Origin of the sequence: Paraburkholderia sp. NMBU_R16 (assembly GCF_013282575.1) — a bacterium.
GTDB lineage: Bacteria > Pseudomonadota > Gammaproteobacteria > Burkholderiales > Burkholderiaceae > Trinickia.
The window spans coordinates 1-54,141 of sequence record NZ_JAAAYE010000041.1; the positions used below are offsets into that span (position 1 = coordinate 1).

Consider the following 54,141-nt stretch of genomic DNA (forward strand, 5'->3'; position numbering starts at 1 on the left):
GACATGCCGGGTTCCAACGTCTCTCTGATCACCTGCTGCTTGAATTCTTGCGCGTACGTGCGATGGGGATGGGCTCGGCCCCCTGCGTTCGACATGGCTGACTGGCTCCGTCAATCTAAACGCGCCCATCATGCGTTGGAAAAATCAGCATCGGGAAACGGTCTGACCGAGCCGCTTACGAATCAGCCATCCGATGGCCGACAAGTCGGATGACCGGGTTGGGTCGACAACCGACCCGCCCTGTCCCGACGGATCGGCGAGAAAGTCTGGGTCAGGCCGCCTGCTCGGTAGGCATGTCCGTGCAGTGAAGTCGCTCTGCGGCCACACCGTAGTACACGTCATTCGCTTCACAGCCGACCCAATGAAGCCCTGTCTCTTTCGCAGCAACGAGAAACGTGCCCGACCCTGCGAACGGATCACAAACGATCCCGCCTTCTGGCACCAGTCGCACCACCTCCCGCGCTAGCTCGAGTGGCTTTTCCGTCAGATGCTTTTTAGGCAACTTGAGGGCGCACGGGAAAACCCCCGGCAAGTAGACGTCGTTCGTCCGCATCGCCCCTTTGCTTGCCCACACGATAAACTCGGCCTGTTGCTTGAATCCGCCGCGACGCGGTCGTGAACGCGCCATCGTCTTGTCCCATACGGCGATCCCGCGATGGATGAAGCCGGCCGCCTGCACGACGTCGGTCAACGCCGGCAACTGACGCCAGTCGATGAAGCACACAACGAGTCCCCCAGGCATCAGCGCACGATAGGCTTCAGACAGCCATGCGTGACACCAGAAGGTCCACGAACGTTGGTCCATGTTGTCCGATCCGAAATCCTCGTATTTCGTCTTTGTTCCGCCGTTGATGTACTTCTGCGAAGTGCTCATCGCACGCGTCGCCGCATGGAGTCCGCCCGAAGAGTACGGCGGGTCGGTGAACAACATGTCGATAGACTGCTCCGGCAAGCGACTCAGGAAATGAAGCGCATCTTCGCGATGCAGACGGTTTAGAAGTGGCGCAATAGCGCCCGCGGCGATAAGCTCGGTCATCATGATTAGAGTGCGAAAGTGAGGGGACGCCGATTGTCCCGTCGCGTCGAGGCCTGTCGCACGCCTCACAGAATGTAGACGACGGCGGCACTTACATCATCGCTCGCAACGAGCGTAAGCAGTCGGCAACATGTCCGTCATGGACGCAAACGAAATCCAACGCATCATTCGCAACTTGATCCGCAAGGGGCGAATTACTGACCTCGACCTGTCCGCCAAGCCGCCGACGTGCCGCGCCACTGTCGGCGAATCGGGCGACAACAGTCTGCAGACGAACTGGATTCCTTGGATCACGTTCGCCGCGGGTACGACACGCGATTGGTTACCGCCGACAAAAGGTGAGCAGGTGGTGCTGCTGAGTCCCATGGGCGACCCGGCGCAGGGCGTCGCGTTGCGAGGTCTGTTGTCTGAAGATGCGCCGGCGCCGGATGACTCGCCGAATGCGCACACGCGTGTCTACCCGGACGGCGCGCGCCTGCAGTACAACCACGCCACGCATAGTCTGACGGCCGAGTTGCCTACCGGCTCAACCATGCTCGTCATCGCGCCCAGCTCAGTTATCGTGAAGACAAAGGATGCGACCGTACAAGCCGACGCCATTCGGCTCGACGGTGATGTCACGGTCACGAAGTCGATGACCGTGAAAGGGCCATTCGCATTCGAATCCGGCATGACGGGCAAGAGCGACGCGGGCGGCGCCACCATGGAAATCGATGGTCGAGCCGACTTCACCGGAGAGGTGACGTCAAAGGGCAAAAGCCTCCCCCACCATTCGCACCGCGAACAAGGCGATGGCCAGCTCGTGGGCGAGCCGCAATGAGAGGCATGAACGCCAGCACGGGCCGAGCAATTAGCGGGTTCGGCCACCTCTGTCAGTCGATTGGAAAGATCGTCTCGACGCCGCTTGCGTCGTGCGTGAAGCGCCGCACCTTCGGGTCCGAGCTACCCGATCTCATTGACGCGCCCAGCAACGGCGCAGTGCGCACGCGTTTGTACGCAGCGGTAGCAACCGCACTCATGCGATGGGAGCCGCGGTTGATGCTCGATCGAGTGATGCTCACAGCCGACGGCAGGCATGCAGCCGAGGGCGTGCTGTATCTTGACATCGAAGGCTGGGCGACCGAGTCAGGCGATGCCGTATCGACGCGCGTGTCGGTCGGAACCGGGATCCGGGCATGAGGGCGACACCGATCGACCTGTCGCAACTGCCGCCGCCCGAAATCGTCGAGGCACTCGACTACGAAACACTGCTCGCGGAACGTAAGGCTCGACTCGTCTCCCTTTATCCCGAAGGCGAGCGGGCGGAAATCGCCGCGACGCTCGAATTGGAATCGGAGCCGCTCGTCCGCTTGCTGCAGGAAAACGCCTACCGCGAACTGCTGTTGCGCCAGATCATCAACGACAAAGCGCGTGCGACTCTCCTTGCCTATGCGCGCGGCAAAACGTTGGAACATATCGCGGCCCTATTCGATGTCGAGCGTCTCGTTGCACCTGGCGATCCAGCGAAGGGAATCGATCCGGTCTACGAAGACGACGACAGCTTACGCGAACGCGTGCAGCTCGCGCCCCGTGGCTTTTCGGTGGCCGGGCCCGTCGACGCCTACATCTTTCATGCGCGTTCGGCGGACTACCGTGTGTTGTCGGCAACGGCGTACAGCCCGGAACCGTGCGTGATGATTGTCACGCTCCTCTCCCGCGAAGGGGACGGTACCGCGAGTGCCGAGCTGATCGAAATCGTCAAAGAGGCCTTGGAAAGTAAAAGGCCGCAAGCCGACGAAGTGATCGTGCGCAGCGCGGCAATCGTGCCGTATGAAGTGCGCGCGACGCTCCGCTTCTTCCGGGGACCCGATCGACGTGTCGCTCTCGACGAAGCAACCAAGCGAACAGGCAGCTTCACGACGCGTATGCATCGGATTGGGACGGAAGTGACGCTCGACGGGCTCTATGCGGCGATGCGCGTAATCGGCGTGCAGAAGGTGTTGCTGAACTCTCCCATCGAGGGAGTTCAAGTTACGCGCGACGAAGCGCCATATTGCACACGAATCGATTTGATTGATGGCGGGCTCGTGGATGAGTGACCTTCTGCCGCCCAATGCGACGCTGCTCGAACGCCGGGTCGGGACGACGAACGCGAGGATTTCCAGCATTCCGATCGATATGAGCACGCTGATCGACCCGGATCAGATCCCGCTTCCGTTTCTGCCTTGGCTCGCTTGGCACCTTAGCGTCACCTCTTGGAACGATGCCTGGCCCGAGCAGACGAAGCGTGTTTGCGTGAAGGAAGCGATTCGCATCGCCCGGATCCGGGGAACGGCCACGGCCGTCCGCCAAGTATGCGCATTGTTTGGGTCGAACGTCGTCATGCGCGAGTGGTTCGAAATGGCGCCGCGCGGCAAACCTGGCACCTTCGAAATCGTCATGACCGTCGGTGCCGACAACGGCGCGCCGGCCACGGCCGAATGCGTCGCCGACGTCATCGCGGAGGTAAATCGGGTCAAACGTGGGACCGCGCACTACTGGTTCACGCAAGGCCTCTCCATGCGCGCAAGGCAACGCGTCGGTGCGGCCGCACGTGTCGCCGTGTATCACCGCGTGAATCTGTCCGATAACTGAACGCAGATGGAAACGCTCATCACCATCACTGACGCAGGCCGCGAAGCGTTCGTCGCTCCCACCAACGACGGCACCAGCGCCCAATCGATCGTCGAGATCGGATTGGCAACCGCCCCGTTCGTAGCCGATAAGGAACTGAGGGCGCTGCCGAGCGAACTCAAACGCATCACGACTTTCGGCGGCACGGATGTAGCGCCGGACACGATCCACGTCACGATGCAGGACGATACAGCTGACCAGTATTCTCTGTATGGGTTCGGCCTCTATCTCGAGAACGGTGTGCTCCTCGCCGTCTATTGCCAGCCAACGCCGATCATGGAGAAGTCGTCAGCCGCCATGCTGCTGCTCGCGACGGACTTGCAGTTCGCGACGATCGACTCCGCGCAGCTCGTGTTCGGCGACGCTTCGTTTTTAAATCCACCCGCGTCGACCGATCGACCTGGAGTCATCGAACTGGCGACCCAAAGCGAGGTCGATACCGGGACCGACGATACTCGGGCTCTCACCCCCAGGACCGCCGCAAAGCGCTACGCAGCGCTGTCGGGCGCAACGTTTTCTGGGCCAGTCGCCGTCCCGACTCCTCCGACCGGCGACAACTCCGATCTGGCCGCCTCGACCGCTTTCGTGGTCACAGCGCTTCTTCACGCGCAGGTGGGGCAAATTGCGTTCGAGCCTCGCTCGTCTGTTCGCGCCGGCTATCTGAAATGCAACGGCGCACTCGTCAACCGCGCCGACTACCCGGCGCTCTGGGCCTACGCCCAGGCGAGCGGCGCGCTCGTGTCCGAAGAGGAGTGGCAAAACGGTCATTGGGGCTGCTTTTCGGTAGGCGACGAAGACACAAACTTCCGCGTGCCAGAGCTGCGCGGAGAGTTCATCCGGTGCTGGGCGGACGGACGCGACGACATCGATCCGAGCCGAGGCCTCGGCTCACATCAGGGAAGCCAAAACCTGTCACACGGGCATAGCTCCTCGTGCAGTGAGGTGGGGGATCACGGCCACCGTGCCTGGACCGACGAGCAGGGCTTGCACGGTCACCACGGATGGACAGCAGGCGGAGGCCACCACAATCACAACAACGGAGCGTTTAGTCGCCTTCTGCGGCCACCTTACGGCGGATCGCTCACCGGGTCCGATAGTTCGGGCAGCGGCTCCGAGCAGGCAGTCGGCCCGCCAGACTCGGCCGACATAGTGGCCTCCGGCCATCACAACCACGAGTTCCAGACGGAAGGCGGAGGCCTTCACGCTCACAACGTCGGGATGGACGGCGCCGGCGCACACACGCATGGAGTCACGATCAGTCCTGACGGCGCTCACGAATCCCGCCCGCGCAACGTGGCGCTACTCGCCATGATTCGCGCGCACTAACTCAGACGCGACGAAACGATGCTGATTCATCACTACAACCCGACAACCGGCGAATACTTGAGCAGTGGCCAGCCCGACGGCGACCCAAGGAACGAGGGTCGTTGGCTGGTTCCCGCATCCGGTACATTCGATGTCCCGCCGCCGCGCACGCCGACGACCTGGCCGTTTTATCGCGACGGCGCGTGGGGCCTCCTCCCCGATTTCCGCGGCCGAATCTGCTACCGCACGGATTCCGGTGAGCCGGTCGAAATTTCCGTAGCGGGCCGCACCCCTGCTGAACTCGGCCTAACCACCCAGCCGCGGCCATCGGCGCGCCATTCCTGGATCGATGGTACGTGGACGGTCCCGGACGAGCTAATCGCGCGCGAGAAGCACGACGCGGCGATGGCTGAGTTTTCGCGCTTGATGACAGTGGCTCGCCGGCAGACCGCCGGTAAAGCAGACGCATATGCCGCCGGCTTGCTCGACGAGGAGCAGATATACGGCTTCAAGGCTTGGTCGGCATATCAAATGGCACTCGTTTCCGCGATCGAGCAAGAAGCGTTTCCCGATTCGGTCGAATGGCCGCCGACGCCGGAACCGTATAAACCAACTGCTCGCGAGGCAAGCGGAGATGAGGCGGATCCGCCAAGTGAACCGGAAGAAGCAGCCAGCGGCGTTAGCACCGATTCCGAGTGACGCACCTCCCTCCTCGCCCCGAATTTACTCACCACTGGAACTGCATACCATGCCGCAGGACTATCACCACGGGGTACGCGTCCTCGAAATCAACGAGGGGACGCGACCTATCCGCACGGTCTCGACAGCTGTCGTCGGGCTCATCTGTACAGGCGAAGACGCTGACACTTCCGCGTTCCCGCTCGATACGCCCGTGCTATTGACCAATGTCGTGGCTGCGCTCGGCAAGGCGGGCACAAAAGGCACGCTTTACCGCACCCTCGATGCGATCGGTCGACAGACGAAACCTGTCACGATTGTCGTGCGCGTGGCGGATGGAAAAGACACCGCAGAGACGACGTCGAATGTGATCGGCTCCGTCACCGCGGAAGGAACATATACCGGAATGAAGGCCCTGCTGAGAGCCCAGTCGCGCTTCGGCGTGAGGCCTCGTATTCTCGCCGCACCCGGCCTCGATACTCAGCCGGTCGCCGCTGCCTTTGTAACGATCGCGCAGTCACTACGCGCCTTCGCCTACGTGTCGGCCCACGGCTGCAAGACCAAGGAGGAAGCTACCGCCTATCGCCGGCAGTTCGGTCAACGCGAAATCATGGTGATCTGGCCGGACTTCCTCGCTTGGGACGATGTCAGTAATGCAACCGTTGTCATGCCGGCACCCGCCTATGCCGCAGGCCTGCGCGCGAAGATCGACAACGATATCGGCTGGCATAGGACGCTATCAAATGTCGCCGTCAACGGTGTGAAAGGCATCAGCGCAGACGTTTCGTGGGACTTGCAAGACCCGGCGACGGACGCCGGATATCTCAACGAGCAAGAGGTGACGACGCTCGTGAACCGCAATGGTTTCCGCTTTTGGGGCTCCCGCACCTGCTCCGACGATCCGCTTTTTGCGTTCGAGAACTACACGCGCACTGCGCACGTCATTTCGGATTCGATCGCGGAAGCGCAGATGGCGATCGTCGACGGCCCGCTGAACCCATCGCTGCCTCGCGACATCATCGAAACCATCAACGGCAAGTTTCGCGAGTGGACGTCGCTGGGTTACCTGATCGGGGGCTCGTCGTGGTTCGACCCGGAGCCAAACACCACCGACGTTTTGAACTCGGGCAAGGCCTACCTCGACTACGACTACACGCCCGTGCCGCCCCTCGAGAACCTGATGCTGCGCCAACGCATCACGGATCGCTACCTCGCCGATTTTGCCGCGCGGGTAAGCGCGTAACGCTCGACATTACCAGGAGTCAATGCACATGGGAATGCCCCGGAAGCTCAAAGGGTTCAATCTGTTCCAGAACGGCGAAAACTTCGTCGGTCAGGTTGCCGAAGTCACCCTGCCGAAGCTCACACGCAAGATGGAGGACTATCAAGGCGGCGGCATGAGTGGACCCATCAAGGTCGATTTCGGTCAGGAAGCGATCCAGCTCGAATGGACATGCGGCGGCTTCATGAAGTCCGTTCTTCAGCAGTACGGCATCACCAAGCACGATGGCGTACTACTGCGCTTTGCCGGTGGATATCAGGCGGAAGATTCGACAGGCGTCGATGCAATCGAGATCGTCATCAAAGGCCGACACTCCGAGATCGACCCGGGCACCGCCAAGGTCAAAGAAGACACCGCCTTCAAGGTCACGACAGCCGCGAGCTACTACAAGTTGACCGTAAACGGTGAGGAAGTGATCGAGCTCGACTTCATCAACATGATCGAAAAAATCAACGGCAACGACCTACTCGCCTCGCTGCGCAACGCACTCGGCCTGTAACGATCTCCCGGCCCGTGGAATGATCGCGGACAGCATCCAATTTTGAATTGTCAACAAGCAAACCATGACCGAACACAACTCGTCGCAACAGCATATCGAGTCCGCAACCGCTGACTCATCGTCCGCAGCCGAAGATCCGAACTCGCACGTCCTGGACTCGCCGCTGACGCGCGGCTCGCAGACGATTACGAAGGTGACGCTGCGCAAGCCGAAGTCCGGCGAATTGCGTGGCGTGTCGCTTTCCGATCTGGTCAACCTCGACGTTTCCGCGCTCTCGAAGGTCCTACCCCGCATCAGCTCACCGACACTGACTGAGCAGGATGTCGCGAGTATCGACCCTGCCGACCTCGTGATGTTGGGAGGCATCTTCGTTGGTTTTTTGATGCCGAAGGCCGTCAAGTCGAAGCAGGACTTCCAGACCGCGTAGAGGATCCGATGGCCGATATCGCGACGGTGTTCGGCTGGCCACCGTCGGCGATGGATGAATTCAGCGTGGCGGAACTGATGGACTGGCGCGAGCGAGCGCGGCAACGAAGCGGAAGCGAATAGCGATGGACAACGCCTTGAAACTGCGCGTGATGTTCGACATGGTCGATAACATGACGAAGCCGCTGAAAAACGTGCTGGCGGGAAGCAAGGGCCTTGCGCATTCGCTGAAGCAGCCCCGGCGCGAGCTGGCGGAAATGAGCAAAAAGCAGAAGGACATCGCCGAGTTTCGGGAACTACGCCAGGGGCTCGCGTCGACAACATCTCAGCTTCGGGCCGCGCAGGCTCGGGTAACGGACCTCGCGGGCGCAATGCGTGCCGTCGGTCCGCCGGCGCGCAGCATGGTCAAGCAGTTCGAGAGCTCCAAGCGAGTGGCCGCAGGTCTGACGGCGGAGCACGAACGGCAATCCGCACGCGTTCAGCGCCTGCGGGAGCAACTGTCAGCCGCAGGCATCAGTACCCGCAATCTCGCCGAACACCAGCGCAACCTTTCCGCACAGGCGCGTACCGCAACGCGCACCTTGCGTGAGCAGGAAGACGTTCTGACGCGTGTGAGCCGCCAACAGCAAAAATTGCATGCTGCGCGAGCGCAACTGAACAGCGCCAAGCAAACCGCGGGAAGCGTTGCAGCCGCGTCGGCGGCCGGTGGAGCAATCGGCGGTGGCATTCTCTTCGGCGCCAAGCGGTTACTCTCGTCTGGCTACGAATTCGACGCCGCCATGTCACGGGTGCAAGCACTGGCCCGGATCGAAAAGGAGTCGGCCGAGCTGTCCGCGCTTCGTCTGCAGGCTCGAAAGCTCGGTGCGACGACGAGCTTCACTGCCGGAGAAGCCGCGAGCGGCCAAGGCTTCCTGGCGATGGCCGGCTTCACCCCCGATCAAATTTTGCAGGCCATGCCCGGCGTGCTTTCGATGGCGAAAGCCGGCGACACCGACCTCGCGCGGACAGCCGATATCTCTTCCAACATCCTGACCGGATTCGGCCTCAAGGCCGACGAGATGAACAGGATCGCGGACGTGCTGACCATGACTTTCACGACGTCCAATACGACGCTGGAAATGCTCGGCGGCACGATGAAGTACGTGGGACCCGTGGCACGCGCCGCGGGGATGTCGCTGGAACAAGCCGCCGCCACGGCGGGACTGCTGGGCAATGCGGGCATTCAGGCAACCCAAGCCGGTACGACATTGCGCTCGATGCTGCTGCGGTTGTCCGCACCTACTTCCGGGGCATCCGCCGCGTTGAAGGAGCTTGGCGTACGTGCGCTCGATGCGCGAGGAAACGTTCGAGACATCCCATCGATTTTGCGCGACGTGGCAAAAGCAACGGAAAAGCTCGGCTCCGGCACTCGCCTCGATTACCTGAAGCAAATCTTCGGCGAAGAGCCCGCGGCCGGCATGTCCGAACTAATTGCGCAACAGGGTGCGCAGGGCATCGAGAAGTATGTGTCGATCCTTCGGAACGCGAGTGGCACCGCGCAGGGCGTCGCATCGGTGATGGCGGACAACTTGAAGGGCGACCTCCTCACCACCCAATCAGCCTTTGCGGACCTGGGCGTATCGATCTCCGACGCGGTCAACCCGGCCCTGCGCGCGTTCATGCAAAGCGTCACAGGCTATCTTGGCCGAGCCAGCCGATGGGTGCAGGAAAACCCGCGGCTCGCGCGTACATTGGGCACGATCACGCTCGCGCTCGGCGGCATCCTCGCCGCCCTCAGCGCGCTGGCGCTGATGCTCGCCACGATGATCGGCCCCCTCGCGCTGCTGCGCTTCGGGCTGACAACGCTGGGCATTCAAGGCGGCATCCTTACGCGCGCCCTCACATTCGGCACGGCCGCGTGGCGAATGTTCAGTGCTGCTGCATTGGTGGCCGGGCGGGCGCTGTTGGCGAACCCGATCGGCATCGCAGTCGCTGCCCTCGCAGCCGCCGCATTCCTGATCTATCGGCACTGGGCGCCGATCAAGGCGTTTTTCTCCGACCTGTGGCAGGCGGTACAGGCAGCATTCAACGGTGGCATCGCTAATATCGCGTCGCTCTTGACCAAGTGGTCGCCGCTCACCGCCTTGTGGCAGGCATTGGTCACTGCGGTCGCGTCTCTCGGCGCCCAACTACCGGCTAAGTTTGTGACTCTCGGGGAAAACCTCGTTGCGGGGCTCGTCAAGGGTCTCACGGCGGGCCTCGGTGCGGTGAAGACCGCGATCACGAACCTCGCAACCTCGAGCATCTCCTGGTTCAAAGCAAAGCTTGGCATCCACAGTCCGAGTCGGGTGTTCGGCGAGCTGGGCGGCTTCATCAGCCGGGGCGCCGCAAACGGAATTGAGGATCAACAAACGCGAGTTGCGCGGGCTTCGCTCGGGCTCGCTACGGCAGCCGCGGCTGCGTTCGGCTTGCCGGCGATCGCGACTGGGGCTCAACTTACGAAAACGGCCGCAGTGCCGTTGGTACGGCCGAGCGTACCCATCGGCACCCGGCAACCACTGGCTTCGGCACCAGCCGCCGCGAAGGCGGCCGCAGCGCCGTCAAGCGTCACCGTTAATGTCTATCCGCCACCTGGTGTGGACGCCGCCGAAATTGCTCGCATGGTTCGCGCCGAACTCGAGCGTGCTGAGCGAGCAAAGCAATCGCGCATCGCCTCCCGCCTGACCGACTAACCCGGAGAATCCTACCGACATGATGATGTCGCTCGATCAGTTCGTCTTCTCGCTCGCGACCGCCCCCTACCGGGAACTGCAGCGTCAACGAAGCTGGAAGCACCGCACCAGCTCGCGGGTGGGCGCACGCGACGCCAGCCAATTCACCGGCGCCGGTGATGACACCATCACACTCAACGGCATGGTGGCACCTGAGAACGGCATTGGTGCCAGAGTGTCGCTCGACAGACTCGCCGCGATGGGCGATGCGGGTGACGCCTACGTCCTCGTCGATGGCATCGGAAACGTCTACGGAGCCTTCGTCATCGGGACCCTGAACGAGACCGCCACCTATCACACCCCGGACGGCGTGCCACGGAAGATCGAGTTCAGCCTGACGCTCAAACGCGTCGACGACACTGTGCTGTCAACGATGCGGCAGTCCGAGTCGTGAGCGAGACCAGCTCGCGAGGCCGCGCGGATCGAATCGATCGAAAGCAACCGCAGGCCGACTACCGCGTAACGCTCGACGAGCGCGACCTCTCTCGCCACATTGCCCCACACCTCATCAGCCTCACACTGTCCGAATCGCGTGCCGAACAAGCGGATATGCTCGACATCGTGCTGGACGACTCGCAAAACACCTTCGCAATACCAAAGCGAGGCGTGCGCATTCGACTATCGATCGGCTGGGTCGGTGAGCCGTTGGTGGACAAAGGTGAATTCACGGTGGACGAAACCGAACACAGTGGCGCGCCGGACATCATTACCATCCGCGCTCGCTCGGCATCGATGACCAACGCGATGAGCGAGCGTCGCGAAAGAAGCTGGCACGGCCAGACGATCGGCTCTATCGTGCAGACGATCGCAAACCTTCATTCTCTAAAAGCAGCTATCGCCGAGAAGCTCGCCAGCACGCTGATCCAGCACATCGATCAGACGCACGAGTCCGACATGTCGTTCCTCACACGGCTTGCCAAACGCTACGACGCCGTGATGAACGTGAAGGATCGCAATCTGTTGTTCATGCCGATTGGAACGGGCAAGACTGCAAGCGGTAAGCTGCTCGACGCAGTCCATATCACTCGCGCGAGCGGCGATCAGCATCGCTACCACGTCGCGCAGCGCGAAACCTATTCAGCCGTGCGCGCGCACTGGCACTCCAACGGCAAGGCAGCGCGTAAATCGGTCGTCGTCGGGGCGGAAGGTAACCGGAGCATCAAGGTGCTACCAGAGGACTATGCAACAGAGGCCGAGGCACGCGCCGCCGCCGAAGCGGAGTTCGCGCGCGTGCTGCGCTCACAAGCGACGATGTCCTACACGCTTGCACTCGGTAGGCCCGAGCTTTTTCCTGAATTGCCCGTCACCGTGTCGGGCTTCAAGCCGGAAATTGATGCAACACCATGGCTAGTTGAAAAGGTGACCCACAGCATTGGCGAAGGAGGATTTACATCGTCACTCGAACTCGAAGTGCGCAACGATCCGACCAGCGGTCGGCACCGTTCGCGCTTCGCGCGCGGCGACGAAAAACGGCCGCATGGGCGGCCGTTTTCAGTCGAATCGATATGATGATCCGTATTCAGCGATTACTCAGATTGCCGCCTTTTCAAGGGTCGGCGGTCGAGAATCGTCCGCACCGCATACAGGCTCGACATTGCTGACGTTACCAATCCAGACAGAGTCTCGACCTCGCCTGGGGTGAACCCCAAGGGCGCCGCCCCGTCGTCCACTGATCGGGCTGCCACTGCGCCATTCGACTTCCGGGCCTTGCCCGCCTTCTTTCGCGCCTCATTGCTTTCTCTCGTAGCATTAGACGCATCACGCTTCGTATATTGATACTGCCTTTTCACTGCTTCTCCTTCTTACTGGGATCGCACTTCGCCCTCGTCAGGCAACCCGCATTAACGCAGATATGGCCGAAATTGGGAACGAAGGAAATAACCTTCCTCCCCGTAGGTTTGCCCCTAACAAAAATCGAGATGGCGGAGTGCAATAGGAATATTCCGAAACTTTGCTGTCGGGCGTGGGAAAAGGTGGTCGCAATGGCTAGCAGGCCGAATCGGCTCAACTGGAATCTGTTACGGGCGTTCGCTGGGATCGCAGAGCATCGAACGCTGGCCGACGCTGCACGCGCTGCCGGCGTGCAGCGGCCGACAATCAGCGAAAAAGTTGCTGCGCTCGAGGCCGTGCTCGGCCTCCGGCTTATGGACAGACAACCCGGAAATGACAGGTTCCGGCTTACAGCGGACGGCAGGCGTTTGCGGCGCCTGCTGACCAACTTCAACAGCGAGCTCAGCGTGTTATGTGATCCGAGCGGCGAACACGCTCCCGATGACGGGGCCACCCAGATTTTGCGAGATGTCGAGGAGGCACTGTCAGCCCTTGAGCGAGCGAAGAAGGCATTGACCCGCTCGTAGCGCGCGGCGCGCGCTGTCAGGGCTTTTGTTTGCCGGTGCGGGATTTGGCCGGCGAACGGCGAAGCGCTTGTTCGCCCAATGCACGGCGTGTATGTGCCGCCGTCTCAGAGTTCATGGCAGCGGCGCGGTCCTGCGCAAGCGCTCGGACGCTCTTCGTGGGCTTTCCGGACTTCGTATAGACGCCCGCAAACAGGTAGCCATTCATGAGCGCCTCGACGGCGCCCTTCCCCGCCTCAGACAGCTTTCGGTACTTCCGAAGGATCTCCCGCTCGTCTTCGTCAAGGATGACAGCGGCGCTGTCGGTGACCACGCGTCTTCCGGTCAGCACATAGACAATGTCCACGCCCGCTGACTCGAGCGCAAGCAAGTAGCTGGCATCCGGCGAGCGTGTCCCCGACTCGTAGTTCAACTGGGCCTGCTTGCGCAGCCCGCCCACGGCAGCAAGGTCGTCCTGACTCAGCCCGATACGTGTGCGCTCCTCACGAAGGCGATCACCGACAGTTTCCATTCGCGTCCCAAGTTAACTTGCGGTTTCCTTTTGCATACATTATATTTCGCTTACAGTGAAACACAAACGGTTCGAGTATACCTGCCATGAACAACACAAAAGGTCCTAGCCGCGCCCCAATCGGCGTGGTCACCGGCAAACCGATATCGATGCGACTGTTGCCTGACGAGCGACACGCCCTGATGCGACTGTCGAAAGACGAAAACCGCTCGATGGCGAGTATGGCTCGCCGCGCCTATCTCGCGGGCTTGCCGCTCGTTGCTCGCATACCCGCAAAAGCTCGCTCTGGCCAAAATTCACAAACCGCTAAGAAAGAACTGCTCTGACGATGCGCCAAACAAGCGCCGATGTAGATATTTCGGACATTGAGCGAAACGTGCTCGAGCGCGTTTGCATCCGACACGGCTTGACGACTGTTGAGCACGCGGCCGAGTGGCTCGCCGAGCGTCGGATACGGCGAGCCGTGCAGCATCCGACTTGCCGCCACCGGGCACTATTCGTTGTGGAAAGGAAGAAGCGATGAGGATACTGAATCGTTGCCCGCACTGCCGCACGCGGGCCACCGCTCGCAGCAGCCGCGATATGTCGCTGACCTTCCGTGAGGTGACCTTCATGTGCAACAACCCCGAATGCGGTCACACGTACGTCGTCAATATGGAGTTTGCACGAACGTTGTCCCCGTCCGCGACCCCCGATCTGTCGCTGAGTCTTCCGTTTTCGCCGCGCGTCCGTGAAAGGCTCGCGCAGCAGTTAGACCTACCAATCTAGCGCCCCAATCCATTTGTTTCCTCCCTCGCATCGTGCCTCATCGGCGCGAGGGCTTCGGCTTGCCTCGAAAAAGGAGCTGTCTCAATGAAAGCTGCAAAGAAGGCCCAATCTACTTGGGAAGACATCGCCTCACTTGAAACCACCCAGCTTCTCAACCCGCCGCAACTCGGTCATCTCGATGCCGAAGAGAGGCGGGAATACCTTCGCCGACTCTTTTTCATGGACGTGAGGCTCCTCACGTTTGTGGTGACCGCTCGAAGCCTTGGATTTGGCGTCACGTGCCACTGGAACCATGAAACGTCCATGCCGCACCTGGTCTGGTTGCATTGATCAGGGAAGCGGCCCATGTGCATGAAGCCTGATGACCGGGAGCTCCGCGCTGCGTGGCGACGGCTTCGCATGGTCGGCGACTTCGACACGTCGATGCGCAATCGCGCTGTGCGCGTTGCCGTGGAAGCTGCCGCACGCGCGTTGCGAGATCGAAGTTCTCTGACGAAGCGCCCCCGCGACGCCAAGCTCCGAGCTGCAAATGACACCGGCAACTGACCCACATGCGCCAGCCGGCGCAATGATAAGGAACCGCATCATGAAACCCTACGTTTTTGGCATCAGCGTCATGCTGATGCTTTCATCGTCGATGACCGGCATGACCTGGATTGCATCGATCGGCCTACGGCGCACGTCCAAGCGGTTCGGCCCGGTCTCCGCAGTTGCAGCGGGCACGCTCGCACTCTCGTTCCTGATCGCCGCGCTCGCGTGGTCGGCTCCCGGGCGGGAGGCCGTATGAAGCGCGCCCCCCTGTATCAGCACCCGACGTCCTACGAAGCGATTGTCGCGCACGAGTGTCACCGGCATGAGCGTCGCCTGCGCATCTTGCAGCGGCAGTGTGCGATCGGTCTCTTTGTAACCGCCCTCTGCGATCGCCTCGCGCTCGCCTTCCCCCTAACGGCTGAGGCGCTCAAGCGAGACGTTTTCAGCCCGTCGACGAGTGGTAATCCAACCGAAACGCCGTCGGACCAACCAGAGCAACGCGCCTGACGATGGCCACGATTGACGAACTAAAACGGCGCATCGACCTGCACGATCTCGCGGGCCGTCTCGGCCTCAAGCGCGGCCGAGGCGGCGATAAAGCGCTCTATCACTCGCCGCATCACGAGGACGCCAGCCCCTCACTCTCGATTTATATCGACCACCCGAAGCATGGCACCGGTTGGCGCGATCACAGCGCGAACATCGGCGGCTCGTGCATCGACCTCGTGATATACGTGAACGGCGGCAGCGTCAGTGATGCCGTCCGCTACCTGCACGAAATCTACGGCATCCCATTCGACCAGCCGGCGTCGGCCGACCGTCGTGAGAAATCGACCGTCGAATACATCGCTGACCGATGTCTGTCGGAGCGCGAACGCGTACGCGAATACCTGCACGGCCGAGGGATATCAGATGCGGCGATCAACGCAGCTGTTTCCGCGCGCACGCTGGGCTTCAACGCGTGGACAAGTCCTAAGATTGCTGCGGGCGATGTCGGCCACGGCGGGCCTGCTGCAGCGTTCATCGTGCACTCCCCCGCAGATGGCCGGGTCGTCGCGGTCGACATGCGGTACCTCGATCCCGCGCTCAATGGCGGAGTGAAAACGCAGACGCAAGGCGACAAGCTGGGAGTCTTTTGGACAGCGGACCCGCGCCGACTTCGGTCTGCTCGGCGCGTCTATGCGGTCGAAAGCGCTATTAATGCACTGTCGATCGATACCTGCGCCATGCCCGGCACGGCAGCGTTCGCGTTGCGCGGTGTCCAGAACGCCGAGCACATCGATTTGACGTTTCTGCGCGACAAGCACGTCTTCATTTGCCTGGACAACGACGAGCCTTTCCCCGAAGGTCACCCTCGCGCTGGCCAGCGACCCGGCCCCGAGGCCGAGTGGGCGCTTTACGAACGGCTCACGAGCCTCAATATCGCGGCCGTGCTCGTCGATCACACCGATTGGCTCGCCGACTTGGAGGACGGTGAGACGACGCAAAAGCCGATCAACGACGTCAACGAATACTTGCAGTTACGTGGCGTAGCCCAGCTGGCAAGAGCGCTTGAGCACTATGAGCCGTGGCTGATTGCGGGCCTCCCTGGCGACGCATCGCGTCGCGGCCGACCTCGCATTTTCTTGCCGTCGCACGACTTCGCGCAGTACTGGCGCTTTCGCGTGCGGCCCGACTTTACAAGCCACATCACAAAGATGGAACGCAACGACGAGGCTGGGACCGAGACACCGGTCATGGCGGATCTGTGTGGCTTCCGCATTGCTGCAATAAGTCGAGTGTCGGTCGCGAGCGCCACGTCTACGATGACGGGCGACGCAGACCAAGCCCCAACTGTCTATTTCGCTGTCTCGGTGCAGGCGCCACGGCACGGCGCGCAATTGATCCGCCGTGTGATGCTCGATGACCAATTGCACAACCTCGATCAGTGGGCCAAGTTCGGGCCGATCTGGGCGCCGTCGCCGTTCAAGCGCATGGTCAATATCCTTGAGCGCGGCGCCGATCTCGGAGCGCGGCAGGCGGCCAATTTTGTTGGGCTCGCTTGGCGCGACGGCCGCATGATCGTCAACGAGGGGCCGGACTGCTATTTCACCGAAGCAGAAAAACAATGCCCGTATCACAACCTGACCTTCCCGACCGGCCCCGTCAGTGCTGCGCGCCGCGTGATCACGGCCTACCAGGCCACCTTCAAACAGAACGCGGCGACCATCCCACTGGTATGGGCGCTCGGGGGTCATTTGAAGGCGCTGCTGGGCTTCTGGCCGCACATGACCATCCAGGCGAACAAGGGCGCGGGGAAGTCGACCCTGATCAAGCGGCTTGAGCGCTCGCTCGCATTCACGATGTTTTCGGGTCAATCGCTGCAGACGGAGTTCCGACTGCTGACGAGCATCAGCCATACGAGTCACCCGGTCGGATGGGAAGAGCTTTCCGCGCGGCGGCAGGACGTAATCGACAAAGCGGTCGGGCTGCTGCAGGAGAACTACCAGTACACGGTGACTCGCCGAGGCACCGACATGACCGAATACCTGCTGTGCGCGCCCGTCATGCTGGCCGGTGAAGACGTACCAGTGCGCAGCCTGCTCGGCAAACTCGTGCGCACCACGTTAACCGGCAAGCGAGGCCCGCTGCTGCCCGACGATTTGCCGCGCTTCCCCGTTCGGCGGTGGCTCGAATTCCTCGCCGACCTGGATAAGCGCGCCGTGCTGGACCAGTACGCGACCCTCAACGCGAACGCGCTTGGAAACTGCCGCGCGAGCGGTGCGGACGATGGCGCAAAGCGCATGGCGGGCAACTACGCTGCCGTCGCGCTCGCGTGGCGCTACCTCTGTGAGTTCGCCGGCATGGACCCAAGCGAAGGCGACTTTCCACGTGATCTGCTGGCCGAAATGAACGGCCACATCGCCGAAACGAGCGCCGATCGCGAGCCGTGGGTTTGGATCATGGAAACAGTGTTGTCGGAGATCGACGGCGGCAACTACAAGCACCCGTACACGTTCGATACCGTCGACGGCGAGTTCTCCCTCCTGCTTCGCACAGGTCACGTAATGGACCACCTCGCGCATACGAGCGCGCTGCGTGACAAGTGGAACGCTCTGCCAGTCAAATCCGACCGCATCTTCAAGAGCCAGCTCAAGCATGCCAGCGTCATCGTGGGCGAGAAGGAAGTCGAGCGGCGCATTTTCAGCCGCCGTGTGCCATACCTCACGCCCATCTCACTGCAGCGGCTCGCCGCGTTCGGGCTGCACGTCGCGGTGCGCGACGACCTGGTTACCGATGCGCTCCAGGGAGGCCACGCATGACGCCAGCTCAACCTGTGCGCCGGCCCTGCCATCTCGACGCGAGCGCCATCTGGAAGCGCCAACCGCCCGCGAGACGAAACGGCCCGGAAACGACCGGAGCCGCCTGGCGGCACGGCCGCACTAGCCCAATTTTTTGCGGGGAAGGGGCAAGCAGCGCAAATAACCCGTGGTTTTCCCGTGCGCTCGCTCGTAAGTCATTGATTGTTGAGAGGACTAGCGCCACGAGTCACCGTGCGTTTGCCATCAATCACGAGTTTTTCGCCATGAGTCTGCTTTTTGCGTCGGGCGCTGCCACCTCCCTATCTCTTCTCCCTATTTCATTGAAAAAGAAGAAGAAAGAAAACGAGGAAGGTAGAGGGATCTGCGGAAAAGCAATGCCACGAGTCAGGGCTGTTTTGCCATTAGTTGTGGGCGCTGCACATTTTTTGGGCCACGAGTCTTCTGACGCTGCCACGAATGAATGATGGCAAGTGATGACACATAGAATCTTTAAAAATCAGGATGTTATTGACGTGCCTCACGCAAACCATCATTCCACTATTTGCGCTACGTGTGCCTCTACCGCAACGTGCGGTGAAACCCCGCGCCTGAACACGGTCGACTTGATCGGAGCCGCGGAGATGCTCGGCGCACACCCTGAAACCGTGCGATTGAAAGCGAAGGCCGGCGAGCTACCCGGCCGGAAAGTTGGCAAGCGCTGGATGTTTTCAACGGTTGCCCTACAGCGCTACCTCGCCGGAGAATGGAGCCCGCGAGTTGTGCAGGGCGATCAGCAGGAGGAAGTTAAACAATGTCGCTCTATAAACGCACCAACAGCCCCAACTGGTATTACCGGCTCACTCCACCCGGCGGCGGTCCGATCGTACAAGGCAGCACTGGCACCAGCAACAAAACCCAGGCCAAAGAGTTCTACGATCGGCTAAAAGTCGAACTGTGGAACCAAACAAAGCTCGGCCACAAGCCGCGTTACACCTGGAACGACGCGGTTGTTCGGTATACGGGCGACCGCGAGGAGCTGTCGAGTTTGGAAACGTCGAAGATTCACCTCCGCTGGCTGGATCAACACCTACGGGACCTCCCGTTGGCGGAGATCGATCGCGACCGCGTGGATGCCATCGCCCGCGCGAAACGCGCGGAACCGCGTGTCGTGCGGACGCGCCGCGGACCGAAGCCGATCGGTGGCACCGTCAGCGAAGGCACGGTAAGGAGAGTCCTCGGTGTGCTTATGGCGGTGCTGCATGCTGCAGTCGAATGGGAGTGGCTTGACCGAGCGCCGGTCCTGACGAGACGGAAAACGACACCAAAGCGAGTTCGGTGGATCACGACGGCACAGGCCGAACGGTTGCTGGGCCAGTTGCCTGGCCACCTCGCGGAGATGGCGCGTTTCAGTCTTGAGACAGGACTGCGCCGATCGAATGTCACCGGCTTGCAATGGTCGCAAGTCGACCTATCTCGACGCGTCGCCTGGATCCACCCGGACCAAGCCAAGGCGCGCAAGGCAATCACCGTACCGCTGTCGGAGACGGCCGTCGAGGTGCTGCGTCGGCAATTGGGAAAACAACGAAAAGCGGAGCATGTCGAAATGGTGTTCGTCTACCGTGGCACGGCAGTTGGACAAGCCAATACGGCCGCGTGGCGAAAGGCGTTGAAGCGGGCGGGCATCCGAGATTTCCGGTGGCACGACCTGAGACACACCTGGGCGAGTTGGCACGTGCAGCGAGGCACGCCTTTGCAGGTGCTGAAAGAACTCGGCGGGTGGGAAACGCTTGAAATGGTGCAGCGCTACGCGCACCTTTCGGCGGACCACTTGGCTCAGTGGGTACAGCCACACCTGCAAGTTTCCGAGTCTCCCGTGCTACCAACCGCAACGTCGCCGGGAGCAGCAGAAGCGCCGATGGTCGCCGTCGCCGCACTGTAATTTCACTGTAGAGGGAGAAAACGATGAAGTAGCGAAATCGCCGAAAGCCTTGTCAGCTATGGCGCGCCCGGCTGGGATCGAACCAGCAACCCCTGCCTTCGGAGGGCAGTACTCTATCCATTGAGCTACGGGCGCTTCGCTTGAACACGAAGGCGCCGCGACCGGGAGGGCGCAGCGCCGAGCGAGACCGAGAGGATACCCGGTTTCACGCGACACGTCCACCGCACGCACCCGCGCGGGTCCCTCCCCGCTAAGAGCCCCCGCCCGAAAAACGCTCCTTCCCACCCCAATTGCGGGTAAACGCCGCCGGCAGCATTCCTGCACGCGTCTGGCCGCCGCGAAAACCTTCCGTCTATAATCGCCGTGTTTGACTGAATGAATTAAGTTGTTGCCGTCAAGCCGTTGCCGTCACGCTGTACCGCTCACCAACAATACCCACCGGGAGACGAGTCAAGCATGAGCGAAGCACCACACGGAGCCCCGATCAAAACCCCCGGGCAACTGATTGCAGCAGTCATCGCCGCATTCGCCATCCCCATCGTCGTCATCTGGCTCCTGGCCTACAACGTCAACCAGACGGTGCGCACCGGCGCCGGCACCGACGAAGCCAACGATGCCGCCGTCGCAAAACGCATCGCACCACTCGCGCAGGTCACCGTCCGGGACGCCAACGCGCCCCACGTCTACAAGACCGGCGAAGAAGTCTTCAAGGCCGTCTGCTCGACCTGTCACGCCACCGGTGCCGCAGGCGCACCGAAGTTCGGCGACAGCAGCGCCTGGGCGCCCCGTATTGCGCAAGGCTTCGACACCCTGCTGCATACCGCCCTGACCGGCAAAGGCGCCATGCCCGCGCGCGGCGGCACGACTCCGGACGATTACAGCGATTACGAAATCGCGCGCGCAGTCGTCTATATGGCCGATCACGGCGGCGCGAACTTCCCTGAGCCACCGGCACCCGCTCAAGGCGCAAGCTCGAGCGCAGCCGCAACGGCCGCCGCGCCGGCGAGCGCCGCCACAGCAGAAACGGCCAATCCGACGGCAGCCGCCAGCGAACAGACCGCGGCCACAGCCGCCTCGATGCCCACCGCTCAAACGGGCGGGGTCCCCGCTTCCGCATCGACGAACGCCACGGCTCCCGCCGCCGCGCCAGCCGCGGCCACGGCAAGCGCGGACACCGCGCAGGCCGGCAAGGCGCTCTACGAAAAGGTTTGCCAGGCATGCCACGCCGCCGGCGTGCTCAATGCACCGAAGTTCGGCGACAAGGCGGCATGGGCGCCGCGCCTGAAAGATCCGATGGACACGATCTACAACTACGCACTGCACGGCAAAGGCGCGATGCCCCCGAAGGGCGGCTCGAACGCACCCGATGCCGAGGTCAAAGCGGCCGTCGACTATATGGTCAACGCCGCCAAGTAGCCCGGTTATCAAGTAGGAAACGAGAGGGAATCAAGCGCATCGGTCGAAGCGAAATCGATCGATGCGCGCGCGAAGCCTGCCGCACAGGTTCGCGCGCGTCACCCCTTCTGCAGCAGCGCCTTGAGGCTGGCAAGCCTATCCTTCGGCGACATCGGCGCCTCCTCGGGGGTCGGTGGCGGCGCCTCGTCGAGCCCCATCTCGGCGATGAATCGCGACAACTCGCACACCACGGTCTCTCTCGCGCGCTTGCGCTTCTTGCACCAATTCAAATGCAGGCTGCGCTGCGCACGCGTGATGGCGACATACATGAGCCGCCGTTCTTCCTCGATGCGCGCGTCATCGATCTCATCGTCCTCGGCATTGCCGCGGTGGGGCATGATGCCTTCCTCGACTCCGACGAGAAACACGTGCGGATACTCGAGCCCCTTCGACGCATGCACGGTCGACAAGCGCACCGCATCGGGGTCTTCCTCCTTGCCGTCCAGCATCGACATCAGCGCGACGGTTTGAATCAAACCCAGCAGGTTCTTGCCAGTATCGGCAAGGCCATCGGCATTATCGTAGCCGGTCGCATCGCCGTCTTCCGGTTCCTCGACCTCCGGCTTCGTTCCCTTGCGCTTGAGCCACTCGAGAAACTCGAGCACGTTTTGCCATTTCGATTGCGCCTGACGCTCGTCGAACGTGTCGTAGAGATACGCCTCGTAATGGATCGCCTCCATGAGGTCGTCGAGCAGCGTCGTGGCGGCATCGTGGGTCGCGCGCTCCGCGATGCGCTGCATGAAATCGCAAAAAACGCGCAACGGCTCGACTTGCCGTGCCGATAAGCGCGCCTCGATTCCGCCCATATAAACGGCCTCGAACAACGACACCTTCGCCTGTCCGGCAAACGAGCCCAGCGCTTCCAACGTGGTATTGCCGATCCCGCGCCGCGGCGTCGTCACGGCGCGAATGAAGGCGGGGTCGTCGTCGGGATTGGCGATCAAGCGCAAATAGGCGCAAATGTCCTTGATCTCGGCCTTGTCGAAAAACGATTGCCCGCCCGAGAGGACATAGGGAATCCGCTCGCGCCGTAAAACCTGTTCGAAGATGCGCGCCTGGAAATTGCCGCGATAAAGAATGGCGTAATCGCGAAACTGCGCGCGCCGCTCGAACTTGTGGGCCGACAGCCGGAAGACGACCGATTCGGCCTCATGCTCTTCATCGTTGCAAGCCGTCACGGTGATGGAATCGCCCATGCCGTGTTCGGACCAGAGCTTCTTCTCGAAGAGCTTCGGATTGTTGGCAATGACGTTGTTCGCCGCGGTCAGAATGCGCACCGTCGAACGATAGTTCTGCTCGAGCTTGATGACATGCAGCTTCGGGAAATCCTTGCCGAGCTGCGCGAGGTTCTCGAGCGTGGCGCCGCGCCAGCCGTAGATCGCCTGATCGTCGTCGCCCACGGCCGTGAACGCCGCGCGCGGGCCGGCCAGCAACTTCAGCAGTTCGTACTGACAGGCGTTGGTGTCCTGGTACTCGTCGATGAGCAGGTAACGCAGCTTGTTCTGCCAACGCTCGCGCACGGCCTCGTTCTTCGCAAAGAGCTCGGCCGGCAGGCGAATCAGGTCGTCGAAATCGACGGCCTGGTACGCATGCAGCGTCGCGACATAGTTGCGATACACGATCGCGGCCTGATGCTCGTCTTCGTTCGACGCCGTAGCCATCGCCTCTTCCGGCATCACGAGACCGTTTTTCCAGAGCGAGACGATCGTCTGGACTTTGCGAATGAAGCCTTTGTCGGTCGAGCCCACCTGCTCTTGAATCATCGCGAAACAATCGTCCGCATCCATGATCGAGAACTGCGGCTTCAGGCCGAGATGCTCGGCTTCCTGCCGAAGGATCTGCACGCCGAGCGAGTGAAACGTGCAAACGGTCAACTGGTTCACGGGCACCTTGCGCCCTTCCTTGCCCGGTGCCGTGAGCGTCTTGCCTTCGAGCAGCTTGCCGACGCGCTCGCGCATCTCCGCAGCCGCCTTGTTCGTGAACGTGACGGCGGCGATATGGCGCGGCTCGAAGCCCTTCGCCTCGATCAGGTGCGCGATCTTTTGCGTGATGACGCGGGTCTTCCCGCTACCGGCGCCGGCCAGCACGAGACACGGGCCGTCGAGATAGCGGACCGCCTCGCTTTGGGCGGGATTCAATCCTGCGGACATTTCTGGTGGATCTTACAGTTTGGCGGCTCGCGCGAAGGCGCACACGCGTGCGCTCCGGACGATGCCATCGAGGGCGAGTGCGCGATGTTAACACGAGCAGCACACGATCGCTTTGGCCCCAAGACGCTTGCGCACATGCACTTGCAAAGCCGCAGGCGACGCGTGCCACAATGCACGCTTCATCGACCCGAATTCCACGCGCCGCATGCAGCCTGTTGCGATGCCCGCGACGCGCACGGGCATCCACGACAAACGAGAGGTCCCTACGATGACGACATCCGTAAAGATCGGCTTGATGGGATACGGCTTCGCCGGCGCGACGTTCCACGCACCGGTCATCGAGCACTGCGGCGCGCCCGCGGAGCGGGCGAACGAACCCTACGCCTGCCTCGCCGCCATCGCCACGAGCCAGCCCGCAAAGGCGCTCGCCGACTATCCGAAAGCGCGGGCCGTCCCGGACCTGGACGCGCTGCTCGCACTCGACGACATCGAATGTGTCGTCATCGCCACGCCCAACGATACGCACTTCGATATGGCGGCGAAGGTCCTTCGCGCGGGCAAGCATGTGGTCGTCGATAAACCCGTGACGCTGAGCGCCGCGGAGGCGGTCACGCTCGCCCGCCTCGCGCACGAGCGCAATCTCGTCTTTGCGCCTTTCCATAATCGCCGCTGGGACGGCGATTTCCTTACCGTGCGTCAACTACTGGCGAAGGGCACACTGGGCCGCGTCGCGCACTACGAATCGCATTTCGACCGGTTTCGCCCGCAGGTGCGCGAACGCTGGCGCGAACAGGCGTCGCGCGGCGGCGGGCTGCTCTTCGATCTCGGTCCGCATCTGATCGATCAGGCGCTCGTGCTGTTCGGGCCGCCTGAAACGGTTTATGCCACGGTCAAGGTGCATCGCGATGGCGCAGGCGCGGCCGATTACGTGCATCTGCTGCTCAGCTATCCGGACAAGGAAGCGGTCTTGCACGCCAGCGCGCTTTGCGCGATCGAGCCGCCGCGGTTCGCCATTCACGGCACGCTCGGCAGCTACGTGAAGTACGGCCTCGACACGCAGGAAGACCAACTGAAAGCGGGCCTACGCGCCGGCGATGCGGGCTTCGGCGCCGACAATCGGCCGGGCACGCTGCGCGTACTCGAAGGCGAACGTGAAACCGAGCGGCAATGGCCGACGCTCACCGGGGCGTACCCGGACTTCTATCGCGCGCTGGCCGCCTCCATTCGCCACCGCGAGCATTTTCCGGTCTCGCCGCAAGACGCCATCGACGTCATGACGATCATCGAACTGGCCGAGCGAAGCGCGCGCGAGGGGCGACGCCTGCCGTTCGAACGAATCGAGCCGTAATACGAGCGCGCGGATCGTTGTCATCGTATCCGGCATCTGGAGCGTTTAATCCCCGTGGAACACACGAACCGCAGATTCCCTGCAGTGCAAACCTCGAGGACCTTGTCGATGAAAAAAACGATTTGCGCGCTTGCCTCCGGCGTCCTGCTCGCTTCACTCGGCGCGTGCGTCGTCAACCCGCCGCCGCCGCGCCAGGTCGTTGCGCCCGCACCGCGTCCGAACCCGTACGATGTCGCGCGCGAGCGTTTCGGCCAGATCAACGGCCGCATCGACAACCTTGGCCGCCGTATCGATTGGCACGTCAATGCGGGCTACTATCCGCCGCCTCACGGTGGCGCGCTGCATCACCGGCTCGATGTGATCCGTCAGGAAGCGCGCGATATGGCCGCTCAGCACGGCGGTGGACTCTCCGAGGAAGAGCAGCGCGTGCTCAATCACGAGCTCGATGGAGCGGCGCGCGCAATCGGCGAATAACGCCGTCGCAAAACGCCCTCGCTCACACTCGAGCGATGCTAGCCGTCTTCGTTGTGCGCGAGCGCAGTCAGCTCGCGCCGCCAGCGTTCGAATCTTCCGCTGCTCGCCGCTTGCGACGGATAGACGAGGAAGTAGGAAGCGCCGTTTCGCGCGACGTCCCCAAGAGCGTCTTAGGGAAAAATGGGGAAACAAGCACATGCCTGTCGATTTCGGGGCAACTCGTTCGTCGTCGATGAGGAGGGGGCCGATGCCGCGGCAAGATCGCCGCGGCCGGCGCCTGTCCCCATATCGTTCGGCACTCCTCGGGAGACGCTCCATGAGTCAAGCAGACACATCCTCGCCCACACTGAAACCCGCGGCACTCCTTGCGCAGTCGAAGTACCGCTTTCCCGGCGAAAGCCCGGCCTACCGCCAGGCGCGCAACGCGCTACTCGAGCAGGAAATCGAATTGCGGCGCCAGATCGAGCGCGTCGCGGCCCTGCGCCGCGCGTTGCCGCTCGGCGGCCCAGTGCCTGAGGACTATCGGTTCGAAGGCGAACACGGCGCGACCACGCTTTCGGCCGTATTCGGCAAACACGATACGCTCGTCGTGTACAACTGGATGTTCGGTCCGAGGCGCGAGCGCCCCTGTCCGATGTGCACCTCGTTTCTGAGCGCGCTCGATGGCGAGGCGCGCGATATCGAACAGCGCGTAGCATTGGCCGTCGTTGCACGATCGCCCATCGATCGCCTCGTCGCGTTCAAACAGGAAAGAGGCTGGCGTCACTTGCGGCTGTTTTCGTCGGGCCGCAATAAGTTCAACGTCGACTACGCCCATGAAGACCCTGAAACGGGCGATAACCCGGCAATCAATGTGTTCGTCCGGCGCGACGGCGCCATCCATCATTTCTACGGGGGCGAGATGGGCCCCGAGACGGCCGATCCTGGGCAGGACGCGCGCGGTGCGCCGGACCTGATGCCGCTTTGGACCATCTTCGATCTGACGCCGTCCGGGCGCGGCACGGATTGGTATCCGAAACTCGATTATCCGGACACGAATCGGGCGACGCGCACGTGAGGATCGCGCCGGGTGGGCCGCGGCGCTGCCCGGCCGCCCGGCGGGACGTCACTCATCGAGCCACAGCGCGTTGGACGCTTGCGTACGCTGCTTTTCTTCGGGCAGCGACTCGATTGCGGCCTGCAACTTTGCAATGGTCTCGCCGCTCTCGTCCGTTAAAAAGCGGAAGTTCAGCGCCAAGCTCGTGACAATGTGCGCATAGTCGGCGGCGTTGATCACGTTGCCCTTGCCCTGCGCCTCGTTGCTCTGCTCCCACAGTTTCATGGCCGCTTGCAATATGGTTCGATACCCTTCGGTCCGTCGGGGTTCCAACAATGAAGAGGCGCACTCCGCCATATCGGCTAACGGTTCGACCCGGTGACGCTTGAACTCAACGTTGCCAATCCCGCCCAACGCGAGCGAAAAAGCCTCGTCGCGCTGCTCCGCTGGGAACTCCTCATCGGCTATTCGCTCCGCCAATCGGCAAAGCGGCTTTGGGCGATCGACCAGTAGGAGTTGCGGACCGCCGATGAGGCGCGATGCCAACTTGAGCGTTTGATCAGTCAGCGGCGGCGGCCCCCCAACTCCGGGTTGCGCCACTACGGCTCGTACGTCGTCCAGATCGCTTACGCGGGCGGCGTAGCTGCTTAGCTTTGCGCTTTGTTCGTATGCGGGCCGGATCGAGCTGTCGAGCAGCAATGCAACTCGCTCCGGCAACACTGATGACCGGTCGGCCGCGATCGAAACGGCCAGCTCGGCGGCAGCCCGTTCCGCTTCCGGCATCGCTTGAATACGACCGCGAAGACCGGCCAGCAAGTAGTCTTTCGCGTCGTTGGGCAGCTGGTCGACGAGCGGCGGTGGGCCAGAAAAATCGCTGTATCCGAGCAACGGTTGCAAATCCGAGAATCGCTCGATGCTCGCGACGCGCGCATCCAATGAAGGTTGGAGTTCAGCGAGCGAGCGGTCCGCAAGCGATGCGCTCGGGCCCGTCGCCACGCCTGCTTCAGAACCCGCAACGAGACCACCGAGTCGAGAGTCGACACGTCCTGCTTTCGTGGGACCAGGCGCAGGCGGCGAAGCGTCTTTTGCCGCTTCTCCAACGCCCTCGTCGCCTGTTTCCCCATCGATGCGGCGTGGCGGCAATCCGTCGCTTCCCGCTGGACCATTGATCATATCGGCGCACCTCTCTCGCTGCTGGCTTCGAACACGCACGAAGTCTAGAGCGGCGAGGCGCGCCCTACCGCCTCGATCCGAAGCGGCACGCCATCAAACGCAATTTTCGAGCGGCTCGCGTAGAGCGGCTCGAGCCTTCAGCGCCGAGCTTCCGCCGCCATCCTGACAGCGAGACCTGCCAACACCGTGCCCATCAGCCATCGTTGCGCGATGAGCCAGACAGGCCGTCCGGCCAAAAAGCCCGCGATGGTGCCAGCCGTCATGGCAACGACCGAGTTCACCGTGAGACTGGCCACGATCTGCAAGGAGCCGAGCGTAAGCGATTGCGCGAGGACATTGCCGTGTTGTGGATCGATGAATTGCGGCAGCAGCGAAAGGTAGAGCACCGCGATCTTCGGATTGAGCATATTGGTCAGAAAGCCCATGACGAAGAGCTTGCGCGGGCTGTCGACCGGCAGATCCCGCACTTGAAACGGCGAGCGGCCACCCGGCTTGAGCGCCTGCCAGGCCAGATAGGCGAGGTAGAGCGCGCCGCCGAGCCGCAGCACGTCGTAAGCAAGCGGCACAGCCATCAACAAGGCCGTGATACCGCACGCCGTGGCGACCATATAAAAGACGAAGCCGAGCGCGACGCCGCCCAGCGAAATCAAACCGGCCGCGCGGCCCTGACAGATGGAACGCGAGACGAGATAGACCATGTTGGGGCCGGGCGTCAGCGCCATGCCGAGCGCGACGAGGCCAAAAGCGAGCAACGAATTGGACGTGGGCACTGCATCACTCCTCGAAAAGGAAAGCAGGACGATGCCCAGGCGCGCGGCACAGCACCCGGCAGACGGGCGCTATCCGCGTTTCCCGATGGTTGTCCATCTCGAGGCGCCAGTCGCGCGGACCTGGCGATTATTTCACGGTCAGGCGGTCCTTGCTTGCACGCCAGCGTGACCGGCGATGCGTGCCTCGATGCGGCCGATGATCCCCTCCGCCCACGCGTTCAATGCTCGTGTCGACACCACGGTCACGAGCGACCTCGCGATGATGCCGTACACGCGCGAACGCGGGACCTTGGAGACGCAGGCCGGGTCGAGCCACCGGTCGTTCTCGACAAGCAGCAACAGCGTCTCGAGGCCGATCATAATCGGCCAGATGCACGCCAAACGTAAGCGGATCGACCTCGCGGGAATCGCGAAGGTATAGGCCAGCGCATCGCGATAAAGCGCGAGTGTCTTGCCGACGAGCTCGAACATGAGCGGCCGGGCACGCAAAGAAGCGCCCGCTTCGAGCAAGGCTTGCGGCGCTAATGCGAAACGTTCGAGCATCCGCTGAGGCAGGTAACAGCGCCCGATGCGCAGATCCTTGCCGCAATCGCGCAGGACGTTCGTCATCTGCAATGCCTTGCCGAATCGGATACCGCGCCCGATCATCGTCCCGGCCGCCTCTTCGAGCGTGCCGGGCAGATGAGCGTAGGTCATTTTCGTCCAGAACTCTCCGACGCAGCCCGCCACCAGATACGTATAGCGATCGAGGTCGTCGAACGTCGCGAGCGAGCCGAGCTCGCCCGAGCGCTCGTCGGGAAACGTGCGCAGATCGAACTCCATGCCCATCGTCAGCGTAGTCACGATCTCGCGCACCGCGTCCCGGTCGGCCGGGTCCAACTGAGCCAGAACGTCAAACGCGCCACCGAGCGATTCGAGCAGCAGCTTTTCGTCGGCCTGTCCTTGTTGAGCCGCGACTTCGTCACCGAGCCTGCGCACGAGCGATCCATCGTCCGGCGCGCCATTCACGCGCGCGCGTAACGCAAGCAATAGCTCGAGCCGTTGCGCCGGGGCAATCAGCGACGTGTCGGCGATCGTGTCGGCCGCGCGGGCGAGCAGATAGGCGAGCGCGACGGGGTCGCGCACGCCGGTCGGCAAAATGCGCAGCGTCAGGTAGAACGAGCGCGAAACGCTCTTCAATAGCGGGCCGAGTAAAAAGGCCCGGACGGATTCGGACATGAGTGGAATCGGGTGGGTTCGGATCGATGCAATGCTGCCGCATTGTATCCGGCAAGCCGATTTCACCCGTGCGTCCTGTATCGCGCCGGGCCATGAGCCGCTTAGTTGTGCCGCTCTCCGACCATGGCGCCCAGTGCACTGCGCGACTTTTTCTTACTGCGCAGCGTCAAGGCCAACCCGCCGAGAATCAAGACCATGCCGGCGGCATCCCTCGGCTGCAGCACATGTCCGAAGAACAGATAGTCCATCAGCGCCGTGATGACGGGCACGAGATAGAAAAGGCTCGTCACATTGACGAGATTGCCGCGACGCACGAGCCGATAGAACAACAGCTGTGCAAGCACCGAAATGACGATACCCAGCCAGAACACCGAGACAACGAGTGGCGCATCGAGGCGCAATGCCTTCCATCCGGCAGGCGCGAGCGTCAGCGAAAGCAGCAGTCCAACGAAGTTCTGCAACGGCAGCACGTCCATCGGTTCCTGCACGATCCGCTTTTGCATGATCGCACCCGCCGTAATGCACGCCAGCGCGGCCAGTGCCAGCGCCAGCCCCTCACGCGTCGAAGGACTCACCGCCGACGCGTCGCGAAACACGATCGACGCGAGCCCCAGCATCGCCATCAGAAGACCACCGACGCGCGCGGCCGAGAAGCGCCGCTCAGTCGCAAGGAGCGTGGCAATCGGTTGGGCGCCGAGGATGACGGCCAGTAGCCCAGGCGTCAATCCGCGCTCGAGCGAGAGAAAGTAGCAAATCGAATAGCCGCCTATCATCAGCGCGCCGGTGGCGGCCACGTGGATGCGCGTGCCGCGCGCCGGCAACCAGCGGCGACGCCACGCGCCGATCAGCGCTAGCACGACTGTCGCGAGCGCGAAGCGCATCGCCAGGAACACCGATGCGCCCGCATGCGTGACGCCGGTTTCCGCAAAGATCGCGCCACTGCTCCAGAGAAGAACGAAGAGCGCAGTCGCGCCATAGGCCGCCAAAGCGGTTTTGAACCAAGCCATGAGTTCACCTGCCTGTCGAATTCGTTGGACTGGCAGACGCGGCGGACTTCGACGCATGCACGAGCGCATCGGTATGCACGCACTCGTGCAGCCGCACGGACGCCCTTGACGCGTCACGCGGATCGAATGACCGGTCTGCTGGAGGAAACGAGGTGTCGGCGCTTAGCCAAGCGCCGCCGCGTGCGGCGGCGCAAGCGCTGCGACGACCCGCGCGAACGGCGGCGACGCGACAGGGGGAGGAGATGCGATGAGACCGCAGCCGCGCACGGCATCGAGCGATGTGTCGATACTGCCGACGGCAAAACGCGAACGGGCTGCGCTCTTCATGGAGAAAAAGGTTTCGAAGCTCTAGTTGAATGGAACAGGTCCGTTGGAAGCCTACTCGCAATGGCCTTTGCGTGCAATCGGGCAGTGGCGGGAATGCGCTGGACTAAGCGGCGGTTCGGTGGTTGTTGTCGGCGACATCGGTTGATATTATGACTAATTAGTCATAATATGTAGTGGAAGCGGCCACGATCGATGCAGCATTCTCAGGCTTCGATGCGCCTCATCCAGCGGCGCTTTCCGCATTATTCGCCCGTCCCTCAGCGATAGGACGCTCGCTGCATGACGACAATTTATTGACCAATCATTCATAAATAAGCGACTCACCGAACCGGAGGCATCGCATGAGCTCATTGACCGACGCACAACCCTGGACGTCGGGCGCGCATCAAGCCGTCTTCGCAATACGATCGGGCCATCTGAAAGCCGTCGATTACGTGACGGCCCTTCTTGCGCGCGCCGAATCCTACAGCTCGCTTCATGCGTTCATCACACTCGAAACCGACAGCGCCCTAGCTGCCGCTTCGCGAATCGACGCCCTCACCGACAACGAGCGCGCCCGCTATCCGCTCGCAGGGTTGCCGATCGCAGTGAAAGCCAACATCAACGTCGCGGGCACGCGGACTTGCGCGGGCACCCCGGCGCTCGCCGGTTTCATCGCGTCGACCACCGCGCCCACGGTGACGCGGCTCGTCGATGCCGGCGCCATCGTGCTGGGAAAGACGAACATGCACGAACTGGCCGTCGGCATCACGAGCACGAACTTCTCCGCGCACGCCGGGCCGGTTCGCAATCCGTACGACCGCGCGAAGATACCCGGCGGCTCCTCGGGCGGCACCGCCGCGGCACTCGCCGCGCGCATCGTTGCGGCAGGGCTCGGCACGGATACGGGCGGCTCCACGCGCATTCCCGCCGCACTGACCGGCACTGCGGGTTTGCGGCCCTCGGTCGGAAACGGCGGAGCCGAGCGTCGTTACCGCAACGGGCAGGAGGTGCTACCGATCAGTCATACCCGCGACACGGCGGGCCCGATGGCACGCACGGTCGCGGACCTCGCGCTGCTCGACGGTATCGCGACCGGCGACACTACGTTGCCGCAGATCGAACTCACGCGTTTGCGCATCGGCCTGCCGCGCGAGTGCTGGCGGCAGCTCGACAGCGCACTCGAAGCGACCGCGCATGCAGCGCGCGAGCGTCTCGAGCAGGCAGGCGTGACGTTCGTCGATGTCGAGATGGCAGAGCTCATGTCGATTTCCGATCGCATCAGCCTGCCGATTGCGTTCACCGAGCTTCGCGATGACGTGCCCGCGTGGCTGGCCGCCAACAGCGCCCCGGTGCGAACGCTAGAGGCAGTGGCCGCGCGCATTGCGAGCCCCGATGTCAGGCGCATCTACGATGCGGCACTGGCCGGCGCCTTCGCCGAGGGCTACCCCGATGCGATGCGTGTCCTGCGTCCGGAGCTGCAACGGCGCTACGTATCGATATTCGAAGCGGCAGGTCTCGATGCATTGCTGTTTCCGACTACGCCGCTACCCGCGGTCGATATCGACGACACGGCAGGCTCGTCCGTCGTCACCATCGGCAACGGCGCGCCTGTCGACGAAATGGCCGCCTACCTTCGGCACACCGACCCCGCCAGCATCGCCGGGCTCCCCGGCTTGTCGCTGCCCGCGGGCTTGACACCGACGGGCCTGCCGGTCGGCATCGAGATAGACGGTCCGCTTGGCAGCGATCGCCACTTGCTGGCCATCGGCATTGCGTTCGAATCGGTGCTGGGGGCCTTGCCTCCACCCTGTTGACTTGAGCCGCTGCACAAGCGGCGAACGGTGAACCCGTGCAACGACGCTCAGGTGTCCCTCAGGTGTCCTTATCGATGCGCGCACCCGCGCCTTTTTCAGAGGCCTTTTACCGTGATCAAATCCCAACCCCTTCGCACGAATTTTCGCTCGGGGTCGACGGCGGCGGTCAACGATCGTTGCATCGACACCGATACCGATACCGATACCGATACCCATGCCGATAAAACACATCCCGCGCGAGCGAACGCGGCCTCGTTGATCGTTCTACTGACGGGCGCATTCCTCTCGCCGCTCGATTACTTCATCGTCAATCTCGCATTGCCGGCCATCCGCGGCGGTCTCGGCGCAAGCAGCGCCGAGCTTCAATTGATCGTCTCAGCCTATACCTCGGCCTTTGCGGTGCTGCTCGTCACCGGCGGGCGGCTCGGCGACCGCTTCGGCCGCAAACGCCTTTTCATGGGGGGCATGGCAGGGTTTCTCGTCGCTTCGCTGTTGTGCGCGCTCGCGCCGAACGGCGCATTTCTCGTTGCGGCTCGCGTCATGCAGGGCGCCTCGGCGGCCATACTCGTGCCGCAGATCCTCGCGACCATCCGCAGCGTCTTCCCCAAAGAGCGGCAAACGGCGGTCATGAGCCTCTACGGTTTCGTCTACGGCTTCGCCTCCGTCGCGGGACAGATAGGCGGCGGACTGCTCGTCACGCTGCACCCGTTCGGGCTCGGATGGCAATCGATCTTTCTCATCAATGTGCCGGTAGGCGTGCTCGCACTGGCAGGCGCATGGCGCTTCGTTCCCGAAAGCCGTGCCGCACGCACAGCAGGCAACGATTGGCTCGGTCTCACGCTGCTATCGGCGTTCTTCGCCCTCGTCATCTATCCGCTGACCCAGGGACGCGAAGCGGGCTGGCCGCTGTGGGCGTGGACGATGCTCGCCGCCAGCGTGCCGGCGCTCGCAGCTTTTGTGCTGGCCGAGTATCGCGCGCATCGCGCGGGCAAAGACCCGCTCGTCGAGCTCGCTTTGTTCAGGAATCCCGTGTTTTCCGTCGGGCTCGTGCTGGCGTTCTGCTTCTATTGCGATAGCGCCTTTTTTCTCACCTACGGGATCTATCTTCAGTCGGGCCTCGGATGGTCCGCGCTCGTCGCCGGCGCGGCGGTCTTTCCGTTCGGCGCGGGCTCGATTCTCGGGCCGCTGTGCTCGCCCGCCATCGTGCGCCGCATCGGTAATCACGTCCTCACGGCCGGCTTCGCCGCGCTTGCGCTCGGGTTCGCCGCGACAGCGGCCGCTTCGCTGCGCGTCGTGCCGGGCGGACTGTTTTACGCGGGCCTGGTCCTTGCCGGCGTCGGGCACGGTCTGGTGCTGCCGAACGTGGTGCGCATCGTCATCGGCGAAATTCCGCCGGCCAAAGCGGGGCTCGCGGGCAGCATCGTCACATCGATGCTGCAAATCGGCTCGGCGTTCGGCGCGACGGCGATCGGCGGCCTGTTTTTCTCCGTCGCGGCCGAGGGGGCCAATGCAGCACGCCACGCGCAGGCTTATCGCGATAGCATCGCTGTCGTGGCAACGCTCTTCGCCGCTTGCATCGTTATTGCTGCACTGATGTCGAAAAGCACGCAGCGGCCTCGCTGAAACCGGGCGCGTTGCGGTCCCGCGCGCCAAACATGTCCATGGCTACTGTGCTCGCCGATACGGTTTTGATCGTGCACGCGTGCGTCGTCCTCTTCATCGTGGGCGGCTTCGCGGCCATCTGGTGCGGTGCCGCACGCCATTGGCGCTGGGTGCGCGAACCGCGCTTTCGCTTCGTTCATCTCGCATCGATCGGCATCGTCGCAGCGCTCGCCCTCCTCGGCGTGCCGTGCCCGCTGACCACGCTGGAGGCATGGCTGCGCGAGAGCGGCCCGAACTCGCAAGGCTTCATCGCCTACTGGGTCGGGCGGCTTCTTTATTACGATCTCCCCGGCTGGCTGTTCACCGTGATCTATGCCGCTTTCGCGTTCATCGTGCTGCTGACGTGGCGATTCGTTCCGCCGCGGCCGCGTTCATAACGCATGCCTACCCAGCTGCGGTAGTCGACAAAATCCAGTCGAATGTTAAACAGCGAACATCCGCCTGCCATCGGCAATTGATCTCGCACCGAGGCGAGCACATAGTTCTGACTAAAGTGACAGAAGGCGACTCGCCGCGCCCCATGCGAGCCCCGCGCTCGCTTGCCGGTCCATGGGCAACCTCAGCAAACATGCGCGTTCGCGCGGGCGCGCCACCGTCGAAAGCCTATGCACACGGAAGCCACCTCACAGTCGGCCACTCCGGCGCCTTGCGTCAGATGCGGCGCAGCCGTGGACTCCGACGCCCTGCACTGCCCGCGTTGCGGGCAGCCCGTCTTGCGGCAAACCCGCGTGCGAACGCGACCACGCCCGACTCCGCCGGCGGCGTCGCCGCCATCCGCGCGCCCCGCCCCCGCGCTCAGCGGCGCCGCACCGATGCGCCGGCGCATGCTTGCCGCGCTGCCGCACCGCCTCACCTCGGGCGATACGAACGGGGCGCGGCGCTGGGGGGTGTCGGCGAGCGTGGCGTGGATACTGTTCGGCTTCGCGATCGTCTTTGGCGCAATCGTGGCCATCGACGAGCACGATAACGCTCAAATGCTTTGGCCCACCGCTGCGGACCCGCCCTCGCACGAGACTCAGAGAACGCAGGAAGACGTGCCGCAGGCAGACCGGGCACCGCATCGACAGGACGCGCCCGCAGCACCCGCAACGCCCGCCGCGTCACGTTCGCCGCTGCAGGCGCTGTCTTCGGCGGCGCTCGTCGATTTGCTTCGACAACAACTCGACACCGTACGCCACGAGAATGCCGCCGACGCGCAACGCACCCTCGGCGGCCCACCTGCGCATAACGGCCCTGCGGTCGTTGCGCCAGGTGGCGAACCGGTCAACAGCACCGCGGCGACGCTCGCTGCGAAGCGCGCCGCGGCAAGCGCTGCGGCTGCGCCGCGCAAGCCGGTCTCGTCCACGCTCGCGAAAAAGGCTGCACCGCAGCCATCGGTCCCGGCCCATCGGCTGCCCGCTCCAGTCGCGGCACCGCTGCGCCCTTCGGCAAGTCCCGCGCCGTCGACACCGCAATCAGAGGCGCTCGCCTCGACACGGCCGGCCGCCTCGGGGCCGTCGCGTGCAACAGCCGTACCGGCCGCGCGGCCCACCGCCGACACGGCCGAGGCCCCCGCCACACAGGCTCGGACACTGCCGCCCAGCCCGGCCTCCGCCGCACAGGCGCCCCGTATCGCCGAACAGCCTGTCACACCGGAGGCCGAGACGTCGCCCGTACCGGCGGGGCCATCTTCGGCGCCCTCGACATCCGCGGCACCCGCCGCGCTCGCCATGCCGGCAGTCATCCCGGCACCAGCCGAGCGTGGTGACGAAGCGCATCCTCGTCTGCGCCCCGGCTGCGCGGCAGGCGGCGATGGCGCGGACTGCAAGGAGACCGCAGCGCCTCCCGATACGAGCGGCTCCCGCATACCGCCCGCGGGGCAATCGAACGAAGTCTGGTCGGGGGCGGTAAAGCGGGCTCCGGCGGCCTCGGCAGCGATGGCGTCAGGCCCGGATCATGAGCAAGCCGCGCAGACGCAAATGCAGACGTCGACGAAGCGAGTGGCGAAGGGCCATACGCCCAAACAGCGCGTCGCCTCGGCGGCATCGTCCCGGGCCGTTCGACGCGCAACGGAACGCACGGCCACAGCCGAGCATACCGAAGAACATGGAGCCGCCTCGTCGCCATTGGCGATGGCCAAGCAGACCTGGCACACGGTGCTATCCGAGATCGAGCCCCGCGAGCGGCTCAAACCGGCGCGGACCACGGAGCTGTCGGCGTCGCATACCGAGATCTACCGTGGCCATTGACTGACGTCCGAGCCGGATGCCCCACTCGGCGCAGCGCGGACGACGACAAGCCGCGCGAACCCGGGAGTCATGCTCCGGCGCGTGCCTTGCGCCCCTGTTCCCGGATTTGTTCGAGCGTGGCGGACGGCGTGCTCACCTCCTGCGGCATGCGGATTTCGATCAACGCCGGCAGGCCGCTGGCGATCGAACGCTCGAGCGCGGGCAAGAATTCGGCCGTCTTGACGACCGTCTCGCCATGCGCGCCGAACGAACGCGCATAGGCTGCGAAGTCGGGGTTGGTCAGTGCCGTGCCATGCGGCCGGTCAGGATAGTGGCGCTCCTGATGCATGCGGATGGTGCCGTAATGACCGTTGTTGACGACGATGAAGATCGCATTCAGGCCGTACTGCATGGCCGTCGCCAGCTCATGGCCCGCCATCATGAAGCAACCGTCGCCGGCAAGGGCCACTGCGATCCGCTCGGGATAGAGCGCTTTCGCTGCCAGCGCCGCGGGTACGCCATATCCCATCGCCCCGCTCGTCGGCGCCAGTTGCGTCTTGAAGCACCGATAGGCGAAGTGCCGGTGCAGCCAGATCGCGTAGTTGCCCGCGCCATTCGAAACGAAAGCGTCTTCCGGCAGCCGCTCGCGCAGTTGCACCATGATTTCGCCCAACTGCACGTCGCCCAGCATCGGGCGCGGCCGGTGCCATTCCAGGTAGGCGCGATGCGCGTCCTCCGCGCTGCCGGCCCATGCGGGCGCAGCGCTCGGCTCGAGTGCCGCGAGCGCCGCCGCCATCTCAGGCATGCCTGAAACGATCGGCAGATCGGCCGCATAAACGCGCCCGAGTTCTTCCGCCCCCTGATGCACGTGGACGAGCGTCTGCTTCGTTTTCGGAATGTCGAGCAGCGTATAGCCGCCTGTCGTCGCCTCGCCGAGGCGCGGGCCGATCGCCAGCAGGAGGTCCGCCTCGCCGATGCGCCGCCCGAGCGCGGGATTGATACCTAGCCCCACGTCGCCGGCATAGTTCGCATGCGCATTATCGAAGAGGTCCTGATAGCGGAAAGCGCATCCCACCGGCAATTGCCAGTTTTCCGCGAAGCGGCGTATGTCGTCGCAGGCGCCCGCCGTCCATCCGCTGCCGCCGAGAATCAGCATGGGCTGCCGCGCGTTCTCGAGCATCGCGCGCACGCGTTCGATCTGCGCCGTCGCCGGCGACGCGGCGACGCGCTGAAACCGGGGCGCCGCCGGCACGGCCGGGCAAGGGTCCGAGAGCATGTCCTCGGGCAGCGCCAACACGACCGGCCCCGGTCGCCCCGAACAGGCAACATGAAACGCGTGGCTCAGATATTCGGGAATGCGCCGCGCGTCGTCGATTTGCGCGACCCACTTCGCCATTTGACCGAACATGCGCCGATAGTCGATCTCCTGGAACGCCTCGCGATCGAGATGCTCGCGCGCGCATTGCCCGATGAAGAGAATCATCGGCGTCGAATCCTGAAACGCCGTATGCACGCCGATCGAGGCATGCGTGGCGCCCGGACCGCGCGTCACGAAAGCCACGCCGGGCCGTCCCGTCATTTTCCCGGTCGCCTCGGCCATATTGGCGGCCGCCGCTTCATGCCGGCAAACGAACGTGCGGATATGCGCATCCTCGTCATGCAGTGCATCGAGCACTGCCAGAAAGCTCTCGCCCGGTACGCAGAAAACGCGATCGACACCCTGCGCGAGCAAGGCATCGACGATGAGACGTGCACCGGTCGTGGAAACGGCGCCAGCGGCGTTGACCATGATGCTGCGACCTCCTGATTGGTTGGACGTCCTTCGAGAAAACATCAGCACGCCATGCGGCGGATCCGTCGAAAGCGCCGCGCCTCAGCACTCGACGATATTGACCGCGAGCCCGCCGCGCGATGTCTCCTTGTACTTCGTTTTCATGTCGGCGCCGGTCTCGCGCATCGTCTTGATGACCGAATCGAGCGAGACGTAGTGACTGCCGTCGCCGCGTAAGGCCATGCGCGCGGCATTGACAGCCTTCACCGAAGCCATGGCATTACGTTCGATGCAGGGAATCTGCACCATCCCGCCCACCGGATCGCAGGTGAGCCCGAGGTTGTGTTCCATGCCGATTTCCGCGGCGTTTTCGACCTGTTTCGGGCTGCCGCCCATAACCGCCGCGAGCGCGCCGGCCGCCATCGAGCAGGCCACGCCGACTTCACCCTGGCATCCGACTTCCGCGCCTGAAATCGACGCATTGAGTTTGTAGAGAATGCCGATGGCCGCCGCCGTCATCAAAAAGTCGATCACGCCTTGTTCGTTGGCGCCGGGCGTGAAGCGCGTGTAATAGTGCAGCACCGCGGGGATGATGCCCGCGGCGCCGTTCGTCGGCGCCGTCACGACACGGCCGCCGGCAGCGTTCTCCTCATTGACCGCGATCGCATAAAGGTTGATCCAGTCGATCATCGAGAGCGGATCGCGCAAACCTTGCTCCGGATTGCCGGACAGATCGCGATAGAGCTGCGGCGCGCGGCGCTTGACGTTGAAAGGCCCGGGCAGCGTACCGTCGGCGTCGGGGTTGCCTACGCCGCAACCGCGTGCGACACACGCCTGCATGACCTCCCAGATTTTCAGCAAGCCGCTTCGCGTCTCGTCGTCGGTATGCCAGACGCGCTCGTTCTCCCACATCAGTTGCGCAATGCTCTTGCCCGTGGCGGTGCACCGCGCGAGCAATTCATTACCGCTGCGAAATGGATGGGGGAGCTGGTCGACAGCGGCGAGTACCTTCGTATTCGGCGCGCCGGCTGTCACGACGAAGCCACCGCCCACCGAGAGGTACGTCGATTCGCGCAGGGTCGTGCCCGCCGAATCGGCCGCGAGCAGCTTGAGCCCGTTCGGATGCTCGGGCAGCGCCTGACGATAAAACGCGATGTGATCCTTCGGTGTGAAGTCGATTTCGTGCTTGCCGAGCAGTGCGAGGCGCCGCGTGCTACGCACTGCATCGAGACGCGCCGCGATCGTGGTCGGATCGACCGTGTCGGGGGCCTCGCCCAGCAGTCCCAGCATCACGCCGCGGTCGGTGCCATGGCCTTTGCCCGTCGCGCCCAGCGACCCATAGAGCTCGACCTTGAGCGCCGCGGTGGCGCCTAGCAGTCCGTCGCGTTCGAGTCCCTGCGCGAACATCAAGGCCGCGCGCATCGGCCCGACCGTATGGGAACTCGACGGACCGATGCCGATTTTGAAGAGATCGAAAACGCTGACTGCCATTGTTGCTCCAGAAAAGGAAGATCGATGCTCCGCTCATCGCGCCGCAAGCGGCAGACAGACGGCCACCCAGGCCGGCGGCGCCGGCGAAAGCAGCAGTGCGACGCTGGTGTAGCGCCCCGACAGACGCGCCGCGAGGTGAAAAAGCGGCGCCGAGCGCTTGGGGTCCCATGGGCCCGAAAAGCCCGGCACGCCGGCCGCGCGCCGTTGCGCGTCGAACGGCACGCTCGAATGCACGAATTCTTCATGCGTCTTTTGGCCGAGCGCGTAAGGCACGAGCCAATTGAGCGCGAGCGCAAGCGAGGCGCCATTGCCCGCCTTGAGCGTGAGCCAGTTGCGGTTGTGGCGCCGCGCGGCAAGCGCCGCGGCAACGAGCGGCTCGAGATCGTAGGCGACGTAATGCAGCGCGTCCCGTTCGGCGAAATCGACGGTCGAACCGTCCGGCGCAATGTTGTTGCCGATCTGCTCGACGAAGATACGCTGCGCGGCATCGATGAGCTTGCGATCGTCGAGCGTGAAAGCCGCCATCGCAACGAGCTTCACGCGATGGCTTTCCCAGTTGTTCCGATAGGTGCCGCTGAGGGGATGCGCCGCGCTGTCGATGCGTGCGACGTAGCCATTGCCCAGCGTCGCGATGAAGGCCGCGGTCGCGTTGCGCGTCTTGACCGGCAGTGCACTCGCCGTCATGTCGTAAGCGAGGATCAGCGAGTCGAAATGGGTTTCGTCGATCGGATTGAAACTGGGGCGATAGGTACCCACCCAGGCCGCGAGAAACCGGTCGACGAGCTTCAAGTAACGGTCATCGCCCGTCGCGCGCCAAACGAGCGCGGCATCGCGCATCAGTTCGAGCTCTTTTTCGGCTTCGATGCTCTCGTCGTAAATCCCCTCGTGCGGCAGCACGCCCTCGGTGTGCAGCCGCGGGAGCGGCTTGGGCTCGGCGCCGAGCTGACCACCGACACGCTTCATCAACGCCTGAACATCCGGCGCCGCGTTGGCGCGCTCGCTCGTTTGCAATCCTGGAGCGGCGCAGAAGTTCATCGCCGCATGAGCCGGTACGGCCGGCATCGTGCACGCCGTCGCACAGGCGAGTAGCCGCGGCCAGCGCAACGCTCGCGCACCCTGATCGCGCCATGTCCGCAGCCGTGTTACGCGCCCGCTCGTCGTGGCCCCCATTCGCACCATGCGTCGCTCCTTCGTTTGCTTGATCGCGGTGTGAGATGTTAGCCGGTATTCGTGTCGAGCGACGCACGGGGACGCGCTCCGCGCCGAAGCCGCGCAATGCGGCCCGGCGTGCGCGCGCAGGGTCCGCCCGTTACGCGTAATCGGCCACGGGCACGCAGGAGCAAAAGAGGTTGCGGTCGCCATAAGCATTGTCCGCGCGGCCGACAGGCGGCCAATATTTACGCGTGACGAGCGACGGCAACGGATAAGCCGCTTGTTGGCGCGAATAAGCATGATCCCACTCGTTCGCCGCCACGGCAGCCGCTGTATGCGGCGCGTGCTTGAGCGGATTGTCCTCGCGGTCGGCGCGGCCTTCCTCGACTGCACGGATTTCTTCGCGAATCGCGATCATCGCTTCGACGAATCGATCGAGTTCCTCCTTCGATTCCGATTCGGTCGGCTCGACCATCAACGTGCCGGGCACCGGGAAGCTCATCGTCGGCGCGTGAAAGCCGTAATCGGCGAGGCGCTTCGCGACGTCATCGACGGTGATGCCGCTCGCGTCCTTGATCGGCCGCAGATCGAGGATGCACTCGTGCGCCACGAGCCCGCCCGGCCCGGAGTAGAGCACCGGATAATGCGGCGCGAGCTTCTTGGCCACGTAGTTCGCGTTGAGGATCGCGACCTCGGTTGCGGCGGTGAGGTTTTTCGCGCCCATCATCGCGATATACATCCACGAAATCGGCAGAATCGATGCCGAACCATACGGAGCGGCCGAAACCGCGCCAATGCCGCTTTCGGCGCGCCGGTAGCCCGACGAAGTCTGATTCGGCAGGAACTGCGCGAGATGCGCACCGACGGCGACCGGGCCCACACCGGGGCCGCCGCCGCCATGCGGAATGCAGAACGTTTTGTGCAGGTTCAGGTGCGAGACGTCGCCGCCGAACTGGCCCGGCGCGGTCAGGCCCACCATCGCGTTCATGTTGGCACCGTCGACGTAGACCTGACCGCCGTGTGCGTGCACGATTTCGCAGATCTCGCGTACGTTGCGCTCGAATACCCCGTGCGTCGACGGGTAGGTGATCATGATCGCCGCGAGCTTGTCGGCATGCGCGGCTGCCTTCGCACGGAGATCTTCGGTATCGACGTTGCCTTGCGCGTCGCAGTTTACGACCACCACCTTCAAGCCCGCCATATGCGCCGATGCGGGGTTCGTACCGTGCGCCGAGGCGGGAATGAGGCAGATGTCGCGATGGGCCTCGCCGCGCGATGCGTGATAGGCACGAATGATCAGCAGTCCTGCGTATTCGCCCTGCGATCCGGCATTGGGCTGCAGCGAGACGGCGGCGTAACCGGTGGCGGCCACGAGCATCTGCTCGAGCTGATCGATCATTTCGCGATAGCCGACCGTTTGCTCCGCCGGCGCGAACGGATGGAGCGCGCCGAACTCCGGCCATGTGACGGGCAGCATCTCGGAAGTGGCGTTGAGCTTCATCGTGCACGAGCCCAGCGGAATCATCGAGCGATCGAGCGCGAGGTCCTTGTCGGCCAAGCCGCGCAAATAGCGCAGCATCTCCGTCTCCGAATGGTGCCGGTTGAAGACGTGATGGGTCAGATAAGCGCTCGTACGCACGAGCGCCTCGGGAAGCGCCGTCGCATCGCCGGGCGCACCGTCGCTGGCCGCGCGCGTGAGCGCAGCGTCGAGCGTGTCGACGTGCGGTACGTCGATGGCGCCGGCCGCATGGGCGAATACGGCGAGCAGATCGGCAAGATCGCGACGCGTCGTCGTTTCGTCGATGGAGACCCCCACGCGCGTATCGTCGATGCGCCGCAGATTGATCCGCGCGCGCTTGGCCGCCTCGTGCACGGCCGCCGTCCGGCTACCCGTTTCGATCGTCAGCGTGTCGAAGAACGTTTCGTTGGCCAACACATAGCCGAGCTGCTTGGCGCCGGCCGCGAGCAACGCCGCGATGCGGTGGACCCGAAGCGCGATCGTCTTCAGGCCGTGCGGTCCGTGATAGACGGCGTACATGCTCGCCATGATGGCCAGCAGCGCTTGCGCCGTGCAGACGTTCGAAGTCGCCTTCTCGCGACGGATATGCTGCTCGCGCGTTTGCAGCGCGAGACGCAGCGCGGCGTTGCCTTGTGCGTCGACCGTCACGCCGACGAGCCGCCCCGGCATCTGCCGTTTGAATTCGTCGCGCACGGCGAGGTAGGCCGCATGCGGGCCGCCGAAACCGATCGGCACGCCGAAGCGCTGCGCGCTGCCAACGGCGACGTCAGCGCCCCACTCGCCCGGCGGCGCGAGCAGCGTGAGCGCGAGCAGATCGGCCGCGACGACGACATGACCGCCCGCCGTATGCACGGCCTCCGTGAGCGCACGGTAGTCGCGCACATCGCCGTTCGCACCGGGGTATTGCAGCAGCACGCCGAAGGCATTCGACACGGCGGCGTCGGCCGCAGGGCCGACCTTGACCTCGATGCCGATCGGCCGGGCACGCGTGCAGACGACTTCGATCGTTTGCGGCAGCACATCGTCGGCCACATAGAAGACGTTCGACTTCGGCTTGCCGACACGTTGCAGCAGCGTCATCGCTTCGGCCGCGGCCGTGGCCTCGTCGAGCAGCGAGGCGTTGGCCATCGACAGCCCAGTGAGGTCCGTGATCATCTGCTGAAAATTGAGCAGCGCCTCGAGCCGGCCTTGCGAAATTTCCGGCTGATAAGGTGTGTAAGCCGTGTACCAGGCGGGATTCTCGAGCACGTTGCGCAGGATGACGGCCGGCGTATGCGTGTTGTAGTAGCCCTGCCCGATATACGAGCGGAACACTTCGTTCTTGTTCGCGAGCTCGCGCAGGGCCGCGAGCGCTTCCGCTTCACCCAACGGCTGTGCGAAGGGCCCGAGCGGCAGCGGCTCGGTGCGGCGGATCGTCTCCGGGATGACCGCATCGATCAGCGCGGCGCGCGACGCGAAGCCGAGCGCATCGAGCATCTTTTGCTGATCGGCTGCGTCCGGGCCGATGTGCCGCTCCGCGAAGGCGTCATGCACTTCGAGTGCGGCAAGCGAGGAAGGAGTGCGGTTCATCAGGCGATCCGGGTGTTCGAGCTTCATGATGGGCGTGCGGTGCGTGCGGTGCGTGTGGCGCGAGTGGCGCGGTTCGCGCGGCGGCTTCGACGAACCACGGCGAAGCGCGCCGCGCGATATAACGAAAATGTTCAGTCGATCAGCTTGGAGTAAGCCGCAGCGTCGAGCAGCTTGTCGGTCGACGCGCTGTCGGCCAGCTTGATCTTGAAGAGCCAGCTGTCGTAGGCATCGCTGTTCACCGCGTCGGGCGTATCGACGATGGCCGAGTTCACTTCGACGATTTCACCCGAGACCGGCGAGTAGATGTCCGAGGCCGCCTTCACCGATTCGACCACGCCGACCGCGTCACCAGCGGTCACTTGTTTTCCGACTTCGGGCAGTTCGAGGAAGACGATGTCGCCGAGTGTGCTTTGCGCGTGATCGGTAATGCCGATCGTCAGCGTACCGTCCGCTTCGGTGCGCAGCCATTCGTGCTCTTCGGTGTACTTGAGATCGGCCGGGACGTTGCTCATCGGATGCTCCTGATAAATGGATAAATTCGGATAACGCGAAACGCGTGCACCGCGCGCCCGGCGTCAGGCGGCGAGCACCTTGCCGTTGCGCACGAACGGCAGTTTTACCACGGTTGCGTTCAACGCTTTGTCGCGAATCTGGACCTGTACCGTATCGCCGGGCTGCACGCCTTTGGGCACGCGCGCGAAGGCGATCGATTCGAGCATCGTCGGCGAAAACGTGCCGCTCGTGATCTCGCCCTCGCCCAACGGCGTCAGCACCTTCTGGTGCGCACGCAGCACGCCCGCCGCCTTGCCCCCTTCCTTACGCAGGATGAGACCGACAAATGCGCGCGTCGCACCGTTCGCCTCGAGCGCGGAGCGCCCGACGAACGGGCGGGGCGAGTTCAGATCGACGGTCCACGCGAGGCCTGCGTCGAGTGGCGAGACCGTCTCGTCCATGTCTTGGCCGAAAAGATTCATGCCTGCTTCGAGGCGCAGCGTGTCGCGCGCGCCGAGGCCGCACGGCACGACTCCCTGTGCGCGCAGCGCTTCCCACAGCTCGACGGCATGCGTGGCCGGGACGATGACCTCGAACCCGTCTTCACCCGTATAACCCGTGCGCGCAATCATCAGCTCGCCGAACGGCGTGGCGCCGACGCTCGCCGCATTGAACGGCTTGAGCGGCTCGCTGGCCTCGCGTGCGGCCGGCACCGCTTGCCAGACTTTGGCGCGCGCATTCGGGCCCTGAACGGCGATGATGGCGAAATCGCGGCGCGGCGCGATCGTGAGGCCGAACGCGTGTTCGGCGTTCAGCCGCGAGAACCAGGCGATGTCTTTATCGGCCGTGCCCGCATTGACGACCACGCGAAACCATTCGTCCGAGAAGTAGTAGACGATGAGATCGTCGACGACGCCGCCCGCTTCGTTGAGAAGGCACGAGTAGAGCGCGCGGCCGGGTGTTTGCAGCTTGGCAACGTTGTTCGCAATCGCGAATTCGAAGAACGCGCGGGCGCGCGGCCCGGTGAAATCGACGGCGCACATGTGCGAGACGTCGAACATGCCGGCATCGCGCCGGACTGCCTGATGTTCGTCGATCTGAGAGCCGTAGTTGACGGGCATGTCCCATCCGCCGAAGTCGACCATGCGTGCATCGAGCGCGCGATGGGTGGCGCGAAGCGGGGTACGTTTCAATTCGGTCATGGAATGGAGCCTCGGCACGCTACAGGGTTCGCGAAAACAAAAAAGGGCCATGCCGATCGCGCTGCGCCGCGGTGGCCGCTGGCGTGTGCGATGGATGGCCCCTCTGTCCTCGGTACCTGAGAGATTGCGCAGTTCGGGACGATCCCTGTTCCGGATTTCGTTTCCCGGCCAAACGCGCGCCCCTTCGGTGGGCAGCTTGCCGGGCTTCGCGCTGAAACGCGCGCCGCTGGCCGGCTACTGCCGCTCTCCAGAGTTCGAAACCGTCTGACAGTATGAAGCAGGCTGTCAGATGTGGGTTTTCGACGCGGTCGGTCCTTTTGCCTGAGAGTTTGTGGGTGTGCCCCTTCGGCGGCGTGGCAGCATGGATGAATGAACATGCTGTCGACGCACTCTCCCGACGCGTGCGCGAAATTTACGCGACCGTAAGTGGCTTGTCAAATCGCGACAGGATTTGTCCAATTGCGTCGATATCGTGCGGTGTTCGGACGGTGGGAATTCAGCGCCGGGCTCCGCGCATTACGCTGCGCGTGGCTCGTCGGATTGCGCTACGAATTGCAGACGATTGTTCGATCCTTCCCCGGCTGGCAGGTCCAGTCCGAGACCCGCAGTTCGTCGACGGTTTTTTTGAGCGCCTCGCGCCTTTCCCTTGTTTGCGACTTCGACTCGCGCGTTTCGGGGCGCAGCTCGAGGAATGCGATTTGCGCGCGGAGCCGGTTGTTTCGCGCCCGATCGGCGTCAGTGTCGAAGACGTTCTTGCCGATATCGGTACTCCAATAGTGATCGAGCGCGTCGATGAGTTCTTGTCCGCCTTTCTCCCGCGCAGCCAGGATGGCGTCCTGCTGTTTGCGCACGCCTTCACGGTCGCGACGCAGTGCAGGCGATGGCCGGCTCAGACTGGCGATGACTTGCTTGGCCTCTTCGCGGCCTGCCGCAAAAAAAGCGGTTCGCGCTTGCGCGATGCGCTCGGCCGAGGCGGGCACGTCATCCGGAACGGGCAGCGGCGGCGGTTCGATCGCGCTCTTGAGCCAGTCGTAAGCCCTGATGGCCACGAACGCTCCGCCAACGGCGGCGGTCCCGATGACCACCTTGCGGCGGTCAATGCCAAAGAAACGAGCGACATTCTCCGTGGTGTTCTTCGCTGTCGACAAACCGGCGCGGGTCCTGGTGAAACCGCGAGCTGCCGCCGTCCAACTCTTGCCTGCCGCCCATTTCGCCGCCTCACGGCGTGAAGGACCGCTCGCCGCGTCGTGCCGCGACACGCCTCCGAGCGGTCCGGTGACCTCGATACGTCTCGGGCTGTCATCGGGCCGCGTTGAACGGGCCGAGCCAGTCGCGCCGCCGTTGAGATCGTCGTTCGGGTCCGCCCGCCCGTCGGAGCCGCCGGGGCCAATCCGTGAAGGAGTCATGGGGTACCTTCGCCATCGGTCATGAGTCGTCGTGGTCGATAGGTATAACAGCGGCGCCCGGATTACATCGCGGGAGAAACGAAGGGCACTTATGCAATGCGAAGCGGTAAAAGCGTAGTGTCCTGAATGCCCTTCACGTGCGCCTATTTTTCTTTCTTGTCCGTATCATATCGGCGCCCAAATCGACCAAACACGAAGCGAAACGATATGAGTCAAGCATCAAACACCGACTGGAAGCGGCTGGAACAGCTCGAGGACGACCAAATCGACAGGAGCGGCATACCGGAATTGGACGAGGAATTCTTTGCACGTGCCGAGCTACATGTTCCGCCCAAGCAGACGGTAACGATGCGACTGTATTCTCCGCATAATTTGCGGAGAATACATGTCCTATTCGCCGCACGGGCGACACAAACGCTCGGTCTGCGCGATTCACCTCGTCAGCAGACAAGGTCCGCACGGCATGAGCCCCTTCATTCCTCGCCGACCCGCACGACGACCTTGCCGAAGTTACGACCCTGCAGCAGGCCAATAAACGCGGCCGATGCGTTTTCCAACCCGTCGACGCGGTCCTCGCGCAGCTTGACGCGGCCATCGGACAACCATTCGCTCATCTCTCCGCGGAACGCATCGAAACGCTCGCCGAAGTGATCGAGGATGATGAACCCCTGCATACGGACCCGCTTTTGCAGAATCGTCGACATGGCAAGCGGCCATCGATCGGGCCCGGGCGGCAACGCATCATCGTTGTAATGTGCAATTACGCCGCAGACCGGCACGCGCGCGCCGATGTTCAACAACGGCAATACCGCATCGAAAACTTCCCCGCCGACGTTTTCGAAATAAACGTCGATTCCGTCCGGACAGGCTGCCGCCAGACGCTCAGCGAACGCTGGATCGCGACGATCAACGGCAGCGTCGTAGCCAAGTTCTTCCACGAGGTACCGACACTTGTCTGCGCCACCCGCGATGCCGACGACTCTCGCACCCCGAAGCTTCGCCAACTGCCCGACGATCGAACCAACGGGACCCGTGGCCGCCGCCACGACCAGCGTTTCGCCGGCCTTGGGTTGGCCGATATCCGCCAAGCCGACATACGCGGTAAATCCGGGCATACCCAAACCGCCCAACGACAGTGACGGGTGAGACCCAAGCCCTAGCGACAGCAAGTCGCTGCCATCGGATAGCGCGTAGTCCTGCCATCCTGCGTTGCCGAGCACGAGATCGCCCGCTCGCCACTTCGCATGCTTCGATTCGACGACTCGGCTCACCGTGCCGCCCACCATCGTTCCACCCAGCGGGATCGAGGACGCATAGGCAGGAGCGACCTCCTCCATCAAATTGCGCATGTAGGGATCGAGCGAGAGGTAGACGGTACGCAGCAGAACCTGACCATCGGCGGGCTTCGGAATGGCTGCCTCTTCGATGAGAAAGTCGCGCGTCGTGGGCAACCCGTGCGGGCGCGCTGCGAGGACCACGCGGCGATTGACGGTATCGGTTTGCGGCATCGGGGACTCCTTCAGTTAGCAATTTCGGATTGGCGGGAGCGGCAATGCTTTGCGCAACAGCGAGCCGCGTAAGTAGACCGGTCGTCTAGGAAGCGCAAAATAAAAATGAGGAAGCGAATACATACGATCGCCCGTCAAGCGTCGTAAGAGACGCCGAGCATCTGGCGCGTGCAGGCCAACGCCGTATCCAGCGGCTTACGGTCGCGGGTGATCTTGGCCAGCAAACTGGCGCCGAGCCAGTTCTGATAGAGCGTCATGGCGGTGCCGGCGGCATCGAGCGATTCGGGCAGCGAACGGTCCGTCAACCCTTCCTCCACGCAGCGCGCGAGCCGCGCTGTGATCGTCACTGGGTCGGGATGAGAACCGAAACGCACAAACCCGACTGCCCGGCCTCATCGGCAAACTCGAGGCGGACTTCCGCCCCGAGACGCTCGGCAATGGCTTTGACGATAGACAGGCCCAGCCCCGATCCCACCTCATTGCTCCCAAGCGTGCGATAAAAAGGATCGAAAACACGCGCGCGTTCGTCCGGTGCAATGCCGGGCCCGTTATCGATCACGCGCAACACGACATGGGTGGACGTGCGGCGCACCGACAAATCGACCTTCCCGCCTCGTGGCGTATAGCGGATGGCGTTATCGACGAGATTCTTCACGATGGCAATCAAATCGAGCTCGCTTGCTCCTACCATCGCGTCCTCGGTACCTTCGACACCGACATCGATCTCTTTGGCTTCGGCAAGCGGCATGATGTCTTCGAGCACGCGGCGATAGACGCTTTGCACCGAGACCGGCTCTGTCGCCGGCAGCGGCTCCGAAGGCGATTGCGCTCTGGCCAACGTCAGCAGTTGATCGAGCAGGTTCCGTCCGCGCTCGATGCCCTGTCGCAGTGAACTCAATCTCTCCCGGGCCGTCGCCGACATCTCGGCTTCGGCCAGTCGTTCCGCTTGCAGCGAAAGTGCCGTCAACGGGGAGCGCAGTTCGTGCGCGGCATCGGCAACGAATCTATGTTGGGCCTCCATCGATTGCGCAACGCGCGTCAGAAGGCGATTGATTGCGACGACGAAGGGCCGGACCTCGACAGGCAGATCGCTCGTTTCGATGGGATGTAACTCCCGCTCGGCCCGCCGATCTATTTCGAGCGACAGCGCGGCGATCGGCCGGAACATCTTGCGAACGAGATCGGCGATCAAAAAGACCAATATCGGCACGAGAATCAGAAACGGCATCGAAGTCTGCAAAGCGGCATCGCGCGCGATCTCGTCGCGAACATCCGTTTCCTGCGTCACGGCGATTCGCCCGCCGCCGGCCGCTGTTTTGATGAGCACGCGAAACGACTCGCCCTTGATTCGCAGCGTATGCGCGCCGTCGGGCAAGTCGGCCGGGATTGGCAATCGCGCCTCGGCACCCGCGATGTTGGCGCCTTGCTGCCCACCAGCGGCGAGATATTCCACGACGATTCGGGAGTCTTTGTTGTCGCTCGCCACGGTTGCCCCAGCGCGCGACTGAAGGAACGGGACGCCTTGCCGATCGATGAGCGTCGCGATTTGCCGCAACGTATCGTCTTGCAGCTCATGGGCTTCGTGCAGTGCGGACACGAACGAAACGATGCCGGCGACCACGGCCACCACGAGAATCGCGAGCGAAAGCGAGAACGACAGTTTGAGCTGGAGGGACGCGTTCAACCGCCTTTTGAAACCATCCATCCGACGCCCCTGACGTTTTTGATGATGTCGCTGCCGAGCTTGCGCCGCAGTGCGTGAATCAGAAATTCGACGACATTGCTTTCGACTTCTTCTCCCCAACCGTAGATCCGGTCTTCGAGATCGCTGCGCGAAAGGATCGCGCCGGGGCGTATCAGCAGCGCGTGCAGCAGCGCGAATTCGCGATTGGAAAGCTGCACGGGCGCGCGGCCATCGGCGACGGCCTCGCGCGTCACCGGATCGAGCGACACACGGCCATTGCTGAGCACCGGGGCCGCGCGCCCACCCTTTCGCCGCAGCACGGCTCGCATGCGGGCCAGCAGCTCGGTCATTTCGAATGGCTTCAGGACGTAATCGTCGGCGCCGCCGTCGAGTCCACGCAACCGATCATCGAGCGCGTCCCGGGCCGTGACGATCAGCACCGGGACCGGATTGTCTCGGCCGCGAATGCTCGCCAGCACTTGCAGACCGTCCTTGCCGGGCAAGCCGAGGTCGAGCAGCACGAGGTCGTAATGCTGCGCCTCGAGGGCGGTCAGTGCCGCGGGCCCCGACTTCACCCAATCCGTCGCGTATGAAACGTCTTTCAGTGCGTTTTGAACGGCCTCGCCGATCATCGGATCGTCTTCGACCAGCAATACCCGCATTCGTCCTCCGTCGCCGATTCCAGCCTGCGTTCAATGCGTTGCTTTCGCCGCTCTTTGCCGGAAGATCAGAATGCCGAGCATGATGAAGCCGAAGAGCGCGGCCGAGGCCGAATAACGGCTCATCGCCAGACCGCCCGCGTTGAGCGGTTTGTCGAGAAAATCGCCGACGGCAGCCCCGAGCGGACGCGTCAACACGAACGCCGCCCAGAAAAGTACAGTGCGCGAGATGTTCGACCAATAATAGGCCGCCGCGACCAAAACGAGCAATCCACCGAACACGAGCGCGGCACCGCTGTATCCCAAGCCCATGCTGTCGGCCGTCCAATCGCCCAATGCCGTACCCAAGGTCTGGGAGAACATGATCGTCACCCAATAGAAGATTTCGGCTTTGGGTGTGGTGATCGTACTGATGGAGACGGAGCCGAGCGTCCGGTACCAGACAAACAGCGAGATCAGCAGCAGCGCGAGTAGCAGGCTCGATCCGCCCGCGTACCCGATGCCTAAAGAGCGGTCCGCGAAATCGGCCATCGTCGTGCCGACCGTCGTGGTCGCGATGATCGTCAGCCAGTACAAGAAGGGGTGAAACCCATTTGCGCGGATTTGCGCCATGACCGCCACGACGAATATCAACGCGAAAATGGCCGTGCCGATGAGATAGCCTAAGTGCATCGACATGGTCACTGCGTCGCCACCGGTTTCGCCTAGGGTGGTTGCGGCAATTTTAAGGAGCCAGAACCCGAGTGTGACCTCCGGTACCTTCGCCAATGCGTGTTGTGTCGATTTTGTCATCGTAAGCTTCCTTTTGATGCAGTCATTGCCTTGCAGGATATGAAAGTCGCCGCATGACTCGTGCCTTCGTCGCCGCGGATGTTACCCAGTTCTTATTTGCGCACCCATCCCAACGCAATGAACTTGCTGAAAAGCAAGCAGTGAATGCAGGTCGCCGCACGAAAAATATGTGGCAAGCATGGCCCTATTGCACGCCGCGTCACACCCACGCTCAACAGCGAGACGATTGCCGCGCCCGCCATATCGAACGGGAAATGGACGCCTACGTAGATGCGCGCCCACGCGATGGGCAAACCGAGCAATGCGAACAGCACCCCGGCCCGAGGAAAGTTGCCGGGCATGGCGAGCGCGAACGCGACCGACCACCAGAGCGTCAAATGATCGCTGGGGAAAGATGAGTCGGGTGCGTGCGCAACCAATATGTGCCCGAGACCGATGACGAACGGTCGCGGGTGCATCCATGCAAGGCCGATCAGCTGATTGATGCAAAGCCCAATCGACGCGGCGACGGTGGCTTCGATCAGCGCCTTACGCGTGCGCTCGCCACCGCGTAACCAGACAATCGCGATCGTTGCGGGGATCAGCCAAATGAAATATTCGGCAAAAAACAGCGCCAGCGCCACCGATAGGTGACTGGGGTTGTCCGGCGCATTGAGCCAGAGAAAAAGCGCTCGATTCAGTCCTTCCATCAAATCTCCGTGAGGGCTGCGTCGCGGGGACGAGCGGGAGGCGGCAACAATAGTGGGGAGGATACCGACGAAGACTTAGCTGATACTGAGCAGACCACCGCGGAGTTTCATTTCGGATGGCTTTCGATCGTCGGTATATCGACGACATTATCGCCCAGGGAATTTGCACAAAATAAACTGGCTCGTACTGACGCGATGAGGTCGGCGACAAATTCCTGGCGCCATCGGCCGCAGGCAGCGGCATGGGGCGGGAGAATCCGGCCTGCCGGTCCGAGTGCTCACGTTCCTTACTTGGCGCTCGGCCAGCGCCGCGTTGTTTTATTGCGGTGCGTTTTCGATTTGCTCGATGGCGATGCGGACGGCTTTGCGTACCTCAGGATCGCGATCGCCAAGCGCGTGATGCAGTGCGGGTAGTGAAGCCGCAACGCCCAGCTCGCCCAGCGCCAACGCGGCTTCCTTGCGCAAGTTGCTGATCGGATGCGCGAGCAGCATCGCAACGGCAGGGGCCGCCTGCCCATCGCGCAATTGTCCGAGCGCGCGAGTCGCGCGTAGCCTGACCTGCCAGTATGCGTCGTCGAGTGCCGTGACGAGCGGTTCGCGCGCCGACACCACGCCGAGTTTGCCTAGCGTCGTCGCGGCTTCCTCGCGCACTTGCCAAGCGTCGTCGGACAGCGCTGCGACGAGTGCTTCGACGATAGAGGCATCGGCAGGCGATGCAAAACCCAGTGCGCCGATGGCTGCGCGGCGCACCTCCGCCTGCGTGTCACGTGCGGCGAGAGCCGCGAGCGATGCCAACGCGCGTGCGTCTTTCAGCCAGCCGAGTACGGCGACAGCCTCGAGCCGTACATCGGCTTGTCGCGCGGCGAGCGCCTCCATGGCCGGATCGAAGGCATCCGCGAACCGAAGTTCGCGCAGCCCGCGGAGTACCGCGCGGCGCACGAACGGCTCCGGCCGCATCGCCCAACGGCGAAGCACATAGCCGGAACTCGGTTGTTTCAATTCGGACAGGCTTTGCGCCGCCTGTGCACGTACCGGCTCTGCGTCGTCGAGTAGGGCTGCGCAGAGCGCCTCGACGACTTCGTCCTCCTCCCATGACGCGAGCACGGCTGCGGCCTCGCGCCGGACTTCGGGCGCCGGGTCATCGCGCAGCGAAGCAAGGAATACGGGCAAGAGTGCGGGATCTTCGAGGTCGGCGAGGTCGAACAATGCGACACGGCGCACTGCCGGGTCGGTGTCGGCAAGGCGTGCGAAGTGGGGGGCAGCTTCGCGCGGTAAATCGGGCGCGGTTGCATGCGATGCAGCCAGCACGTCCGGTTCGTGTACTTCGGTATTCATCGGGTTTCCCTCGTCCGCGCGCAGCACGCTCGCTTAGTTGCACGGGGAGCGGCAAAGAGCGGCAATTTCCCGTGTTTCCGAGATGTGATCGGTTCGTTACGACAACGTAAGGTTGTGTCGCGATAACGGAGCCATGACGAGCAAGCGGCGATTCGCTTAGGAGTCCTTACATAAGCAGCGAATAGAACTGCGCGGCGACCGTTCGAGTGGCGTGGTCACCCTTCATTTGGCCTTTGC

The 54,141-nt window shown here is 63.2% G+C and carries 52 protein-coding genes, 1 tRNA gene, 1 pseudogene and 3 riboswitches; of the genes and pseudogenes, 31 read left to right on the forward strand and 23 right to left on the reverse strand.

Annotated features, from left to right (window positions below):
• Positions 1–271 precede the first annotated feature (271 nt).
• Complete coding sequence (locus GWC77_RS19575; RefSeq protein WP_173259788.1) at positions 272–1,039, reverse strand: site-specific DNA-methyltransferase; 768 nt, start codon at positions 1,037–1,039, stop codon at positions 272–274.
• 136 nt (positions 1,040–1,175) lie between these two features.
• On the opposite strand from GWC77_RS19575, the gene GWC77_RS19580 reads away from it, so the two are divergent.
• From GWC77_RS19580 to GWC77_RS19645, 14 genes are all read left to right on the forward strand, one after another.
• Positions 1,176–1,856: a phage baseplate assembly protein V gene (locus GWC77_RS19580; protein WP_173259856.1), complete on the forward strand. Its 681-nt coding sequence runs from the start codon at positions 1,176–1,178 to the stop codon at positions 1,854–1,856.
• Complete coding sequence (locus GWC77_RS19585) at positions 1,853–2,215, forward strand: GPW/gp25 family protein (protein ID WP_173259790.1); 363 nt, start codon at positions 1,853–1,855, stop codon at positions 2,213–2,215. Before GWC77_RS19580 ends, GWC77_RS19585 begins: the two co-directional genes overlap by 4 nt.
• Positions 2,212–3,114, forward strand: coding sequence for a baseplate J/gp47 family protein (locus tag GWC77_RS19590; protein WP_173259792.1), 903 nt, complete (start codon positions 2,212–2,214; stop codon positions 3,112–3,114). The genes GWC77_RS19585 and GWC77_RS19590 overlap by 4 nt, the downstream gene beginning before the upstream one ends.
• A complete protein-coding gene (locus tag GWC77_RS19595) occupies positions 3,107–3,649 on the forward strand; it encodes a phage tail protein I (RefSeq protein WP_254367049.1) in 543 nt (180 codons plus the stop codon). The genes GWC77_RS19590 and GWC77_RS19595 overlap by 8 nt, the downstream gene beginning before the upstream one ends.
• Positions 3,650–3,655: 6 nt before the next feature.
• Positions 3,656–5,014, forward strand: a complete 1,359-nt coding sequence (locus GWC77_RS19600; RefSeq protein WP_173259796.1) for a phage tail protein — start codon at positions 3,656–3,658, stop codon at positions 5,012–5,014.
• Positions 5,015–5,032: 18 nt separating this feature from the next.
• On the forward strand, positions 5,033–5,692 hold the full coding sequence (locus tag GWC77_RS19605; protein WP_173259798.1) for a tail fiber assembly protein: 660 nt from the start codon (positions 5,033–5,035) through the stop codon (positions 5,690–5,692).
• Positions 5,693–5,741: 49 nt separating this feature from the next.
• Positions 5,742–6,914: a phage tail sheath protein gene (locus GWC77_RS19610; RefSeq protein ID WP_173259800.1), complete on the forward strand. Its 1,173-nt coding sequence runs from the start codon at positions 5,742–5,744 to the stop codon at positions 6,912–6,914.
• 28 nt (positions 6,915–6,942) lie between these two features.
• Positions 6,943–7,452 (forward strand): phage major tail tube protein, encoded by a 510-nt coding sequence (locus GWC77_RS19615; protein WP_173259802.1) that lies wholly within the window; start codon positions 6,943–6,945, stop codon positions 7,450–7,452.
• A gap of 64 nt (positions 7,453–7,516) precedes the next feature.
• A complete protein-coding gene (locus GWC77_RS19620) occupies positions 7,517–7,879 on the forward strand; it encodes a phage tail assembly protein (protein WP_173259804.1) in 363 nt (120 codons plus the stop codon).
• A gap of 8 nt (positions 7,880–7,887) precedes the next feature.
• On the forward strand, positions 7,888–8,001 hold the full coding sequence (locus tag GWC77_RS19625) for a GpE family phage tail protein (RefSeq protein ID WP_173259806.1): 114 nt from the start codon (positions 7,888–7,890) through the stop codon (positions 7,999–8,001).
• Positions 8,002–8,003: 2 nt separating this feature from the next.
• Positions 8,004–10,589, forward strand: coding sequence for a phage tail tape measure protein (locus GWC77_RS19630; RefSeq protein ID WP_173259808.1), 2,586 nt, complete (start codon positions 8,004–8,006; stop codon positions 10,587–10,589).
• Between the two features lie 19 nt (positions 10,590–10,608).
• Entirely contained in the window at positions 10,609–11,022 is a 414-nt protein-coding gene (locus GWC77_RS19635) for a phage tail protein (protein WP_173259809.1), read from the forward strand.
• Positions 11,019–12,137, forward strand: a complete 1,119-nt coding sequence (locus tag GWC77_RS19640; RefSeq protein ID WP_173259811.1) for a phage late control D family protein — start codon at positions 11,019–11,021, stop codon at positions 12,135–12,137. Before GWC77_RS19635 ends, GWC77_RS19640 begins: the two co-directional genes overlap by 4 nt.
• A 473-nt stretch (positions 12,138–12,610) precedes the next feature.
• A complete protein-coding gene (locus tag GWC77_RS19645) occupies positions 12,611–12,985 on the forward strand; it encodes a LysR family transcriptional regulator (RefSeq protein WP_173259813.1) in 375 nt (124 codons plus the stop codon).
• 16 nt (positions 12,986–13,001) lie between these two features.
• On the opposite strand, the gene GWC77_RS19650 is transcribed toward GWC77_RS19645, so the two are convergent.
• On the reverse strand, positions 13,002–13,493 hold the full coding sequence (locus tag GWC77_RS19650) for a helix-turn-helix domain-containing protein (protein ID WP_173259815.1): 492 nt from the start codon (positions 13,491–13,493) through the stop codon (positions 13,002–13,004).
• A gap of 86 nt (positions 13,494–13,579) precedes the next feature.
• Between GWC77_RS19650 and GWC77_RS19655 the strand changes: the two genes are divergently transcribed.
• From GWC77_RS19655 to GWC77_RS19685, 9 genes and pseudogenes are all read left to right on the forward strand, one after another.
• Positions 13,580–13,819 carry a hypothetical protein gene (locus GWC77_RS19655; RefSeq protein ID WP_173259817.1) on the forward strand — a complete coding sequence of 80 codons (240 nt, stop codon included), beginning with the start codon at positions 13,580–13,582 and terminating at the stop codon, positions 13,817–13,819.
• Positions 13,820–14,012: 193 nt separating this feature from the next.
• Complete coding sequence (locus tag GWC77_RS19660) at positions 14,013–14,261, forward strand: ogr/Delta-like zinc finger family protein (protein WP_173259819.1); 249 nt, start codon at positions 14,013–14,015, stop codon at positions 14,259–14,261.
• Positions 14,262–14,345: 84 nt separating this feature from the next.
• The gene (locus tag GWC77_RS19665; RefSeq protein WP_217283343.1) at positions 14,346–14,591 is read left to right on the forward strand and encodes a hypothetical protein; all 246 of its coding nucleotides are present in this window, start codon (positions 14,346–14,348) and stop codon (positions 14,589–14,591) included.
• Positions 14,592–14,606: 15 nt separating this feature from the next.
• Positions 14,607–14,807, forward strand: coding sequence for a hypothetical protein (locus GWC77_RS29665; RefSeq protein ID WP_254367050.1), 201 nt, complete (start codon positions 14,607–14,609; stop codon positions 14,805–14,807).
• Between the two features lie 40 nt (positions 14,808–14,847).
• Entirely contained in the window at positions 14,848–15,048 is a 201-nt protein-coding gene (locus GWC77_RS19670) for a hypothetical protein (protein WP_173259821.1), read from the forward strand.
• Between the two features lie 253 nt (positions 15,049–15,301).
• Entirely contained in the window at positions 15,302–18,094 is a 2,793-nt protein-coding gene (locus GWC77_RS19675) for a toprim domain-containing protein (protein ID WP_173259823.1), read from the forward strand.
• A 263-nt stretch (positions 18,095–18,357) separates the two neighbouring features.
• Positions 18,358–18,558, forward strand: a complete 201-nt coding sequence (locus GWC77_RS19680) for a hypothetical protein (protein ID WP_173259825.1) — start codon at positions 18,358–18,360, stop codon at positions 18,556–18,558.
• Positions 18,559–18,714: 156 nt separating this feature from the next.
• Positions 18,715–18,771, forward strand: a pseudogene (locus GWC77_RS29670) (DNA-binding protein); the annotation flags it as partial.
• Positions 18,772–18,884: 113 nt separating this feature from the next.
• Positions 18,885–20,012: a site-specific integrase gene (locus GWC77_RS19685; RefSeq protein WP_173259827.1), complete on the forward strand. Its 1,128-nt coding sequence runs from the start codon at positions 18,885–18,887 to the stop codon at positions 20,010–20,012.
• 59 nt (positions 20,013–20,071) lie between these two features.
• On the opposite strand, the gene GWC77_RS19690 is transcribed toward GWC77_RS19685, so the two are convergent.
• A tRNA-Arg gene (locus GWC77_RS19690) sits at positions 20,072–20,147 on the reverse strand.
• 321 nt (positions 20,148–20,468) lie between these two features.
• Between GWC77_RS19690 and GWC77_RS19695 the strand changes: the two genes are divergently transcribed.
• Positions 20,469–21,428 (forward strand): cytochrome c5 family protein, encoded by a 960-nt coding sequence (locus GWC77_RS19695; RefSeq protein WP_173259829.1) that lies wholly within the window; start codon positions 20,469–20,471, stop codon positions 21,426–21,428.
• A 98-nt stretch (positions 21,429–21,526) separates the two neighbouring features.
• On the opposite strand, the gene GWC77_RS19700 is transcribed toward GWC77_RS19695, so the two are convergent.
• Positions 21,527–23,617, reverse strand: coding sequence for a UvrD-helicase domain-containing protein (locus GWC77_RS19700; protein ID WP_173259830.1), 2,091 nt, complete (start codon positions 23,615–23,617; stop codon positions 21,527–21,529).
• A 268-nt stretch (positions 23,618–23,885) separates the two neighbouring features.
• Between GWC77_RS19700 and GWC77_RS19705 the strand changes: the two genes are divergently transcribed.
• From GWC77_RS19705 to GWC77_RS19715, 3 genes are all read left to right on the forward strand, one after another.
• Entirely contained in the window at positions 23,886–24,965 is a 1,080-nt protein-coding gene (locus GWC77_RS19705; RefSeq protein WP_173259832.1) for an oxidoreductase, read from the forward strand.
• A gap of 108 nt (positions 24,966–25,073) precedes the next feature.
• Positions 25,074–25,439 (forward strand): hypothetical protein, encoded by a 366-nt coding sequence (locus GWC77_RS19710; RefSeq protein WP_173259833.1) that lies wholly within the window; start codon positions 25,074–25,076, stop codon positions 25,437–25,439.
• Positions 25,440–25,755: 316 nt separating this feature from the next.
• Entirely contained in the window at positions 25,756–26,496 is a 741-nt protein-coding gene (locus GWC77_RS19715) for a DUF899 family protein (RefSeq protein WP_173259834.1), read from the forward strand.
• Positions 26,497–26,544: 48 nt separating this feature from the next.
• Here GWC77_RS19715 and GWC77_RS19720 read toward each other — a convergent pair whose 3' ends face one another.
• The 5 genes from GWC77_RS19720 to GWC77_RS19740 all read right to left on the reverse strand — a co-directional run bounded on the left by GWC77_RS19720 (position 26,545) and on the right by GWC77_RS19740 (position 30,970).
• Positions 26,545–27,411, reverse strand: coding sequence for a hypothetical protein (locus tag GWC77_RS19720; protein WP_173259835.1), 867 nt, complete (start codon positions 27,409–27,411; stop codon positions 26,545–26,547).
• A gap of 374 nt (positions 27,412–27,785) precedes the next feature.
• Positions 27,786–28,418: a LysE family translocator gene (locus GWC77_RS19725; RefSeq protein WP_173259836.1), complete on the reverse strand. Its 633-nt coding sequence runs from the start codon at positions 28,416–28,418 to the stop codon at positions 27,786–27,788.
• 26 nt (positions 28,419–28,444) lie between these two features.
• Positions 28,445–28,542: riboswitch (ZMP/ZTP riboswitch) on the reverse strand.
• Between the two features lie 14 nt (positions 28,543–28,556).
• A complete protein-coding gene (locus tag GWC77_RS19730) occupies positions 28,557–29,636 on the reverse strand; it encodes a phytoene/squalene synthase family protein (RefSeq protein ID WP_173259837.1) in 1,080 nt (359 codons plus the stop codon).
• A 101-nt stretch (positions 29,637–29,737) separates the two neighbouring features.
• On the reverse strand, positions 29,738–30,643 hold the full coding sequence (locus GWC77_RS19735) for a DMT family transporter (protein WP_173259838.1): 906 nt from the start codon (positions 30,641–30,643) through the stop codon (positions 29,738–29,740).
• Between the two features lie 162 nt (positions 30,644–30,805).
• The gene (locus GWC77_RS19740) at positions 30,806–30,970 is read right to left on the reverse strand and encodes a hypothetical protein (protein ID WP_173259839.1); all 165 of its coding nucleotides are present in this window, start codon (positions 30,968–30,970) and stop codon (positions 30,806–30,808) included.
• A gap of 341 nt (positions 30,971–31,311) precedes the next feature.
• On the opposite strand from GWC77_RS19740, the gene iaaH reads away from it, so the two are divergent.
• The 4 genes from iaaH to GWC77_RS19760 all read left to right on the forward strand — a co-directional run bounded on the left by iaaH (position 31,312) and on the right by GWC77_RS19760 (position 36,656).
• Entirely contained in the window at positions 31,312–32,766 is a 1,455-nt protein-coding gene (gene iaaH / locus GWC77_RS19745) for an indoleacetamide hydrolase (RefSeq protein ID WP_173259840.1), read from the forward strand.
• A gap of 111 nt (positions 32,767–32,877) precedes the next feature.
• Positions 32,878–34,389: an MFS transporter gene (locus GWC77_RS19750; protein ID WP_367949068.1), complete on the forward strand. Its 1,512-nt coding sequence runs from the start codon at positions 32,878–32,880 to the stop codon at positions 34,387–34,389.
• A 32-nt stretch (positions 34,390–34,421) separates the two neighbouring features.
• Positions 34,422–34,805, forward strand: coding sequence for a DUF2784 domain-containing protein (locus GWC77_RS19755; RefSeq protein ID WP_254367051.1), 384 nt, complete (start codon positions 34,422–34,424; stop codon positions 34,803–34,805).
• Positions 34,806–35,252: 447 nt separating this feature from the next.
• Positions 35,253–36,656: a hypothetical protein gene (locus GWC77_RS19760; RefSeq protein ID WP_173259841.1), complete on the forward strand. Its 1,404-nt coding sequence runs from the start codon at positions 35,253–35,255 to the stop codon at positions 36,654–36,656.
• A gap of 67 nt (positions 36,657–36,723) precedes the next feature.
• On the opposite strand, the gene GWC77_RS19765 is transcribed toward GWC77_RS19760, so the two are convergent.
• From GWC77_RS19765 to GWC77_RS19830, 14 genes are all read right to left on the reverse strand, one after another.
• The gene (locus GWC77_RS19765) at positions 36,724–38,424 is read right to left on the reverse strand and encodes a thiamine pyrophosphate-binding protein (RefSeq protein ID WP_173259842.1); all 1,701 of its coding nucleotides are present in this window, start codon (positions 38,422–38,424) and stop codon (positions 36,724–36,726) included.
• An 84-nt stretch (positions 38,425–38,508) separates the two neighbouring features.
• On the reverse strand, positions 38,509–39,897 hold the full coding sequence (locus GWC77_RS19770; RefSeq protein WP_173259843.1) for an L-serine ammonia-lyase: 1,389 nt from the start codon (positions 39,895–39,897) through the stop codon (positions 38,509–38,511).
• A 33-nt stretch (positions 39,898–39,930) separates the two neighbouring features.
• Positions 39,931–40,959 carry an alginate lyase family protein gene (locus GWC77_RS19775; protein ID WP_254367054.1) on the reverse strand — a complete coding sequence of 343 codons (1,029 nt, stop codon included), beginning with the start codon at positions 40,957–40,959 and terminating at the stop codon, positions 39,931–39,933.
• Between the two features lie 247 nt (positions 40,960–41,206).
• Complete coding sequence (gene gcvP / locus GWC77_RS19780) at positions 41,207–44,164, reverse strand: aminomethyl-transferring glycine dehydrogenase (protein ID WP_173259845.1); 2,958 nt, start codon at positions 44,162–44,164, stop codon at positions 41,207–41,209.
• Between the two features lie 104 nt (positions 44,165–44,268).
• Positions 44,269–44,649: a glycine cleavage system protein GcvH gene (gene gcvH / locus GWC77_RS19785; RefSeq protein WP_173259846.1), complete on the reverse strand. Its 381-nt coding sequence runs from the start codon at positions 44,647–44,649 to the stop codon at positions 44,269–44,271.
• Positions 44,650–44,712: 63 nt separating this feature from the next.
• The gene (gene gcvT, locus GWC77_RS19790; RefSeq protein ID WP_173259847.1) at positions 44,713–45,831 is read right to left on the reverse strand and encodes a glycine cleavage system aminomethyltransferase GcvT; all 1,119 of its coding nucleotides are present in this window, start codon (positions 45,829–45,831) and stop codon (positions 44,713–44,715) included.
• Positions 45,832–45,924: 93 nt separating this feature from the next.
• A riboswitch (glycine riboswitch) is annotated at positions 45,925–46,092 on the reverse strand.
• Positions 46,093–46,129: 37 nt separating this feature from the next.
• A riboswitch (glycine riboswitch) is annotated at positions 46,130–46,238 on the reverse strand.
• A 138-nt stretch (positions 46,239–46,376) separates the two neighbouring features.
• Positions 46,377–47,237: a hypothetical protein gene (locus GWC77_RS19795; RefSeq protein WP_173259848.1), complete on the reverse strand. Its 861-nt coding sequence runs from the start codon at positions 47,235–47,237 to the stop codon at positions 46,377–46,379.
• Between the two features lie 473 nt (positions 47,238–47,710).
• Positions 47,711–48,745, reverse strand: coding sequence for an NADP-dependent oxidoreductase (locus tag GWC77_RS19800; RefSeq protein ID WP_173259849.1), 1,035 nt, complete (start codon positions 48,743–48,745; stop codon positions 47,711–47,713).
• Positions 48,746–48,879: 134 nt separating this feature from the next.
• Positions 48,880–49,092, reverse strand: a complete 213-nt coding sequence (locus tag GWC77_RS19805) for a TetR family transcriptional regulator C-terminal domain-containing protein (protein WP_173259850.1) — start codon at positions 49,090–49,092, stop codon at positions 48,880–48,882.
• Complete coding sequence (locus tag GWC77_RS19810; RefSeq protein WP_173259851.1) at positions 49,089–50,450, reverse strand: ATP-binding protein; 1,362 nt, start codon at positions 50,448–50,450, stop codon at positions 49,089–49,091. Before GWC77_RS19810 ends, GWC77_RS19805 begins: the two co-directional genes overlap by 4 nt.
• The gene (locus GWC77_RS19815; protein WP_173259852.1) at positions 50,426–51,091 is read right to left on the reverse strand and encodes a response regulator transcription factor; all 666 of its coding nucleotides are present in this window, start codon (positions 51,089–51,091) and stop codon (positions 50,426–50,428) included. The genes GWC77_RS19810 and GWC77_RS19815 overlap by 25 nt, the downstream gene beginning before the upstream one ends.
• Positions 51,092–51,121: 30 nt before the next feature.
• Positions 51,122–51,880, reverse strand: coding sequence for a hypothetical protein (locus GWC77_RS19820; RefSeq protein ID WP_173259853.1), 759 nt, complete (start codon positions 51,878–51,880; stop codon positions 51,122–51,124).
• 92 nt (positions 51,881–51,972) lie between these two features.
• A complete protein-coding gene (locus GWC77_RS19825; protein WP_173259854.1) occupies positions 51,973–52,569 on the reverse strand; it encodes an undecaprenyl-diphosphatase in 597 nt (198 codons plus the stop codon).
• A 318-nt stretch (positions 52,570–52,887) separates the two neighbouring features.
• Positions 52,888–53,904 carry a HEAT repeat domain-containing protein gene (locus GWC77_RS19830; protein WP_173259855.1) on the reverse strand — a complete coding sequence of 339 codons (1,017 nt, stop codon included), beginning with the start codon at positions 53,902–53,904 and terminating at the stop codon, positions 52,888–52,890.
• Positions 53,905–54,141 lie beyond the last annotated feature (237 nt).

Excerpts from the sequence above, each read along its gene's own strand:
- GWC77_RS19730 (WP_173259837.1), bottom strand. The coding sequence starts at position 29,636 with ATGTCCGAATCCGTCCGGGCCTTTTTACTCGGCCCGCTATTGAAGAGC.
- GWC77_RS19770 (WP_173259843.1), bottom strand. The coding sequence starts at position 39,897 with ATGGCAGTCAGCGTTTTCGATCTCTTCAAAATCGGCATCGGTCCGTCG.
- GWC77_RS19775 (WP_254367054.1), bottom strand. The coding sequence starts at position 40,959 with ATGCCGGCCGTACCGGCTCATGCGGCGATGAACTTCTGCGCCGCTCCA.
- GWC77_RS19660 (WP_173259819.1), top strand. The coding sequence starts at position 14,013 with ATGAGGATACTGAATCGTTGCCCGCACTGCCGCACGCGGGCCACCGCT.
- GWC77_RS19800 (WP_173259849.1), bottom strand. The coding sequence starts at position 48,745 with ATGCCGCAAACCGATACCGTCAATCGCCGCGTGGTCCTCGCAGCGCGC.
- GWC77_RS19620 (WP_173259804.1), top strand. The coding sequence starts at position 7,517 with ATGACCGAACACAACTCGTCGCAACAGCATATCGAGTCCGCAACCGCT.
- GWC77_RS19820 (WP_173259853.1), bottom strand. The coding sequence starts at position 51,880 with ATGACAAAATCGACACAACACGCATTGGCGAAGGTACCGGAGGTCACA.
- GWC77_RS19765 (WP_173259842.1), bottom strand. The coding sequence starts at position 38,424 with ATGGTCAACGCCGCTGGCGCCGTTTCCACGACCGGTGCACGTCTCATC.
- GWC77_RS19600 (WP_173259796.1), top strand. The coding sequence starts at position 3,656 with ATGGAAACGCTCATCACCATCACTGACGCAGGCCGCGAAGCGTTCGTC.
- GWC77_RS19585 (WP_173259790.1), top strand. The coding sequence starts at position 1,853 with ATGAGAGGCATGAACGCCAGCACGGGCCGAGCAATTAGCGGGTTCGGC.
- GWC77_RS19825 (WP_173259854.1), bottom strand. The coding sequence starts at position 52,569 with ATGGAAGGACTGAATCGAGCGCTTTTTCTCTGGCTCAATGCGCCGGAC.
- GWC77_RS19740 (WP_173259839.1), bottom strand. The coding sequence starts at position 30,970 with ATGAAGAGCGCAGCCCGTTCGCGTTTTGCCGTCGGCAGTATCGACACA.
- GWC77_RS19590 (WP_173259792.1), top strand. The coding sequence starts at position 2,212 with ATGAGGGCGACACCGATCGACCTGTCGCAACTGCCGCCGCCCGAAATC.
- gcvT (WP_173259847.1), bottom strand. The coding sequence starts at position 45,831 with ATGACCGAATTGAAACGTACCCCGCTTCGCGCCACCCATCGCGCGCTC.
- GWC77_RS19760 (WP_173259841.1), top strand. The coding sequence starts at position 35,253 with ATGCTTGCCGCGCTGCCGCACCGCCTCACCTCGGGCGATACGAACGGG.
- GWC77_RS19810 (WP_173259851.1), bottom strand. The coding sequence starts at position 50,450 with ATGGATGGTTTCAAAAGGCGGTTGAACGCGTCCCTCCAGCTCAAACTG.
- GWC77_RS19580 (WP_173259856.1), top strand. The coding sequence starts at position 1,176 with ATGGACGCAAACGAAATCCAACGCATCATTCGCAACTTGATCCGCAAG.
- GWC77_RS19605 (WP_173259798.1), top strand. The coding sequence starts at position 5,033 with ATGCTGATTCATCACTACAACCCGACAACCGGCGAATACTTGAGCAGT.
- iaaH (WP_173259840.1), top strand. The coding sequence starts at position 31,312 with ATGAGCTCATTGACCGACGCACAACCCTGGACGTCGGGCGCGCATCAA.
- GWC77_RS19645 (WP_173259813.1), top strand. The coding sequence starts at position 12,611 with ATGGCTAGCAGGCCGAATCGGCTCAACTGGAATCTGTTACGGGCGTTC.
- GWC77_RS19610 (WP_173259800.1), top strand. The coding sequence starts at position 5,742 with ATGCCGCAGGACTATCACCACGGGGTACGCGTCCTCGAAATCAACGAG.
- GWC77_RS19595 (WP_254367049.1), top strand. The coding sequence starts at position 3,107 with ATGAGTGACCTTCTGCCGCCCAATGCGACGCTGCTCGAACGCCGGGTC.
- GWC77_RS19795 (WP_173259848.1), bottom strand. The coding sequence starts at position 47,237 with ATGACTCCTTCACGGATTGGCCCCGGCGGCTCCGACGGGCGGGCGGAC.
- GWC77_RS19665 (WP_217283343.1), top strand. The coding sequence starts at position 14,346 with ATGAAAGCTGCAAAGAAGGCCCAATCTACTTGGGAAGACATCGCCTCA.
- gcvH (WP_173259846.1), bottom strand. The coding sequence starts at position 44,649 with ATGAGCAACGTCCCGGCCGATCTCAAGTACACCGAAGAGCACGAATGG.
- GWC77_RS19700 (WP_173259830.1), bottom strand. The coding sequence starts at position 23,617 with ATGTCCGCAGGATTGAATCCCGCCCAAAGCGAGGCGGTCCGCTATCTC.
- GWC77_RS19650 (WP_173259815.1), bottom strand. The coding sequence starts at position 13,493 with ATGGAAACTGTCGGTGATCGCCTTCGTGAGGAGCGCACACGTATCGGG.
- GWC77_RS19735 (WP_173259838.1), bottom strand. The coding sequence starts at position 30,643 with ATGGCTTGGTTCAAAACCGCTTTGGCGGCCTATGGCGCGACTGCGCTC.
- GWC77_RS19685 (WP_173259827.1), top strand. The coding sequence starts at position 18,885 with ATGTCGCTCTATAAACGCACCAACAGCCCCAACTGGTATTACCGGCTC.
- GWC77_RS19630 (WP_173259808.1), top strand. The coding sequence starts at position 8,004 with ATGGACAACGCCTTGAAACTGCGCGTGATGTTCGACATGGTCGATAAC.
- GWC77_RS19670 (WP_173259821.1), top strand. The coding sequence starts at position 14,848 with ATGAAACCCTACGTTTTTGGCATCAGCGTCATGCTGATGCTTTCATCG.
- GWC77_RS19705 (WP_173259832.1), top strand. The coding sequence starts at position 23,886 with ATGACGACATCCGTAAAGATCGGCTTGATGGGATACGGCTTCGCCGGC.
- GWC77_RS19830 (WP_173259855.1), bottom strand. The coding sequence starts at position 53,904 with ATGAATACCGAAGTACACGAACCGGACGTGCTGGCTGCATCGCATGCA.
- GWC77_RS19625 (WP_173259806.1), top strand. The coding sequence starts at position 7,888 with ATGGCCGATATCGCGACGGTGTTCGGCTGGCCACCGTCGGCGATGGAT.
- GWC77_RS19635 (WP_173259809.1), top strand. The coding sequence starts at position 10,609 with ATGATGATGTCGCTCGATCAGTTCGTCTTCTCGCTCGCGACCGCCCCC.
- GWC77_RS19680 (WP_173259825.1), top strand. The coding sequence starts at position 18,358 with ATGAGTCTGCTTTTTGCGTCGGGCGCTGCCACCTCCCTATCTCTTCTC.
- GWC77_RS19675 (WP_173259823.1), top strand. The coding sequence starts at position 15,302 with ATGGCCACGATTGACGAACTAAAACGGCGCATCGACCTGCACGATCTC.
- GWC77_RS19575 (WP_173259788.1), bottom strand. The coding sequence starts at position 1,039 with ATGATGACCGAGCTTATCGCCGCGGGCGCTATTGCGCCACTTCTAAAC.
- GWC77_RS29665 (WP_254367050.1), top strand. The coding sequence starts at position 14,607 with ATGTGCATGAAGCCTGATGACCGGGAGCTCCGCGCTGCGTGGCGACGG.
- GWC77_RS19815 (WP_173259852.1), bottom strand. The coding sequence starts at position 51,091 with ATGCGGGTATTGCTGGTCGAAGACGATCCGATGATCGGCGAGGCCGTT.
- GWC77_RS19755 (WP_254367051.1), top strand. The coding sequence starts at position 34,422 with ATGTCCATGGCTACTGTGCTCGCCGATACGGTTTTGATCGTGCACGCG.
- GWC77_RS19615 (WP_173259802.1), top strand. The coding sequence starts at position 6,943 with ATGGGAATGCCCCGGAAGCTCAAAGGGTTCAATCTGTTCCAGAACGGC.
- GWC77_RS19710 (WP_173259833.1), top strand. The coding sequence starts at position 25,074 with ATGAAAAAAACGATTTGCGCGCTTGCCTCCGGCGTCCTGCTCGCTTCA.
- GWC77_RS19715 (WP_173259834.1), top strand. The coding sequence starts at position 25,756 with ATGAGTCAAGCAGACACATCCTCGCCCACACTGAAACCCGCGGCACTC.
- GWC77_RS19655 (WP_173259817.1), top strand. The coding sequence starts at position 13,580 with ATGAACAACACAAAAGGTCCTAGCCGCGCCCCAATCGGCGTGGTCACC.
- gcvP (WP_173259845.1), bottom strand. The coding sequence starts at position 44,164 with ATGAAGCTCGAACACCCGGATCGCCTGATGAACCGCACTCCTTCCTCG.
- GWC77_RS19695 (WP_173259829.1), top strand. The coding sequence starts at position 20,469 with ATGAGCGAAGCACCACACGGAGCCCCGATCAAAACCCCCGGGCAACTG.